Raw genomic sequence first — 57,671 nt, forward strand, 5'->3', positions numbered from 1 at the left:
TTTACAACTTGCGGTTGCATACGATATCCACCATTCGCAATCGTCGAAATATATTGCGCTAATTGAAGCGGTGTATACGTATCATACTGTCCAATTGATAAATCTAATAAGAAACCTGGTATCTGATCTGTTCTACCTCTTTGTCCAGCCGTTTCATTCGGTAAATCAATGCCAGTTTTTACACCAAGTCCAAATTGACCGAAATAGTAACGCATAGTATCATATGATTTTTGTGGTATATCTAACGTACCGCCTCGCACATATGGAACCCCAGCAATATTCATCGCTGTTTTAAACATATAAACGTTAGAAGACATTTTTAACGCTGTCAGGTCATTAATGTATCCCATCGTTTTCCATGATGATTTTGTTTGTGTCCCTTTTAATTTAATTGGTTCATCTAACTGTACAGATCCAGGTTGAATCGCGCCAGTTTGATATCCCGTAAGTAATGTCGCACCTTTTACAGTTGAACCCATCGGATAAGAACTTGTCATCGTTCCTAATGCAAAATCCTCTACTTTCGTTTCGCCGTCTTTATTCACTAATTGTTTCCCCGCCATAGATAAAACTTCACCATTTTTCGGGTTCATCATTACAACGAATGCACGGTCTAAAAGAGGTTCGCTCCCTTTAAATCTCATTAAGTTTTTTGTAAGAATTTCTTCTACGCGCTGTTGTAATTTCATATCGATCGTTAAATTCAGATCGTTACCTCGTTGTCCTTGTGACACATTAATAGTTTCTAAAATATTACCCTCTTTATCTGTAACATTTCTTACTTCAGCTTTTGTACCGTGTAGGCTATCTTCATATTGTTGCTCAAGGTAACTTTTCCCTACGCGATCGTTACGATTATAATCACGAACAAGGTAGTAATCTAGTCGTTCTCTCGGCAACCCTTCATCAGAAGAAGTTACACCACCAAGTACACTTCGGAACATATCGTCATATTTATATTTTCGCTCCCAGTCAACATTTGTATCTACGCCTGGTAATTTCGCTAAATTTTCACTAATAATCGCGTATTCTTCTTCTGTTGCACCTTTTTTAACAATTTGCGGCGTCATTGCATATCCGCTTTCCATCTTGCTTTTGATCGCCAATATTTCTAAATCTTTTGCTGACAATTGATTAATCTCTTCTTCTGTTACACGATTTCGTTGACGTTCATCTAGTTCTTTATCTTCAATTTTATTCGCTTTAAACTCTTCACGATCTTTTTTTGTGATTTTCGCTTCTGCTTCTTCTTTATGTAAAGCAAGCCAATAATCTTTCTTATCGCGATCTGTTAACTTATCTGTTGGGACTTCAATTAAATCTGCTAACTTTTTCGCCGTTTCTAAGCGATCTGCTGCAGTTGATCCCTTCATTTTTGTAAATGTAATTGTACGAATAGGCTCATTATCTACGACCGCTTCTCCATTACGATCAAATATTTTCCCGCGTGGTACAGGATTACTTATCGTTGAATTTTCTTTCTTCTCAACTTCATTTTTATATTCCTCACCACGAACAATTTGTACGTATCCAAGCCTTACAATAACCGCGGAGAACATTAAAAACACGCAAAAAAACAACACGTTTAACCGAAAGGGAACGTGGGTTTTTGTCTTTGTCTGGTTCTTCTTCTGCTTCTTGCTCATACAAACCCCCTCTACCAACAGCTATGTAATGTGAAAGGGACACCTTCATACAGGTGCCCTCACTGCTGTCTTACATCTTTTTCTATTCTAGCATAAAACACACGATAAGTTAACCTTCTGGTTCAGTTTGATTCTGCGTGCTTCCTTGCGCTACAACACTGGTTTTGTTCACATTCCCCTCATCATATTTGACATTTTTAACTGCAAAATAAATAAGAAAATGTCCAGCTCCTAAAATACATAGTAAGAAAGGTAAACTTTTTTCAGGTGGAAAGAATATGACAGCACATAAAAAACTTAAAATGGAACAAATTCTTCCAGCATTTAACCATAATTCCCTGACCACTATATATTCTACACGCCATTCTCTCGCCTGTTTTGCTCTACCAATTACATCGTATGTCATTGAGCCGTACGGAACGAGTAAAATCGGATATGCAACCGCAATACATGCTGCATAAATAAGTAATTTCGTATATGTAACATTAAAAATAACTAAAAATACAACCGCGTATAAAATAATACCGCCAAGTAAAATTGCTTTTTTTCGCCATTCTTTCTTTAACATACGAGCAACTAAATAATAGCATACAAATGATACTGCAGAATTCACTAAACTATATTTCCCTAGTGCTAACTCGCTACCAGATGCTAAATAGACATATACCGAAATAACGAAAATAAACGTTCCCTCTCTCAAACCTTGGAAGAAATGAGCGCGCGTAATTCTTCCCCAGTTTTCATCAACTTGCCGCTCTTTCAATACTCGCACAATTTCATAGCGTCCTTCACATTCCCTCTTCGATAAAAAAAAGCTTAGAACGACTGCAACCGCAAATAGCATTAACGAGAGGAAGAAAATGACAGTATAACCACTCCATTTTTCCATACGTGAAATTGTATATCCTGCTGCTATCGGTCCAATCATTCCAGAGAACGATGTAAGAAGTCCTAGAAAACCGTTAAAAAAATCTCTTGTTTCTGGTTCTGTAATCTCAAATGTCAACAAGTTAAAAGCGAGCCAATAAAAACCATAACCAACTCCTAAAAGGGCTCCCATTAATAAAATATAGTGAGATGCACTTTTTCCCGCTACTAAAACGACGATAAAAAAAACAGCTAACGTGCCTACACCGATTCTCAATAAAATCGAGCGATCAATACGTTTCGCTAATTTCCCGCCCACAAGAAATGTTACAGGCTGCAATACAACGCTGGCCAAATTATACAAGCCCAGATTCACATAATTTTGTGTTTGCTTCCATAAATAAATGTTTACAAACGTATTCGATAAAGAAATTGCGAGCGTGTATAAACCTCCTATAACGAGCAATAATACTAAATCCCGATTCACTTCAACATCACCGATTACATGTTTCCACTTCATACACAACTCTCCTTTACTTCATGTTCTAGTCTTCCAAAGACAAGCTCAATTATGTAAAAAGAGAACATAGAAAAAAGCTAGGAGAAAACCCCCTAGCTTTTTTCTAGCTGTATTAACTTTAATTATTTTGCTTCTTGGTAAAGTTTTTCAGCAACGTTCCAATCTACAACGTTCCAGAATGCACCGATGTAGTCAGGACGACGGTTTTGGTAATTTAAGTAGTAAGCATGCTCCCAAACATCTAAACCGATAACTGGAGTTTTACCTTCAGTTAGAGGAGAATCTTGGTTTGGAGTGCTTGTTACTTCTAACTCACCATTGTTTACTACTAACCAAGCCCAACCAGAACCGAAGCGAGTTGCGCCAGCTTTTGCGAATTCTGCTTTGAATGCATCGAAGCTACCGAATTTCGCTTCAATCGCAGTTGCAAGTTCGCCTACTGGTTGTCCCCCGCCGTTTGGAGATAGGATTGTCCAGAAGAATGTATGGTTAGCATGTCCGCCACCATTGTTACGTACTGCTGTACGGATTGCTTCAGGTACTTCGTTTAAGTTTGCAACTAATTCTTCAACGCTTTTGTCAGCTAATTCTGCATGACCTTCTAAAGCAGCGTTTAAGTTTGTAATATACGTGTTGTGATGTTTTGTATGATGGATGTTCATTGTTTCTTTATCAAAGTGAGGTTCTAAAGCATCATACGCATAAGGTAAATTTGGTAATTCGTGTTTTGCCATTGTTATATTCCTCCCGGTTTATGTATTGTCACTACATATGTGACCTACAACTTCATTCTACCCTAATTGCCATAGGGTGCAAACAAATAAATCGCTTTGTCTTGCTATCATTAAAGTAGCAAAATTCCCACTTCTTTTCAATTAAAATGCTCATATATTCCGAAAAAAAGCTTCCTTCTACAAGGAAGCTTCCTGCTGACATAATAAACATATGAAATGGATATGGACCCTGTAGGACTCGAACCTACGACCGGACGGTTATGAGCCGTCTGCTCTAACCAACTGAGCTAAGGGTCCACGATTATGTATGTACCATTAAAAACAACTAAATTCCAATCGGATATATCGTTTGAAAAATGTAAGATAAATTTACCATATACGAAAGAAAAGTGTCAATTGTATTTTTCTCTACTAAAAGAAGTAAATTAATAAGAAGGAATTTAGTCTTCTCTACTATATGTAAATATAATATATCTTGAGCTTCTCTAGATTCGTACGTTACAATGATTTTATACATACATAAAGGAAGTGAATCTATGTCCATTTTTACACAGCTAGCAAAAAGCGTATATTCGCCTAAAGATATGGCGCTTTTCCGTTTTCAAAAAATCGGTAAAACCATTTTGTATATTATGCTTCTTTGCCTAATCACTACTATTCCAAGAACTTTCTTGTACGGTAGCGTTATTCAAGATGGTGTTAACATGGTAAATAAAGTAATCGAAAAAGATTTACCTGATTTTAAAATTGAAAATGGCGAGCTAACAGCTGATATTGATCAACCTATCGAAAAAGAAGATGGAAATGCCCTTTTCGTATTTGATCCAAATTCAACAGACTTAGAAAAATATCAAAATAAAACAGGTTTATTTGTTTTAAAAGATAAAGTAGTCTCCATGGGGAATGGTCAAACACAAACATACTCCTATAATGACTTATTAGGCGCATCTCTTGAGAAAAAAGATTTACAAGATTTCATTTCGTTATTTGACAGTATTTATCCAATCTTATTATTCGTTATTGGGTTCTTACTGTACTTGTTCCAATTATTTATTACCTTTGTAGGAGTTACATTGCTTGCCTTCATCGGTTCTGCGATGAGCGGTCAACGCAAATTATCTTATAAACAAGTTTGGACATTAACTGCTTACAGTTACACAATTCCAACAATCTTCTTTATGATTATGGATTTATTCAAAATAAACGTACCTGGCGCAACATTCATTTACATTGCAGTTGTTTTAATCGTTCTATACTTAACAATTAAAGAAGTTCCAAAGCCGAAAGAAAAACAAGAACTATAAAAAAATGCCTAAATAGGCATTTTTTTTTTGGACAAGCATATATTCCTAGCAAAGGAGTGAAGGATATGAAGAGATTAGGTGTACTCTTATTCGTGCTTGTCCTCGGTTATATATTTTATTACGACATAAAAATCGGTACTTTACCGATGTTAAGTTCATACAAAAAAACATCTGCTGCCCAAACGATAAAAAAAGAAAATACAGATACAAAACAAAATAAAGAGACAGAAACAGAAAAAGAAACGGATACAGCTTATAAAGCAATCGAAGTAAAAACTGGCGATACAGTTCTTTCTATTACAGAAGCGATTAATAAGAAAAAAATTCCTTCTATTGAAAAAGTAATTGATGATTTTAAGCAATTAAATAAAAATACATCTGCTACAAAAATCCAAGTTGGAAAGTCTTATAAATTCCCCTTATATCAATAAGCAATCACTTAATCCTTGTCAATTACATAAAGGCGCTGATACAATAGTAAAAGTGAAACCGAGTACTTTGGTTTCTATAGCCCTTTCTCACACATACTATCATTGATGTAAGGGACTAAAATAAGAAACTTCTTTTATAAGGAGAGCGATCAATTCGTGAATGAAATGACTCAACGCACAAAAACACGTCCAGTTAAAGTCGGTAATTTAACAATTGGCGGTAACAATGAATTAATTATACAAAGTATGACGACAACAAAAACGCATGATGTTGAGGCTACAGTTGCTGAAATTAAACGTTTAGAAGAAGCTGGCTGTCAAGTTGTTCGTGTTGCTGTTCCAGACGAACGCGCAGCAAATGCTATTGCTGATATTAAAAAACAAATCAACATTCCACTTGTTGCTGATATTCATTTTGATTACCGCCTTGCTTTAAAAGCAATCGAAGGCGGCATTGATAAAGTACGTATCAATCCAGGTAACATTGGACGTCGCCATAAAGTAGAAGCTGTTGTAAATGCAGCGAAAGAGCGTGGCATTCCAATCCGTATCGGTGTAAATGCCGGCTCATTAGAACGTCATATTTTAGAAAAGTATGGATATCCAACTGCTGATGGTATGGTCGAGAGCGCACTGCACCATATTAAAATTTTAGAGGACTTAGATTTCCACGATATTATCGTATCAATGAAAGCCTCTGATGTTAACTTAGCAATTGAAGCATACGAAAAAGCTGCTCGCGCTTTTGATTATCCATTACATTTAGGTATTACAGAATCAGGAACATTGTTTGCTGGGACTGTAAAAAGCGCCGCCGGTCTTGGAGCAATTTTAAGTAAAGGCATCGGAAATACACTTCGTATCTCTTTAAGCGCTGATCCAGTTGAAGAAGTAAAAGTTGCACGTGAACTATTAAAATCATTCGGTCTTGCATCTAATGCCGCAACACTTATTTCTTGTCCAACTTGTGGTCGTATTGAAATTGACCTAATTAGCATTGCTAATGAAGTCGAAGAATACATCTCCACACTTAAAGTTCCAATTAAGGTTGCAGTACTCGGCTGTGCCGTAAACGGTCCTGGTGAAGCTCGTGAAGCTGACATCGGTATTGCCGGTGCACGCGGAGAAGGTTTATTATTCCGTAAAGGGCAAGTCGTTCGTAAAGTACCAGAAGAAACAATGGTAGAAGAACTGAAAAAAGAAATTGATGTAATCGCTGCTGAAATGGCTGCCGAACGAGAAAAAGAAAAAGAAAAACAAGAACAATAAAAAGAAGGTTGCCACAATTTTTGTGAGCAACCTTTTTTTTACATTCAAATTAAAAACTCGTCAGTTATATAACTGACGAGCCCTCTCATTTTGCACATTTTGGGCAACGACCATATATTTCAAACTTATGCCCCGTTACCTCATAACCTTTAAAATCTTTATTCATAAAATCCATCGGGCAGGAATTAATCTCTTTCGTACCACCACAATCTAAACAAATGAAATGATGATGATGTTCCATAATGGAGCATGTAAAACGGAAATGCTTTTCACCATTTAATTCCGTTTGCTCTAAAACACCGACTTCAGCAAAAACCGTTAAGTTACGATAAATCGTATCAAAACTAAGTCCTGGATAATCACCCTTCATATGCTCTAAAACATCTTTCGCAGTTAAATAACGATTATGAGCTGCGAATAATCTCAGCATCTCTTCCCTTTTCCCCGTATGTTTGTATCCCTTTTCCTTCATTAGGCGTAAAGCTTCTGTTAGATTCATACCTATCCCTACTTTATGCAGTTTTTTTCTTCTTCCATAAAATTGCACCAATTAAAATAAGAACCGCTATCATAACAATTGTACCACCTGGAGCTAAATCAAGTTGATACGAAGCAAACATTCCACCAATTACTGCAATTTCACCAAATAAAATGGAAAAGAAAATTGTTTGTTTAAATCCTTTTGCAATACGAATACTTGCTGCAACTGGTAACGTCATTAAAGATGATACGAGAAGAACACCTACAACACGCATTGATACCGCAATTACAAGAGCAACTAATATAATGAAGATAAAGTGAATCCACTTTGCACTTAAACCGGTTGATACAGCGTATTCCTCATCAAATGATAGTAAAAACAACTCTTTGTATAATAAAACAATCGTCGCAATAACAACAATTGCTACTATACCAATAATAATTAAATCCGCACTTGTTACAGCACTTACACTACCAAATAAATAACTAAATAAATCCGTATTGAATCCATTAGCAAGTGAGATGAAGATAACTCCAATCCCCATCCCTGCTGAAAGTATAATCGGGATTGCTAACTCTTGATAATGTTTATATACAGTACGTAATTTTTCAATTAGCAATGCTCCACCGATTGAAAAAAACATCCCCATATATAAAGGGTTTAAAAACCCACCGGTAAAGATTGTCTTTTCAAGTAATAAACTTGCTGCAATTCCGGATAACGTCACATGACTTAATGCATCCGCAATAAGCGACATGCGGCGAATTACAACGAACACGCCGATAAGTGGTGCGACAAGCCCTATCAAAATACCAGCGTATAAGGAATTACGTAAAAAATCATATTGTAAAAAATCCTGTATCATTATATCCTCCCGTGATGCCCATGTTCATGTTCTAAGCGATGAACATGATGTCCATATAAAATCGACATTTCTGCATCTTCTAACTCTCGGAATTTCTCTACATTCCCATGGAAATGTAAATGCTGATTCAAACATGCAACATGCGTCACCTTCTCTGTCACAGCACCCATATCGTGCGTAACAAGAATTAACGTAATTCCCAATCTTTTGTTTAAATCCTCTAGTATCTCATAAAAACTTGCCACATTCTTCACATCAATCCCAACAGTAGGCTCGTCCAAAATAAGCAATTCCGGATCACTTACAAGTGCACGAGCAATAAATACACGCTGTTGTTGTCCACCAGAAAGTTCTCCAATGTTGCGACCTCGAAACTCGCTCATACCTACATCAGCAATCGCTTTTTCTACTTTCGCATTATCGTCTTTCGTAAAAAAGCGAAAAAGCCCTTTTTTCGAAACGAGCCCCATTGAAACAACCTCGAAAACAGTTGCCGGGAAACCTGAGTTAAAGCTACTTGCCTTTTGGGATACATAACCAACTTTATTCCACTCTTTAAATTTCTTACTATCAATGCCAAACAATCTAATACTTCCTTGCTTTGGTTTTAAAACACCCAATAAGCATTTAAGTAAAGTCGATTTCCCTGAACCATTCGGTCCAACTAAACCTAAAAAAGCTCCCTTCGGAACTTGCAAATTAATATCTTCTAACACGTTGCGATCTTCATACCGAAACGTTAATCCTTCTATTTCCAATATATTATTCATAGCATCTCACCTATTTTAATTCAGAATGATTCCGATTTATCTCTATTTGAATTATAGTACAGCTTATTATAGTTGTAAACCAATCTGCCTAAAATATATTCTTTATTTCAAGAAACCTTATTATTATAACAAAAAGCAGAGAATAATTCTCTGCTTTCAAAAGATATTACAATTAACTTTTTAGTGAATTGCTGATTTAAACTTACCACCATTTGTCTCTTGTGTATTCATAATCGTAACAAATGCGTTTTCATCAATTTCATGCACAATTGATTTTAACTTCGTCACTTCCAGACGTGTTACAACTGCATAAATAACTTCTTTTTCTTTATCTGTATAGCCACCTTTAGCAACAAGTTTTGTTGTTCCACGACCAAGGCGGTGTAAAATCGCATTTGATACTTCCTCATATTGATCCGATACTATTAAAACTGCTTTCGTTTCGTCTAATCCTTGAATTACCGTATCAATTGTTTTGAATGCGATATAGTACGTCATAACAGAATACATCGCTTGTTCAACACCAAAAACAAATGCTGCCCATGCAAAAATGAATAAGTTCACAAACATTACGAATTCACCAACAGAAAACGGTAATTTCTTCGTTAATAGAATTCCCATAATCTCGGTCCCATCTAACGATCCACCATGACGAATAACAAGTCCTACACCAATCCCTAAAATAAGACCGCCGAAAACTGTTGCTAAAATCGGCTCTGTTGTAAATGGCGGGATAGCATGCAACGTTGATTCAATAAATGCTAAAGCTACAATTCCAAATGCTGAAGATAACATGAATGTTTTTCCAATTTGCTTATACCCGGAGTACATAAAAGGAATGTTGAGGATAACAACTAAAGTAGAAAAGCTTAACCACCAAATATTAGGAGTAAGATAATCTAATATAAGAGAAATACCAATAATTCCACCATCAATAATTTTATTTGGCATTAAAAACAGTTCAATCGCTACCGCCGCACACGCTGCCCCAAAGACAATCATAACTAAACGATATACAAGATGAATAACACTTTCTTTTCGATGTTGCTTTTTTTCCATAAGTCCTCCTTATACTCTTTATCTATAGTTTTGTTCTTATATTATAACATAAGCTTCTTTTCCCCATTGAAAAAATGCACCTTGATACGAATATGTACAAGCTATGCGTACATATATTTCGATAGAAGAACGTGTGAAGGAGGACAACACGATGAACCTCATTAAACAAATTGTGAACAAAAAATTAAATCATATTTCTACAAAAGAACTATTGAAATATAGTAAAGAATACGAAGTTCCAATCACAACTGCACAAGCTGATAAAATCGTTTTACTTATGAAAGGGAAAAACATTAACATTTACGATAATACCGAGCGACTAGATTTGTTAAAACAAATCGCTAAAGTAACTACTCCTGCCACTGCCCAACAAGTAAATATTTTATTTCAGCAGCTATTAAAATAAGGAGGGGAAAATCCCCTCCTTATTGTGCTTTAATTTTTTCAAGAATCCCTTCATCAAAAGTACCATTTTTCAGCATTTCGATTTCTAATTTATATGGTGGCTTCTTATCTTTTTTATCTTCACCTACATACGGCGTTTCAAGAATTTTTGGTACGTGCGTAAGTTGTGGGTGATGCACAATGTGATGCAATGCCTTATAGCCAATATGACCAAAACCAATATTTTCATGACGGTCTTTTCCAGCTCCGCATACATTTTTGCTATCGTTAATATGAAGTACTTGTAAACGATTTATCCCAACAATTTTATCAAATTCGTTTAACACACCGTCAAAATCATTTACAAGGTCATAACCTGCATCATGCGTATGACACGTATCAAAACATACAGATAGTTTTTCATTATATTTCACACCATCAATAATTTTCGCAATTTCTTCAAAGCTACGACCGCATTCCGTTCCCTTTCCTGCCATCGTTTCTAACGCAATGTTAACCGTCTGCTCTGGCGTTAATACTTCATTAAGCCCTTTAATAATTTGTTGAATACCAGCATCCGCTCCTGCACCAACGTGCGCACCTGGGTGAAGAACGATTTGTTTCGCTACACCTAATGCCGATGTTCTTTCAATTTCCATGCGAAGGAAGTCTACACCTAATTGGAATGTTTCTGGCTTCGTCGTATTCCCAAGATTAATAATGTATGGCGCATGTACGATAATTTCTTCAATACCGTTTAGTTCCATATGTTTTCTTCCTGCTTCTATGTTCAATTCTTCAATTGGTTTTCTTCGTGTATTTTGCGGTGCACCTGTATAAATCATAAACGTCGTTGCACCGTATGAAACAGCCTCTTCACTTGCTGCTAATAACATTTTCTTACCACTCATAGAAACATGAGATCCAATCTTTAACATACAATCACCTCTTCAATATACACTAGATATAATGATAGCATAATTTGTAGAAATATGTAGCGAATTGTTTGTTCACACAAAAGGCACTACAAATCAAACAGACTATTCAAACAATCTGAACTCTATACTTAAATTAACCCAATAAAGCGAAACTTTAGTCAACGTTTTTTCTACCCCGCACTAATTATTAGTCTACATTAATCGACTTTCTCTCAAGCAGTGAGATAAAAAAAATAAGGGAAATCCCTTATCTTTTTTTATTGCTATATTTTTTCTTCACTTTGTCACGTTCTGTTGCAAGTTTTCGTTTATAGTTTGGTTTTACTTTTTTCGGCTTCTTAACAACTTTTGTTGCCATAACATCTAGTCCATCACTTGGTTTTTTACGGCTCTTACGACGACGACGGTCACCTAAATCCGCCCATTCATCTCCGCGTAAATCTACATGTTTAAACTCGATATGACGTTGTTTTTCCAAACTATCTAACGCTTCTTCATTTGCTGGATCATAAATCGTCACTGCAATACCTGAATGACCCGCACGTGCAGTTCTTCCAACACGGTGAACGAAGAAATCTAAATCTGGTGGAAGTTCATAGTTAATAACATGGCTAATTCCTTCAATATCAATACCACGTGCCGCCAAATCTGTTGCGACAATGTATTGGAACTCTAAATCACGAACTTGTTTCATCATTTTTCTACGATCACGTGGTGATAAATCACCGTGTATACGCCCTACTTTTAATCCACGTTCTGCTAATCCATCGGCTACTTCGTCAGCCTTCTTCTTTGTGTTTGTAAAGACAATTGCTAAATATGGTTTAAATTGAAGTAGCATATTTTTCACTAATTCAGTTTTATTACGGTGTCTTGAAGGCACAAGGTAATGATCAATATTTCCTGCTGCAACTTGCTTCGGATTAATATGAATATGTTCTGGATTCTCCATATATTTCTTCAAAAATGGTTTTAATTTTTGAGGAATTGTTGCAGAGAAAACTAACATTTGCAGATTTTTAGGCATACGTGCCGCAATTTTATCTACATCTTGAATGAATCCCATATCAAGCATTAAGTCCGCTTCATCGACAATAATAGTATCCGCTTTATAAACAAATAGCGCCTTTTCTTCTACTAAATCTTTAATACGTCCTGGCGTTCCAACTACAATATGAGGTTGTTTTTTCAACTTTTCAATTGATCGTTGTTTATCAGTTCCACCAATTAAACAGCGTGCTGTAATCATTTGATCTTCTGCACAGAACTTTGTTAGTTTCACAATTTCTTCGTAAATTTGTTGTGCTAACTCACGAGTAGGCGCTGTAATAACAAGTTGTACCTCTTCACGACTTGCATCAATTCTGTTTAATGTAGGAAGTAAGTATGCATGTGTTTTCCCAGAACCAGTTTGGGATTGTCCAATTATACTCACACCTTTTTTCACGACCGGGAAAATTTTCTTTTGAATTCCTGTTGGCTCTGTAAAGCGTAGTTCACGAACTGCATCTATTAAAAATGGTTTAAAATCATACTGTGTAAAAGTTTGTAGTGTCATAAGTTACACCTTCTTTCTAAAATTTCTACTGCGCACAAATCAGTCAAGTCTACATTATATCGAAATCTACAAGTAAAATCCATCTTTAGTTTAGGTTTTTATCTCAAAAACTAACCTTCTTTCCTTCCATTGCATATTGTATGTGTATATACCTAACTGAAGAAAGGAGGATTTCCCACATGTTTCCGAAATCCCCTATAAGACAAATGTATCCGAATCGAGGACAACAATCTTACACACCATATCCGATTCCACAACTACCACCGATGGCTCAAAAAAAGAAAGGTTTCCTTGCTAAACTCTTTAAAAAACACGATCCAACCGAACCTTTCATGCAAATGGTCCCTCCTTATCGACAAATGGAAGGGCCACCGATGATGCACCAACAACCGCCGCCCCAATATCAACAGCAACAGCCATACCAACAACAATATACACAACAATATCAACCATACATGCAGCAATATCCAGAGCAGATGATACCACCTCAAATGTATGAATCAAATGATACACGTGGTGCTGCGTCAGCTACAACTGCAGCGGCATCTAGCAGCGGCATCGGTAGTTTTTTTTCAAATTTAATTTCGAACCCAACTAATATGATAAATAATATCGAAAAAGTATCTCAAGTCGTGCAATCTGTCGGTCCTGTTGTCGAACAGTACGGTCCCATTATGCGTAGTCTACCAAGCATTGTTAAAATCCTCACCTCTGGAAAAAGTACGGAAGAAAATCAAACTGAAGATGCAACAGAACAGGTTGAGGTAGCAACTCCACCTCCTCCACCTCCAAAAAGGAAACGAAAAAAAATAGTGCTTGAACCGGTAATAGAAAAAGAGGTTCCGAAAGAACCCGTTCAACAATCAGCAACAAAGCCAAAACTATATGTGTAACAATCCTTTGTTTTCTATCCACTCCTCCTTTATAATGTAATGGACTATGCACAAAAGTATCCCTTGTTTAGAAGGAGAGGATTACTCACATGAAGATTGTTAAAATTTCCCCTCGTGGTTATTGCTACGGTGTTGTTGACGCAATGGTTATTGCACGTAACGCCGCATTAGATAAATCATTACCGAGACCCATTTATATTTTAGGTATGATTGTTCACAATAAGCATGTCACAGATGCTTTCGAAGAGGATGGCATCATTACATTAGACGGTCCAAGTCGATTAGAAATTTTAGATAAAATCGATTCTGGTACTGTTATTTTCACTGCACACGGTGTTTCTCCAGAAGTTAAACAACGTGCAAAAGAAAAAGGTTTAACGACAATTGATGCAACTTGTCCAGATGTTACAAAAACACATGACCTTATCGAAGCAAAGAAAGCTGAAGGATACCATGTCATTTATATCGGCAAAAAAAATCATCCAGAACCAGAAGGCGCAGTTGGTATCGCACCTGATATCGTTCATCTTATCGAAAAAGCTGATGATTTAAAAACACTAGAAATTCCAACGGATAAAATTTTAGTTACGAATCAAACAACAATGAGTCAATGGGATGTTCAACATTTAATGGAGGACATCCAGAAAAAATTCCCAACAGCAGAATTCCACAAGGAAATTTGTTTAGCAACTCAAGTTCGCCAAGAAGCTGTCGCTAAACAAGCTGATGTTGCAGATTTAACAATTGTTGTCGGTGATCCGAAAAGTAACAACTCAAACCGTTTAGCACAAGTATCACAAGAAATCGCTGGTACGACAGCATACCGCGTTGCAGACGTAAGTGAAATCCAATTAGAATGGCTACAAGGTGTAGAAAACGTAGCTGTTACAGCAGGTGCTTCTACTCCAACGCCAATTACAAAAGAAGTTATTGCTTTCTTAGATCAATATGACCCAATGAATCCAGCTACATGGGACAGAATTCGAAAAGTACCACTTCAAAAGATACTACCTCGTGTAAAAGTGAAAAAAGAACAATAATAAAAACCGTTGCCTACATGAGCAACGGTTTTTATTTTTCTTATACAAATGTGAATGGATCTGTATGTAACTGCGAAGCGTGAATGTGTACATTGAATTTCTTCACATCTACTTTTTCTTGCAATTGTTTTTGTACACCTTGCTTCATTACTTTTTCAACGTTATGTCCTGGATCGACTATATTTAAACCAATCATCATCGCATCGTGAGCAACATGATAATACATATCACCTGTTACATATACATCTGCTCCTTTAAATTTCGCTTGGTTTATATATTTATTACCGTCACCACCAAGTACAGCTACTTTACGCACCTTATCATCTAACTTTCCAACAACTCTTGCACCCTTTACATGTAATGATTGTTTCACATGTAAAGCAAACTGCTCAAGCGTCATTTCTTCTTGTAAATACCCTATTTTACCAAGACCTAATGTTTCACCTTTATTATCAAGCGGATATACATCATATGCCACTTCTTCATATGGATGGGCTGCCAACATCGCTTTAATAACTTTTCTTTGTAATGAAGCTGGAATAATCGTTTCGACACGTATCTCTTCCACACGTTCTAACTGCCCAGTTTCCCCGATATAAGGATTTGTCCCTTCTCGAGGGATAAACGTACCTACCCCTTCGCTACCGAACGTACAGTGGCTATAATTACCGATATGACCTGCATCCGCATCTCCAAGAGCTTTGCGCACTTCTTCTGCATGGGTTACTGGAACAAATACAACAATTTTTTTCATTTCTTCTGCATATGTAGGAGCTAATACTTCTGTATTTTGTAACCCTAACGCATCGGCAAGTAAATCATTTACCCCACCCTTAGCAATATCTACATTTGTATGCGCCGCATAAACCGCAATATCATTTTTAATACACGTTTCAATAATTCTTCCGTACGCCTTATCTGTATGAATCGCTTTTAATGGATTAAAGATTAAAGGATGGTGCGCTATAATGATATTCGCTCCTAATTGGATCGCCTCGTCCACAACTTCCTCAGTTACATCTAACGCGATTAATACGTGCTGGACAGGTTTATTAAGCGCTCCAATCTGTAAGCCAATCTTATCCCCTTCCATCGCTAAATGCTTCGGATACATACCTTCAAACAAAGAAATAATTTCATGACCATTCGGAATTTTACTCATGATAAAACCTCTCCTATCATTTTCATTTTCGCTTCTACTTCTGCACGCTTCGCTTTTGTCTCTTCAGACTCTGCTGCACGTTCTAACTGTTTTAAAATATTTTGGAAGTTTTTCAATTCCCCTTCCCACTTTTCAATAAAAGCTTCACCTTTTTCTTTTATTAAAAATGGACCCATAAACAGTTCAGCTTGTTTATTTTCAGAGTAAGGTACCGCTGTATCTCCTCGCTCTCCGACTAAAATCTCGTAAATCTTTCCGTCTTCTATTACAATTTTCTCACCGATAAGCTCCCATCCATTTTCAATAAACCATTCACGAATATGGTGTGCTGCAATATTCGGCTGTAAGATTAAACGTGTTACACCTTCTAATTTTTCTTTACCACTTTCTAAAATGTCACGAATTAACGCTCCACCCATACCAGCAATCGTAATAACATCTACTTCTCCTGGCACTATAACAGCTAATCCATTCCCTTTACGAACGTCTACTTTATCTTGTAAGCCACTTTCAGCTACAGTTGCTTGTGCAGAGCGAAACGGTCCATCTACAACCTCTCCTGCAACTGCTTTTGTAGCAATATTATTTATAATTGTATAACACGGTAAATACGCATGATCCGATCCAATATCAGCTACTGTAGAGCCTACCGGAATCTCCCTCACAACTTCTTCTAATCGTTTCGAAAGCTTTACTTCATTCATGTATTTCCATTACTCCTTCTCTTCTCAGTCTGTCTCCATGATAATGAATTTATAGTAGTTGTTGCAAGTCCATAACAACACTTCAATTCTCTATTACTAATCGTATTTTAGAAAGTATAGAAAAACAAGCCTTTTGCACAAAAGCAAAAGGCTTGTAATATGAAACTTTATTTTTTCTTCGATAACCAATCAGCTACTTTTGCCGCTTGATCAGCTGGAACTATATTTGGTGGCATATTTCCTTTTCCTTTTGAAAGAACTTCTTTAATTTCATCTTTCGAAAGTTTCCCACCAATTTTTTGTAAATTAGGTCCCACTGCCCCTTGTAACTGATCACCGTGACAGCTCGTACAGCTTTGCTTTACAATATCCTCTGGCTTTGATGCTGTTTGCGCTGGTTTCCCACCATTTTTTGCATCAGCTAACTCTTTAGATTTATTTAGCCCCTGAAATGAAAATACAAACATAACGATAATACCTAATGCTGCAATAAGAGCGAACGGAATCAACGGATTACGTTTCATATCTCTTCTCCCCCCTCTATACCACTAAATAGTTAGATGATTCAGTCATTTATATTGTACTTGAAAACGCCCTATCAGAAAAGAGCAAACTACTACTTGTTAAAAATATTCCGTAAATTCATTTTATTGATTTTCACTATTATATCGCATATTATTTCGATAATTACTAACGTTTCTCATCATATTTTTTACTTTTCTACATATTATTTTGTATATAATAAACAAAATAAATCGAAAAATCGAAAAATGAGCATTTGCAAATCAAAAGACAATTCTGTAAAATAAATTACAAGAAATTGTAATCGTTGCCGATAGCTAAACTTTAACAAAAATTAACAAAATAAAAAAGTTTACTTCACAAAAGTGAAGTAAACTTAAAGGTAGCCTATTCTAAGAAATCCTTAAGACGCTTACTACGGCTTGGATGTCTTAATTTGCGAAGTGCTTTCGCTTCAATTTGACGAATACGTTCTCTCGTTACGCCGAATACTTTCCCAACTTCTTCAAGCGTACGAGTTCGTCCATCATCTAAACCAAAACGAAGACGCAGAACATTTTCTTCACGATCTGTTAGTGTATCTAACACATCTTCTAATTGTTCTTTTAGCAATTCATACGCTGCATGGTCCGCAGGCGATGTTGCTTCTTGGTCTTCGATAAAGTCACCTAAATGGGAGTCGTCTTCTTCACCAATTGGTGTTTCAAGAGAAACTGGCTCCTGTGCAATCTTTAAGATTTCGCGTACTTTTTCTGGAGCAAGATCCATTTCTTCACCAATCTCTTCAGGAGATGGTTCGCGTCCTAAATCTTGTAATAATTGACGTTGTACACGGATTAACTTATTAATTGTTTCAACCATATGAACTGGAATACGAATTGTTCGCGCTTGGTCTGCAATCGCACGTGTAATAGCTTGGCGAATCCACCAAGTTGCATACGTACTAAATTTAAAACCTTTACGGTAGTCGAACTTTTCAACTGCCTTAATTAGACCCATATTTCCTTCTTGGATTAAGTCTAAGAAAAGCATACCACGGCCCACGTAGCGCTTTGCAATACTTACTACAAGACGTAAGTTTGCTTCCGCAAGACGGCGTTTTGCTTCTTCATCGCCTTCTTCAATACGTGTCGCAAGTCGAATTTCTTCTTCAGCAGATAGTAAGTCTACACGACCAATTTCTTTTAAGTACATACGAACAGGGTCATTGATTTTCACACCTGGCGGCACACTTAAATCATTAAGGTCAAATTCTTCTTCCGTTTTTGTAATTTGACGATTATTAGGACCTTCGTCGTTGTCATTGTCACCAACTAAGTCAATCCCTTGTTCACCTAAATATTCATAGTATTCATCCATTTGATCGGATTCAATTTCAAATCCATTCATGCGTTCTGCAATCTCTTCATATGTAAGAACGCCACGTTTTTTTCCGAGCTCAGTGAGTTGTTCTTTCACTTGCTCAAGGGTCATTTCAGTTTCAATTTGTTTAGAACGAGCTGGTTTATCAGCCATCTGTTCCCCTCCTTACGCGAGATACAAACATTCATTATACTAAAACTTTATCGAAAAAGCTATTTTCTTGCTTTTTGACTTTGTAAATATGCCACATAATATTTAGCAGCCTCTACAGGATCTGTTTTTTCCATTTGTTTTACTTTAAAGATAATTTCCATCTTTTCAAGTTTTTCTTTATGGCGTCTTAGCGCCTCCAAATGACCTTGTAACGCTTCTTCTGTGTACTCTGGATTAATAAATTCATCCGTCGAAATATCAGTAATAATATTTTTCAACTTTTCATCAGAGAGCCAACTTAAAAATGTTCCGACTGAAGGTTCATTCCCCTTTTCATAATATGCGTATAGTTCATATAAAATCCCTTTATGTTCTTCTGTATAAAAATCTTCTATATGAGGTTCCATACGCACTGTCACTTCTGCACTTTGCAACATATGGTAAATAATTTCTCTTTCTGCCCTTTCAAAACCTGTTAATTTCGGTTTCGTTTGAACAATTTGAGATGGCTTAGAAACCTGCTTTATTTGTTTTTGCTGTACCTTTTGTTCTTTGCGATATTGGTGCAATTGATTCAAAAGTGTTTCCATTGAATACGAAAATTCTTGCGATAATGATTTTAAATATGATTCCGCCTGCATCGCATCCTGTAGCAATGATAACTCTTTTAAAACACTTTTTACATATTCTTCTTTGCCAGACTCATCTTGCAAATTTTTCCCTAAACGCAAATGATTTATTTTGAAACCAACAAAACTTATACTTGATTTCACAAGATTTTCAAAAGCGGTTGTCCCATATTGTTGCACATATTCATCAGGGTCAAGCTTATCTGGCAAGGATGTAACTTTCACTTGGCAACCAACTTGCAATAGTAATTGCCCTGCTTTCATCGTCGCTTCTCGCCCTGCTTTATCACCATCATAGCAAAGAACAACAGTTTCAACGTTACGTCGCAGAAGTTTCGCTTGTTCTTCAGTTAAAGCTGTTCCCATTGTCGCAACAGCTTCTTCCACACCACTTTTCACCGCGGCTAGTACATCGGCATAACCTTCAAAAAGGACAACCTGCCCACGTTTTCTAATAAACGGCCTTGCTTGGTGGAAATTATACAACAGCTTACTTTTGTAAAAAATCGGTGTTTCAGGACTATTCAAATATTTCGGAGTGTCATCTCCTAATGCCCTTCCACTAAACGCTATCACCTTACCTTGTAAAGTATAAATCGGAAACATAACTCTTCCGCGGAAGCGGTCATAATGACTGCCATCCTTCTCACTTCTTACAAGAAGGCCAGCCTGTTCCATACTAGATAGCGACAAACCTCTTTTTTGTAAAATTTTCGTTGCTGCATCCCAAGCTTGTGATGCATAACCAATTTCAAATTTCTCAATCATCTCTTTTGTAATACCACGTTTTAATAAATATGAAAGTGCTTCATTTCCTTCTTCTGTATTTACTAATAAATGATGATAATACTTTTTCAAAAGTTCATGAGCCTGTTGCATGATGACAGTGTCATCAGATATGTCTTCTTGTTGTTGTTGTCCTTGCCCTGATGTATATTCTGCAACTGCAATTCCATTTCTTTCGCCAAGCTTTTGAACAGCCTCTGTGAAAGCAAGTCCCTCCATTTTCATAAGAAAAGAAAATACATTTCCACCTTCTCCACATCCGAAACAATGAAAAATTTGCTTATCAGATGAAACAGAGAATGAAGGAGAATTCTCACCATGAAATGGACAAAGGCCGAAATAGTTACGCCCCTGCTTTCTAAGTTGAACATACTCACCAATCACTTCTACAATATCGGATGATGTCCGAATCTGTTCAACAACTTCTTCAGGAATTCTGTTCCCCATAACTCCATCTCCGTGTCGTATTTTGTATTCGATATAAATTAAAAGATTCCTTTATAATTCGACAATATTTTTCTAAATTTGTTAGAAAGTACTGTCGATCACATTGTGTAAACGATTTTGGACCTTTCGTATAAGTCCCCAGTCTGCGTAAATTCGCAGATACATACTACTATATAAAATTGTATACATTTGCTCATCTGTTACAAATGTATCTCCTGGAGACAATACATATACTCCTTTTTCACAAGAAGACTAGCAAGAAGCACTATAGCCTGTATGATCATGAGATCTGTAGCTTTTGCATGTTAATAAATATAACAGTCAACTTCATCTTGCTCAGAATCTACATAGACCCAATTACCTTGCTGTTTTCTTGAACGATGAGCATAGGATACGACAAACAAAATTTCGACATAAAATTTTGTTCCAACTTGCACAATTGCATTCTTCACGGGATACGCATCTGCATCAAATAATATCTTATCTGATGTTTTGCATATGTCTGTATTCTACATCCCTTCTGTGAATCCTTCCATAATGTGCGTTTTCTTGTCTAGATTTTGTCGATTTAACGTAAATACATGTCTTTTTCGAAAATCCTATCCCTAGTTTATTCTGAAAAATTAAAGTCTAAACGTAAAATATAGGTTTTTATCACAATTTTTTATTATAATATATTTTCTTCAACTACGCTACATATCCCTTTAATTTTCATCTTACACTTAAAGATAACGAAATCGTTCCTTTAGCATAATTAAAAAACAGAAGAATATAAGTATAACCATTCCGCTATATTCTATTACTAAGCCGAAAGTTCATGCTCTACTTCGCATCTTCCTCTAACGCCTTCTCACGAGCGAAAAAAGCACATTCACCTTTGGTAAATGTGCTAAAACATTTTTTGGTTTTGCACTGCATTCACAATAATATTTGCTGTTTCTTCAATTGCCTTATTTGATACATCAATCACTTGACAATTTATTTTACTAATTACTTCCTCAAAATGATCAATTTCTTCTTGAATACGATTAATATTTGCATATGTTGCTCCATCACTTAATCCAAGTGATTTCAATCGTTCTTTTCGAATATGATTTAACTTATCTGGTATAATTTTCAAACCGAAACATTTCTCTTTTGCCACTTGATATAATTCCTCAGGCGGATCCACTTCCGGTACAAGTGGTACATTAGCAACTTTCAAACGTTTGTTATGCGCTAAATATTGTGAAAGTGGTGTTTTTGATGTACGTGAAATTCCAATCAACACGATATCAGCTTTTAAAATACCACGTGCATCTCTACCATCATCATACTTAACTGCAAATTCAATCGCTTCAATTTTTTTAAAGTACTCTTCATCTAATCTTCGAACGACACCTGGCTCATACCTTGGTACTTGCCCTGTAATTCCTTCAATTTGATCGATAAGAGGTCCGATAATATCGTATGCCTCTACTCCTTCTTTTGCCGCTTCTGTCAATAAATATTGACGCATATCAGGCTTTACTAACGTAAAACAAATAAGCGCTTGATTGCTCTTGGCAATCGAGATTACTTCTTTTAATGTCCCTGTATCTTCTACATACGGTACACGCCTAATATCAGGAGCGAATGGGAACTGTCCCATTGCCGCTCTAACAACCAAATCAGCCGTTTCTCCTACAGAGTCAGATACGACATATACGATTTTATTATCCATTACATTACCTCACTTTAAACAAATTACACTTATTCGTTATTTACTAAATTTACAAACGCACGTGTAATATTTGTTTTTGTAATTCGTCCAATCACTTCTAAACCTTGTTTCGTATCCTTCACAACCGGCATCGCATCAATCTGTCTTTCTATTAATTCCATCGCAATATCATATAAAGAATCCTCCCTGCGACACATCGCAATGTTTGGCATCCTTGTCATGATAATATTAACCGGAAGAGAGGTTAAATCCTGCTTTCCTAAGCTAGCTCGTAATAAATCTTTACGAGATACAACGCCAACTAATAAAGTAGCTTGATCTACAACAAATAATGTACCAACGTCCTCTAGAAACATAGTACAGATTGCATCGTATACTGATACATTTTTATCAATTACAGCCGGTCTAGATTGATAATCTTGCACTTTAATTTTCTTAACAGCTTCAGATAATAGCTGTCCCCCGGTTTTACCCGTATAAAAATAACCTACACGTGGACGCGCTTCTAAATAACCAGCCATCGTTAAAATTGCTAAGTCTGGTCTTAGCGTTGCACGTGTTAAACCCAATTGCCCAGCAATTGACTCCCCTGTAATAGGACCGTGATCTTTTACAATCTGAATGATATGCTCTTGCCGTTTATTCAGCTCTATGATAATCACCACCTTTAATGCACAACGAAAAAAGTTATACTATCTCTTAAATATTATATACTAAATATGCTATTCGAAAAAGAAAGTATGTAAAAAGGACCGTATACGGCCCTTTTTATATTTGAAACTTATCAAGTTGTTCCAAGAAACGCCTTGTTTTCAAATAAATTCCACAATATTCGTCATAATATGTATTCAATACTGTGCGCATTTGTTTTTTTGTACTATCCTTCACCGATACATTACCGAGTCGGTGTAAATCAAAGTGAAAAAAGAGACGTAATAATTTATGAACAGCCTCTCCCACCGGAATACGATACGGATCTTGTTCCGCATGACGCGAGCACAGAAAACCGCCTTCCCTGACAGAGAAGGCGACAAAATCTGTTTCTTGATGACAAATAGCACATGTATCAAAGTACGGGTGCATCCCTAATACCGGAAGCATTTTCGTTTGATAAATTAATGATAATACTTCTGGGTCAACACCCTCACACATATAATGCAACGTTTGATATAACATTTCAAATAAATACGGATTATGCTTCTTATCTTCTGTTGCTTTATCGGTTAATTCGATAATAAATGATGCATAAGCAGTTAAAAATATATCCTCGCGAATTTCTTTCATAGATGAAATAATCTCGCCTTGTTGCAAAGTTCCAAGTCCAGATCCCATTTGAATAAGAAAATGACCATGTGTCATAAGTTGCGAAATAGCTGCTAACCGACTCTTCGGCTTTTTCGCCCCTCTTGCCATTGCACTTACCTTACCAAATTCCCGTGAGTATATTGTAACAATCTTATTTGTTTCTCCGTAATCTGTCGTACGGATAACAATGCCCTCAACTTTTTGAAACATGTTCGTCACCATCCAAGGTTTGAACAAAACGGGTCAAGAAATTGGAGAGTCTAGATGCGCTAACTCCTCTTCATGTTGATCCATCTCATCGTTTACGTCTTTTTCCATTTCTTTCAAAAGCAAATACGTTTCAATGCTTCCTGTTTTGGAGAAAAACTTCCAGGTAAAATCTAGCATAAGAATCCACCTTTCTCAATAAGCGTAGCCTATAAACCAATTTCTTTTGTTGTTATTAAGTTGACCCATTTTGTTCATTTTCATGTGAGAAAAATTTTTCCTAATTTATCAAGGTTCATAAAAACCAATAATCAGTGGATGAACAAAACATCCACTGATCACAACTTTACTTCATATTAATACTCGTCTTCACGGAAACCAAGGTCACGAAGCTGTGACATCTTATTGCGCCAATCTTTTTGCACTTTCACCCATACTTCTAAAAATACTTTAGAACCAAGAAGTGCTTCAATGTCAAAACGAGCTCTCTTACCGACTTCTTTTAACATCTTCCCTTGCTTACCTATAATAATTCCTTTTTGTGATGCACGTTCAACAACAATCGTTGCGTTTATATAAACCGCTCCGCCCTCACGCTTTTGAATTGCATCAATAACAACCGCTACAGAATGCGGTACTTCTTCACGTGTTAAATGTAATACTTTTTCACGAATAAGCTCTGAAATAATAAATCGCTCTGGATGATCCGTTACTTGATTATCCGGGTAATATTGCGGTCCTTCTGGTAAATACTTTTTAATTGCTCCGATTAACGCTTCAACGTTATTACCGTCCAATGCAGAAATTGGCACAATCTCCGCGAACTCATATAATTTACGATATTGATCAATCAACTCCAGCAATTGCTCTGGATGAAGTTGGTCAATTTTATTAATTACCAAAAATACCGGTTGTTTCGTTTCTTGTAATTTCTCAATAATAAATTCCTCACCACGACCATATCCTTCAGTTGCATTGACCATAAACAAAACAATATCAACTTCTTTTAATGTCGTTTGAGCCATCTTCACCATGAAATCGCCTAGTTTATGTTTAGGTTTATGTATTCCTGGTGTATCAATGAAAACTACTTGTGAATCATTTTCTGTATATACACCTTGAATTTTATTACGAGTTGTTTGTGGCTTATCGCTCATAATGGCAATTTTTTGGCCAATAATACGATTTAAAAATGTAGATTTCCCAACATTCGGTCTGCCAATGATAGAGACAAAACCTGATTTATAACCTTTTCTATTCATGTAAATCCTCCGCTAAAAATGCTCCTGGTAACAATTCTCCGACTGTTGTCTCTTGAACATCACCATGTAAGTTTGATAGGTATACTTTCGTATCCTGTTTACATAATTCTATCATAACTTGTCGACATGCTCCACAAGGAGGTACTGGACGCTTTGTATCCGCTACGACTGCAATAGCTACAAACTCGTTATCCCCTTCAGAAATTGCCTTAAATAAAGCTGTTCGTTCTGCACAGTTACATAAACCATATGATGCATTTTCAACATTACATCCACGATATATTTTTCCATCCTGAGTTAGTAAAGCTGCACCTACTTGAAATTTAGAATATGGTACGTACGCTCGTTTACGCGCTTCGGTTGCTTCTTGAATTAATTGTTTGCTATTCATATTCCCGCATCCTTTCCGTTCATAGATGTGAACAGATACACTCTTTCATTAAAGGCCTTCACGGCGCTCCCAAAGCTTAATAAAAGCTTCGGAATGCAACTATACCATATACGGTAAAAAGATAATAGCACCAATTACAGCAGCTATAATTGCAAATAATAAAACTGCCCCTGCTGCAACATCCTTTGCAATTTTTGCAACCGGATGAATATCGACGGTTGCTAAGTCTACTGTTTTTTCAATAGCCGTATTCACCATCTCTAAACTCATTACAATCCCTATCACAATAAGTACGACAATCCATTCCATTGTTGTAATATGGAAATAAAAGCCGCAGCATATAACGATGACTGCGGCTAAATAATGAATTTTCATATTTCGTTCATGACGAAGACAAAAGTATATACCAGCTATAGCATATCCAAAACTATCTAAAAGTTTTCCTGTTTTCATCGCCCTAATCCAAAGGCCTCTAAAATTTCTTTTTGTCTTCCAAACATTTCTTTCTCATCTTCTTCTGTCATATGATCATAACCAAGCAAATGCAAAAAGCCATGTAGTGCTAAAAACCCAAGTTCTCGATCAAAAGAATGTCCATATTCTTCAGCTTGTTCTTTTGCTCTTGGAATAGAAATAATAAGATCTCCTAACATACGCGGCATCTCTGCACCGACAATTTCCATTTCGCCTTCTCCCATTTCTTCCATAGCAAAAGAAATAACGTCCGTAGGCTGATCCTTATCTCGGTAATCACGGTTTATTTCACGAATACGTTCATTATCTACAAATGTAACCGATAATTCTGCGCCTTCTTCTATGTTCTCCATTTGGGCTGCTTTCTCTACTAAACCTCGAATCAAACTTATATATTCTTCTTTCACTTCTTCTGTTTCATCAATAAAATCAATTAATAAACTCATTCTTTCTCCTTTTCTTCCGGCGGTTCCGGATATGTAATACGGGAATGGAAAATACCATTTAACGTTTCACATAACGTTTTTCCAACGATTTGTAGTTCCTTAAATGTCAAATCACATTCACTAAATTGACCATCTTGCAGGCGATCTTTAATAATACTTTGCACTAAATTATTAATCTGATCTGGTGTTGGATGGTTCATCGAACGTACCGCCGCCTCCACACTATCAGCAATACCAACGATCGCCGACTCTTTAGAAGTTGCTTTTGATCCTGGATAGCGGAACATTTCCTCCGTATATTTCTCTTTATCTTCTTTAATCGCATTATAATAAAAATATTTAAGTAACGTTGTACCATGATGCTGTCCAGCAATATCGATAATTTCTTGAGGTATATGGTGTTCTTCTAACATTCTCACCCCATCGGTTACATGAGCAATTATAATATCTTTGCTCGTTACAGGGTCTAATCTATCATGCGGGTTTTCAATACCCATTTGGTTTTCAATAAAAAACTGTGGTTGTACCGTTTTCCCTACATCATGATAATACGCCCCTACACGCGCTAATACTCCATTTGCTCCAACTGCTTCACAAGCAGCTTCTGAGAGATTAGCTACCATTACACTATGGTGATATGTACCTGGTGCTTCTAATAAAATTTTGCGCACGAGCGGGTGATTCGGACTTGAAAGTTCCATCAATTTCATACTCGATACAATCCCAAGACCACTTTCTAAATACGGTAAAATCCCCATAGCTAGAACAGAAGAGATAATACCCGAAACAGCAGCCATTAATAATTGCACCCCAATTTCAAGAGGCGAAAAATTCCCGTTACGTAATAATAGCAAAGCCGCTAATACGACTACATTTAATACAGAAACGAGTATACCAGCTTGTAAAATCATCGTACGACGATTTTTTTCTCTCAAGAAAATACTAACTGATAATGAACTTAATAAAACATAAATCCCCACACTATAATTCAGTGTACTCGTTACACCTTCATTAAACATAATACTTCCGCATACAGAAAAGATCATACTCGTTAAAAATACAAATCGATCACCAATCATTAATTTTACAAGTATTGTTCCCATGGCAACTGGAACAACATACGCGATTCCTGCATACTCAAGTTTTTGAAACAAACTAATGATTTTCATTAAAACAATCGTGATAGACAAAATTGTAATATACGCTAAGACATACGGCCTATCTTCTCTTTTCCGCTGTAAAAACACTTCAAACTGCTTATGCATAAAGTACAATAGCACACCAATGAGTACCGCTAACCCAACATAGGGTTGAAAACTGTTCCCTTTTTCTAACAGGCCAACTAATTTCAACTGATTGTACATATCACTTGAAATCGTTTCACCTTCTCTAACAAGGACTTGCCCTTGAAGAATATAAACAGGTGGAACTAAATCTTCTTCCGCTTTTCTCTTCTCTTTTGTTAAGGTCGGATCATAAAAATAGTTTGCAGAAATCGCATATTTCCCTAACGCCTTAATAGATTCCTTTAAACCATTATCAACATTAACACTATTCATCTCACTTACATATCGTTCCTTCGCATCCTTCAATTCGTCCATTTTAACATGCTCAGTCATGATACTATTAATAGCTGTAACTGTTGCATCTTTCGCTAATACTAATTGGTTCGAATCTGCATTAATTAAGTTTAGTAAGTTTGAATCAGATAATTCTTTCGTTAAATCAGTAGGCAATTTTTTTTTCAACTTGTCCACTTTTTCAGCATCAGTAATCTTTTTTTGCTCATCCGGTCCAACCGCTTTAATCTCTTGTATCACTTCATCTACTTTAGCAAAGACGTCATTCACAATATCCACTTTATTTTGTTTATACTCACTTTTATATGTATATTGATCTTCAACTTTTGTAGCGGCTTCTTTTTTCTTTTTGTCCGTTGTAACTTTATCTTCAATTTTAATAGGAGAATGGATTGTTTTTTTCGCAATAGAATATGTTGTAACATCTAATTGCTCTGGTTTTACATTATTCATAAGTGCAAAAAACAGCACTGCTCCTAATAAAACGTAAGAAATCCAACTTAGTTTTTTCGAATGTTGTAAATTACGAAACCACTTAGAAATTTCTTGAGATCTTGACATGATTTCAATACCTTCTCCTCTCCAGAAATAAAGTGAAACTATTTATAGCTTTCATTTCTTCTAGGCAACGATACTTTTTGGACAACGTTTTTATCCACTATCACCTATAGTTCATTTCCCTCGTCTTTAATGATAGTAAAAAATATGCCACTCGCCAACCTTATCATACAAAAAGAAATGACCCTGACAAATAGGATCATTCCATTTTATCATATGCCTCAATAATACGTTGCACTAACGGGTGTCTCACAACGTCCGTTTGTTCCAATGTTATGAACGAAAGACCTGATACACCAGATAAAATATTAGCAGCAATAGAAAGACCTGACTTTACCCCTTTTGGCAAGTCTACCTGTGAGGGATCCCCCGTAATAACCATTTTAGAACTAAAACCTAATCGTGTTAAAAACATTTTTATTTGAACACCAGTTGTATTTTGCGCCTCATCTAATATAACAAATGAATCATCCAGAGTACGCCCTCTCATATAAGCAAGAGGTGCAATTTCAATTACACCACGTTCCATCATACGTTGTGTATATTCTTGTCCAAGAATATCATGTAACGCATCATATAGTGGACGTAAATACGGATCTACTTTTTCTTTCAAATCACCTGGTAAAAACCCTAAGCTCTCTCCAGCTTCTACAGCAGGTCTTGTTAAAATAATTTTCTTTACATACCCTTGCTTTAAAGCTCTCACAGCCATTACTACGGCTAAGTATGTTTTTCCTGTCCCAGCAGGTCCTATCCCAAATACAATATCATTCTTTTTCATTGCATGAATATATCGTCTTTGCCCCATCGTTTTCACACGAATGGATTTACCTTTTGCCGTTTTAAAAATTTCCTCTTCATATAATTCTTCGAATTGAGCAATTTTCCCTTGTTGCCCAAGCTGAATCGCATACGCAACATCTCTTTCCGAAATTGATACACCTTTACGGATAACAACAAGTAACTGTTGTAAGATTTTTTCTACGAGCACCACAGTTTCATCTGCCCCAGATACACGAACAGATTCTCCTCTAGTCACAATCGATACACTAAGTTCTCGTTCAATTACTTTTAAATGAGCATCATTTACCCCAAAAAGAGCGATTGCTTCGTTGGGATTTTCCAATTGTTGGTTCATTTCTACTAATTGTTCTGCCATTACTCAGTCTCCTTGAATATCGGATTCAGATATTGGTTGTGGCTCTGCAATATTTTCAATCACTGTATAATGTAATGTGACCTTTAGGTGATCCGCCTCAACCTCTTTACTCAAAATGTTATCACTTACAATCATAGCATGTTCATCCAATTTTTTCTTCAGTTCTTTTTCTGCCATTTCTTTCGCTACTTTCATTGCTTGTTTTTCGGTATATTCTCGGTTCGCTTCTTCCTCTTCTCGTACAATATCTTTCTCGTATGCAATTGGTAATGTAAATCCAAATAATTTCACATCATGTTTTACACTTTCAGTACGAGAGCGCTTATACTTATCCTGTAGAAATCCCCATATTTTTATTTTAGTACTCCCAAATTTAAGGAAATGTTCATTGTATGAATTACCAGTATACACTTGAAATTGTGTCTTTAACGGAACATCCACCTCAGATTTATACCACGTTTCTCCATATACAATCCCTTTAGCCGAAACAACTGTCGGATTCTCCTCATTACCATACATCCCGGATACGAGAAGTTGCCCCTTTTCCACATGGTCATTTTTCATGACAACCGGCTTCCCAACTTCCACAAATGTTTTTGTAATAATCCCTTCTTTTTTTGCTACTAAGTTTTGTGGCTGTTGTTCACTTTCTTTTTTCGGCTCATTTTTTTCAACAATCTTAAAATGATATGTTGTCCCTCTTATTTCTAATCCCGCCCAAGTAATCGCATTAATATTGTCTGTCAAATGACGTTGAACATCTTCTACACTCGGCATTTGGAATTGTAATTTACCTTTTTTTATACCCATTTTGTCCAATTCTTTCATCAATATATATTCTGTTTCAGGTTTTGCTCCTGTAATTTCAATTTTCCACACCATATTTGACAATGCGATCATTCCGAAAAAAAATATTAAAAACCCAATTAAAAATCCACTATTTTTAATTACACGCTTATTCCAAAAAGGAAAACCGTAACGTCCAATAAAATATAATTTACATTCATTTTTTCTATAAATTGGTTTTATCTTTTTCACATCTCGTAATAACATACAAAAAACTAACGTTTCATCAGCTATCTTCTTTACATCCCAAACGAGTAATTTCTTCCGCACACACTCGTTAACAAAGCGTTCCGCTCCTCTACCTTCAATTCGCACCTTTACATACCCAAGCCATTTTATAAACCATTTATTTTTCATCGACTATCTCCACTACCTTTCTAAAAGTAGATACACTACTTTTCAATTCGATTATCAAACTAGCTCGTACTAAAATTTTAATTAGCAGATTCCTTGGTCCTCACTAATTATTAACCTTCACGAGCCAGTTTTTTACGTGGAACTCAATTCCCACCTATCCTCTTTGTACGAACCGAATATTGAGGCCAGAACGTTACCGCCTGTTAATACAAGGTAACGAAGAAAAACTCCACAAACGGAAGTTTCTCCTCACTCCTCTTTCTTTTCATTTTCTAAAAACGTCACTTGTTCAATAATCCCTTCAAGCAACAGTTCTTCTGGAAGGATTGTTTTAATAACAAAGGATTGACCTTTAATTAATAATTGACCATGTTTCAATAGCAATCTTACCTCTTTATCTGAAAACACTAATAATCCTCGATGATTTTCTATATAGATATGTACTTGCCCAACAAGCGTGATCCGAGGTAGATCCATTAACACATCCACTGGCAGGTCTATTTGCTTCGTTAACCAATTCTTCATTTGTTCTATTTTTTTCATCTCAAAAGACCCCCTCTCATCCCATATGTATGAAAAAAGAGCTTGTAATATCACGTCCAAACTGAAAAAAGCATAAAAAAACGTCTCATACGAAATGAGACGCTTTTTTATGCTAATAGCTGGATAACCAGCTTATTCACAAGTGATCCGTCTGTTTTACCTTTTACTTTCGGCATAACAGCAGTCATCACTTTACCCATATCTGCTTTAGATGTAGCACCAACTTCAGAAATAACTTGCTTAATTATATCCGCTAGTTCTTCTTCTGTTAATTGCTCCGGCAAATATGCGCTTAAAATCTGAATTTCACTTTGCAGTTTATCAACAAGGTCTTCACGACCAGCTTTTTTAAATTCAAGGAGGGAGTCCTTATACTGTTTTACTTCACGAGCCAAAACTGTTAATTCCTCTTCTTCAGTAAGAGTATGTTGCAGTTTAATACCTTCATTTTGTAAAGCAGCCTTAACCATACGAATAACGGTTAATTTTTCTTTTTGTTTATTCTTCATCGCTTGTTTCATATCATCGTTTAAACGACCGAGAAGACTCATAACTTACACCCTCTCTTAGAACTTACGCTTTCTTGCCGCTTCAGATTTCTTCTTACGTTTTACACTTGGCTTTTCATAAAACTCGCGCTTTCTTGCTTCAGCAAGTGTACCAGTTTTAGAAACCGATCTTTTAAAACGGCGAAGTGCATCCTCCAAAGACTCGTTTTTACGAACGACTGTTTTTGACATTCTCTTTCCCTCCCTCCGAAACATCACACTTACATACTAATTTCAGCATGCAAAAAGAAACCCTTCTTCAGCATGTCTTTTACGATTATAATACATTTTATCACTTCAGGTCAACTATTTGGCAGAATAAAAGAAGAATAGATGCCCTTACCTGTTCAAAAGCTATGTAGATAGCTATTATCCTTTTCCCCTGAAGACAACTATATTTTTTATCATTACACCTTGTTTAATACAAGAAAGCATTAAATAACTACTCATTCAACGTACCTGCCTTTTCAGTACTTAACTTCTCCACACAAAAAAAAAAAAAGAAAGCATGCAAATCGTTTCCGTTTGCATGCTTTTTTATCCCGCTATTTGCCAGGACAGTAAGACCCCCACCTCAAAATTCAGCGAAAGCAAAGAACTTAGGCGGGGGTCAGGCTGATAATCAGCGGGGATGAACAACCCCCCCACTGATTAAAGTTTCATTTTATGCGCTTGCTGATTCTTTTTTTACATCATCTTCAAGAACACGAACAAACTGCGCTTCGTTATATGGATAACCAGCTTTTGTAATTTTCACTTTTACTAGCTTACCAATCAATTCTTCAGATCCTTCAAACACAATTTTTAAGTAATTATCTGTATAACCTACATATAAACCTTCACGGTCACCATCTTTAAATGTCTCTTCCGGAATGATTTCAAGTACTTCACCTTCAAATCTAGAAGCATACTCTTTCGCTAATTGATTTGATAGCTCAATTAGACGGTGAACACGATCGTTCTTCACGTCTTCAGGAACTTGATCTTCCATACGTGCTGCTGGAGTACCTGTACGTTTCGAATAAGGGAAAACGTGTAATTCAGAGAAACGATTCTCTTTAATGAAATTGTACGTTTCCATGAATTCCTCTTCTGTTTCGCCTGGGAATCCAACAATTACGTCTGATGTAATCGCAAGACCTGGTAACGCTTCTTTCAAACGATCTAAACGCTCTTGGAAAAATTCCATCGTATACTTACGGCGCATACGTTTCAATACAGTATTAGATCCTGACTGTAATGGAATATGCAAGTGACGTACAACTACTTCTGATTTATCTAACACTTCAATTACTTCATCAGAAATTTGACTCGCCTCAATAGAAGAAATACGAAGGCGTTTCAATCCGCCTACTTCCGCTTCCATATCGCGCAGTAATCCAGCTAAGTTATACTCTTTTATATCTTCACCGTACCCACCTGTATGAATACCTGTTAATACAATTTCTTTATAGCCAGCATCTACTAATTGCTGCGCTTGTTTAATAACTTCTTTTCCATCACGAGAACGCATTAAACCGCGCGCCCAAGGAATGATGCAAAATGTACAGAAATTATTACAACCTTCTTGTATTTTTAAAGATGCACGTGTACGGTCCGTGAAATATGGTACATCGAGCTCTTCATATACACGTGTTTTCATAATATTGCGGACAGCATTAATCGGTTGACGCTCTTTACGGAATTCTTCGATGTATCCTAACATCTTCTCACGATCTTGCGTACCAACAACAATATCTACACCTGGAATCGCCATAATTTCCGCTGGAGATGTTTGTGCATAACATCCAGTTACACAAATTACCGCATCTGGATTTTGACGTACAGCACGTCTAATTACTTGACGGCTTTTTTTATCTCCAGTATTCGTTACTGTACATGTGTTAATAACGTATACATCCGATTTTTTTTCATATTCAGTTCTTTCATAACCACCTTGTTTAAACAATTGCCAAATCGCTTCTGTTTCATAGTGGTTTACTTTACAACCTAACGTGTGGAACGCAACAGTTGCCATTGATTATCACCCCATCAATTCAAAATGATAAGAAGCGGCACTTAACGCATAAAGCGGAGCCGTTTCTGTTCTTAAAATCCTTGGTCCTAAACTACATGGTACAAATTTATGTTCACGAAGTGCGGTTATCTCTTCCTCCGCTAAACCGCCTTCTGGTCCAAATACAATCAGCAGCTTTTGGCCTGGTTTAATCGTCGCTAAAGCTTTCGCAAAATTAGATTTCTCACCTTGTTTCGCTTCTTCTTCATACGCAACAAGACAAACATCATACTCGCTACTCATCGACAGCAGTTGTTTAAATGATGAGGGAACGTGTACTTCTGGAATTTCACTTCTATGCGATTGTTCCGCAGCTTCTTTTACAATTTTTTTCAAACGCTCAACTTTTTTATCTGCTTTTTTCGCATCCCACTTTACAATAGATCGAGATGCTTGAAATGGTAAAAATGCAGCTGCCCCAAGCTCAGTTCCTTTTTGAAAAATTAACTCTAGCTTGTCTCCTTTCGGCAGTCCACTTGCAATCGTCACGAACACAGGAAGTTCGCTTGACGCCTCTACCCATTCTACAATAGTGGTATCCACAAATTCACTGGTAATTTCAGCAATTGAACACTCTGCTGTTTTACCATTTACACAGCAATAAATGTGGTCACCAGCTGACATACGCATCACTCTTGCGATGTGATGGACATCATCACCCATTATGCGAATACTTGTCTCATTTACATATTTCTCTTCTACAAAATAACGTTGCATATAATCACCTTAGTAGAGTTTCGTTCCTTTCGTAAGTCAACACTTACGAAAAGAACGAAACGTTATCATTTTCATATAACAAACGGCAAGTCCCTCACCTTATACGGTGAGAGACTCCCCTGTTCTTTATAGACTAAAATCTATATTACGCATTTCGTGCAATAATTGCTACCCAATCTTCCATTCGAAGTACTTCTTCAATTGAAAATCCAGCTGTTTCTAACGCTTCAGAAATTACTTTTTCTTTCGCCCCAATAATACCAGATGTAATAAATAATCCACCTGGCTTCACAACTCTCGCTGCATCTTCAGGGAATAGAAGAATAATTTCCGCTAGTAAATTTGCTACGATTAAATCAACCGGACCTTCAATACCTTCTAATAGACTATTCTGTCCAACATTGACAATGTCATCTGTTTTATTTAAGCGCACATTCATTTCTGCACTTTCAACTGCAACTGGGTCTAAATCATACGCTTGAACAGAAGCCGCACCTAATTTTGCCGCAGCAATACTAAGTACCCCCGAACCTGTCCCCACATCAATCACAGTATCACCTGGCTGAACCGTTTTTTCTAACGCACGAATACACATCGTCGTTGTTGGATGTGTCCCTGTACCAAACGCCATACCTGGATCTAATTCAATAATTTTTTCATCTGGAGAAGACGGTGTATACTCTTCCCACGTCGGCACAATTGTGAATGTATCAGAAATTTGAACTGGATGATAATACTTCTTCCAAGCAGTAGCCCAATCTTCCTCATCGACTTCATTAATTGTAATAGTTCCTTTACCAATTTCGATGTCGAAAGATGGTAGTGCATCAATAGATGATTTTACACCTGCAACCGTTTCGTGTAAAGAATCCGTTTGTGGGAAATATGCTTTTACCAAAACACCCTCACTTGGATATTCATCTGGGTTAAGTGCATAAATCTCACCGTATTGTTGCTTGCGCTCTTTCGTCAACTCCGCTGGGTCCTCAATCGCAACCCCGCTAGCGCCTGCTTCATGCAAAATATGAGAGACAGCTTCTACTGCTTCTTCTGTTGTATGAATACTAATTTCTGACCATTTCACAATTTACCAACTCCATTTTTTATTTCCATTATTCCCCTTTAAAAGCACGTTTAAGCTTTCTGAATAAGCTATCATCCTGCTCTTCTTGCCCTGCAAATTCACGCAATAAATCTTTTTGATGTGAAGTTAATTTCGTCGGCACAACAACACGAACGACTACATATTGATCTCCTTGACCATATCCACGTACGTTCGGAGCACCTTTTCCTTTTAAGCGGAATTCTGTTCCTGTTTGTGTTCCTGCTGGAATTTTCAGCTTCACTTTGCCATGAACGGTAGGAACTTCTACTTCCGCACCAAGTGCCATTTGCGCAAATGTTATTGGCATTTCGCAAATAATGTGATCCCCTTCGCGTTCAAAGAATTCATGATTTCTCACATGAACAACAACATATAAGTCACCTGCCGGTCCGCCATTTACGCCTGCTTCACCTTTTCCAGATACACGAATTTGTTGACCATTATCGATACCCGCTGGAATTTTAACATTGATTTTTTTACGTTTACGAACTTTACCAGAACCATGGCATGTCGTACATTTCTCTTTAATCATTTGACCTGTTCCTGAACAATGTCCACAAGCTTGACGGTTTACAATACGCCCAAATGGTGTATTTTGTTCTACACTTACTTGCCCTGATCCTGAACAATGTTTACATGTTTCTTTTGAAGTCCCTGGTTTTGCTCCACTACCCTTACAAGTATCACATGGATCCTCCACTGGAATCTCAACGTTTAATTCTTTACCAAAAATAGCTTCTTCAAACTCTAAAGTAACTTGATATTGTAAATCAGCACCTTGACGTGGAGCATTTGGATCACGACGTCTTCCGCCGCCACCGCCAAAGAATGAACTAAAGATATCTTCGAAACCGAAGCCACCGCCGAAGTCTCCTCCGCCACCGAAACCTTGATTCGGACCCGCGTGACCAAATTGATCATACTGCGCGCGTTTTTGATCGTCACTTAATACTTCGTATGCTTCTTGTACTTCTTTAAACTTTTCAATTGCATTTTCTTCTTTACTTACGTCTGGATGGTACTTTTTAGCCAAACGACGATACGCTTTTTTAATTTCATCTTTTGAAGCGCCCTGGCTAAGTCCAAGGACCTCATAATAGTCTCGTTTATTCATAAATTTACAACCCCCGAATCTTTCACATAAACGTAATTTTAACACCGAAAGAAAGTGCTTTGCAACAAAGTTTCCTCACTTACAGTATGCAAAATAAAAAACTTAAGATCCTCACACATTTCTTCTTATTCGTGAAAAAAGCCAAAGCCAAGGCACGCTTGACTTTGACTTTTTGTCATCTTACTTATTTTATTTCACTGTATTACTTGTCTTCTTTTACTTCTTCAAACTCAGCGTCTACTACATTATCTTTTTTCGCGCCAGCGTCTTGTGCTCCTTGTGCACCTTCTGCTTGCCCTGCAGCCGCTTGAGCTTGCTCGTATAATTTAACAGTTAATTGTTGTACGATTTCTTGAAGAGCATCTTTTTTCACACGGATTTCTTCAAGTTCGTTTTTCTCGATTGCCGCTTGTAATGCTTCTTTCGCTTCCGTTGCTTTCGCTACTTCAGCTGCATCTACTTTACCTTCTAAATCTTTTACAACTTTGTCTGTTTGGAATACAAGTTGGTCAGCTTCGTTACGAAGTTCAACTTCTTCCTTACGTTTTTGGTCAGCATCAGCATTTGATTCAGCTTCTTGTACCATACGATCTACTTCTTCATCAGAAAGACCTGAAGAAGATTGGATTGTAATAGTTTGCTCTTTGCTTGTACCTAAGTCTTTTGCACGTACGTTAACGATACCGTTCGCATCAATATCGAATGTTACTTCGATTTGTGGAATTCCACGTGGTGCTGGCGGAAGGTCTGTTAATTGGAAACGACCTAACGTTTTGTTGTCAGCTGACATTGGACGCTCACCTTGTAGTACGTGAATGTCTACCGCTGGTTGGTTATCAGCAGCTGTTGAGAATACTTGTGACTTACTTGTCGGAATTGTAGTGTTACGCTCGATTAGTTTCGTGAACACACCGCCCATAGTTTCGATACCTAAAGAAAGTGGAGTTACGTCTAATAATAGAACGCCCTCTACATCACCAGTAAGTACGCCACCTTGAACTGCAGCACCTAATGCTACAACTTCATCTGGGTTTACACCTTTGTATGGCTCTTTACCAGTTTCACGTTTAATTGCTTCTTGTACAGCTGGGATACGAGTAGATCCACCAACAAGGATAACTTTATCTAATTCGCTTGGAGCAAAACCAGCGTCTTTTAATGCACGACGAGTTGGCTCTAATGTTCTTTCAACAAGACCAGCTGAAATTTCTTCGAATTTAGCTCTTGTTAACGTTAATTCTAAGTGTAATGGGCCAGCAGCTCCAGCACTAATGAATGGTAATGAAATTTGTGTTTGTGTTACACCAGAAAGATCTTTCTTCGCTTTTTCAGCTGCATCTTTCAGACGTTGAAGTGCCATTTTATCTTGGCTTAAATCAATGCTATTTTCTTTTTTGAATTCAGCTACTAAATGATCGATGATAACTTGGTCAAAGTCATCTCCACCAAGACGGTTGTCACCAGCAGTTGAAATAACTTCGAATGTGCCGTCTGCTAACTCAAGGATAGATACATCAAATGTACCGCCACCTAAGTCATATACTAAGATTTTTTGCTCTTCATCTTGCTTTTCTAAACCGTAAGCAAGTGCTGCCGCTGTTGGTTCGTTAATGATACGCTCAACTTCTAAACCAGCGATACGACCAGCATCTTTCGTTGCTTGACGCTCAGCATCGTTGAAGTATGCAGGTACTGTAATAACAGCTTTCGTTACTGTTTCACCTAAGTATGCTTCAGCAGAAGCTTTTAAGTTTTGTAAAATGATTGCAGAAATTTCTTGAGGTGTAAAATCTTTACCTTCAACTTCTACTTTGTAGTCTGTACCCATATGACGTTTAACAGACATGATTGTATTTGGGTTTGTAATTGCTTGACGCTTCGCAACTTCCCCAACTTGACGCTCTTCATTTTTGAAAGCTACAACAGAAGGTGTTGTACGATTTCCTTCTGGATTTGGGATAACCTTTGGTTCTCCACCTTCCATAACAGCTACACAAGAGTTTGTTGTACCTAAGTCAATACCGATAATTTTACTCATGGCGAATCCTCCTACTTTTATGTAAATTATTGATTTACTTTTACCATTGATGGGCGAATCACACGGTCTTTTAGTTTATAACCTTTTTGGAATTCTTCAACTACCGCGTTTGATTCAAATTCACTGTCTTCCACTTGCATAATAGCTTGGTGTTCATTCGGATCAAACTGTTTACCAACAGCTTCAATCGCTTCAACACCTTCCTTAGTCAACGCTTCTAGCAATTGACGATGCACCATTTCCATACCTTGTAACAAGGATTGCGTTTGCTCGTCAGTCGCTTCCACTTGCATCGCTCTTTCAAAATTATCAAGAGCTGGCAAAATATCTGAAACTAGACTTTGTGCTCTATATTTATCAGCAGCCTGTTTATCCATTTGGACACGGCGCTTATAATTTTCAAAATCAGCTTGTAGACGTAATGTGCGACCTTCCGTTTCCGTTAGTTTCGCTTGTAACTCATCTACTTTTTCTTGTAAAAGAGCAGCCTCACTTTTTTCTTCTACAGTTTTTTCACTGTTTTCTGGCGTGACAGCTTCTTCAACTTGCGCTTCTTTCACTTCTTCTACCACTTGTTCGTTACGCTCTTCCACAATTTTCACCTCCTTAAAAGGTATTAGGTATCATGCTTAGCATGATTACCTAAGCATTATATATTACACACAGCAATGAAAATTTCATCACTTGAGCGAATGTATTACTCTCATTTACTTTTTAAGTCCGTCTGTAAATTGTCTTGTAAATAACTGCAGTAAACTAATTACACGAGAGTATTGCATTCTCGTCGGACCTAAAATTGCAATTGTTCCAAGTTGCTCTTCTCCAATCGAATACGTTGCAGAAATCAAACTGCAATCCTCCATTGCCGTAGAAGAATTTTCTCTACCAATTTTCACTTGAATTCCGACTTGTTTATGACGCAAAATGTCATAAAACGCAGCCTCATTATCGATCATCGTCAGCAAAGATCTTACTTTGTGAATGTCATGGAACTCTGGTTGCGAAAGCATATTTGCTTTTCCTCCAAAGTATATCTTTTCCGATAAAGGGACTTGAAATGTACCATCTAACATTTTTATTGCACTATCGTAATTATGAACATACCCACGCAAGACTGTAACAATCTCTTTAAAGATTTTATTATGAAGTTCTGCCATAGGTATACCAGATAGCTTTTCATTTAAAATATTAACCATTTTTTCTAAATCTGATAAATCAACAGATTCCGGAACGGTAATCGTTTTACTTTGCACATGCCCTGTATCTGTTACAATAATAGCGACTGCTGTTTGACGATCAAGCGGTACAATTTGTACATTTTTAAGTTTATTTGTGCTCAATTTGGGACCAAGAACAATGGCCGTATAATTCGTAAGCTCTGATAAAATTTGAGCTGATTGTTGTGCAATTTTTTCTGCTTCAAAAATTCTTTCAGCAAATAAATCTTTAATTTGTACAATTTCATCGGTCGGTAAGTTTTGCGGCGCTAAAAGATGGTCTACATAAAATCGGTATCCTTTTTCAGAAGGAACACGCCCAGAAGAACTATGCGTTTTTTCAATAAATCCTAATTCTTCTAAATCAGCCATTTCATTTCGAATAGTAGCTGGACTAAACGTAATTTCATCTTTCTTAGCCAACGTCCTCGAACCAACTGGTTGCGCTGATCCAATAAAGTCATCAACAATTGTTTGTAAAATTAAGAGCTGACGTTCCGTAAGCATCTCATCATCACCTCTGTTAGCACTCTTTGTCTTCGAGTGCTAAATCTATTAATAACTTACCAAAATTGACATTCAATTGTCAACGGAAACGTCACGAAATAACAAAAAATTTTCGCGCTTATGGCACATTTAATTAATCAATCAAAAATGACTGGAATACTTCATTCCCTAATAGCTTCCCTTTCCTCGTTAAACAAACATGTCCATCTCTGTTTTCAAGTAATCCTTGTTCTTGATTACTTTGTAACTGCTTTGCAAAAACATGGTCCATCTCCACATTAAATTTCTTTTGGAATTCTAACTTAGAAACACCTTTTGTTTTTCGAAGTCCTAAGAACAACTCTTCTTCCATTTTTTCTTTCTCTGTCACTGGGTGAACATCTAAATATGGAAATCCTGTCTCATCAATTTTAGTGAAATATTGCTTGAGCGGACCTACATTTTGAATTCGTTCCCCGTTCACATAACTATGCGCTCCAGCTCCAAATCCATAATACTCTTCATTATTCCAGTATGTGAGATTATGTCTACTTTCATTATTACCTTTTGAGAAGTTACTAATCTCATACTGGTTATAACCATGTTTCTCCATTTCATCCATTACTATTTCGTACATTTTCGCTTCATGGTCTTCACCTGGAAGTCTTAATTTCCCTTTATTCATTAAGTTATAAAACACGGTTTTCGGTTCCACAATTAAGGAATATGCCGAGAAATGTTGTACACCAAGCGTAAAGGCAATGTCTAATGTTTCCTTTACATCTTCTATCGTCTGTCCTGGCAGAGCATAAATTAAATCTACATTAATATTTGTAAAACCGACTTCCTGCGCTTCTCGAATCGCTACGAATGCATCTTCTCTCGTATGTCTGCGTCCAATCTTCTCAAGCAGCTCATCACGAAACGTTTGCACACCAAAACTAATTCGGTTTACTCCACCTTCTAGCAATACGTTCAACTTCTCTTTCGGTAAATCACCTGGATTCGCTTCAAATGTTAATTCACAATTCGGCGCAAATGGACGCAAACGACGGTTAATGATGTCGAGTAGTTTTTTTGTTTGCTCCATATTTAAAGCTGTCGGAGTTCCTCCGCCAACAAAAATCGTTTTCATACTTTCAAACGGTACTTTTTGAACCGTATTTATTATTTCTTTCTCTAAATATTGTAAGTATTGATCAACCGGTTGGCGTTCAATAAATACTTTATTAAAATCACAATAGTGACAAATATGCTGACAAAATGGAATATGAATATATGCAGCTTGTACCAAATATAACTCCTACCTTTCTAAAAAGAAAACCTCCGCACTCCGGAGGATTCTTTACTTCTCTACTGTATTACGGATTTGTTCCATTCGCATTTTTCCCCAATCATACATCATTTCAACGATCGGTAAAAGCGACATACCTAATTCCGTCATATAGTACTCAACACGCGGAGGAATTTCCGGGTATACCGTTCGATTAACAATCCCGTCCTCCATTAACTCTTTCAATTGATTTGACAAAACTTTATGAGAAATGCTCGGGAACAGACGTTGCAATTCACTAAAACGATGCGGACCTTCCACACCTAAGTGCCACAATATCACAACTTTCCACTTCCCACTAATTATAGAAAGCGTCAGTTCCTTTTCGCAATTAAAATTACCTTTTTGTATTTTCTCTCGAATATCTTTTCGAATATTTTCGGACATTAATAGTCTCCTAACTCTATATCAATCACTAAAAAGCTCTCTCACTATTGTAAATGAGAGATGATAAGATGTCTAAAAAGTAGCATATAAAAAAGAAGCCGAACGAACGGCTTCTACTTTTATCACGATTGGTGCGGGCTAATAATTAGCGAAGAATAGAAAAATCTCCACTAATTATAGTTCACTCCATTAGTTATCATCCATTTTCAGTACAGCCATGAATGCTTCTTGCGGCACTTCTACAGAACCAACAGACTTCATACGTTTTTTACCTTCTTTTTGCTTATCAAGAAGTTTACGCTTACGAGAAATGTCACCACCGTAACATTTTGCAAGTACGTTTTTACGCATCGCCTTAATTGTAGAACGAGATACAACTTTATTTCCGATAGTCGCCTGAATTGGCACTTCAAACTGTTGTCTTGGAATTAATTTCTTTAATTTCTCTACAATTACTTTACCACGGTCATACGCTGAATCACGATGTACAATAAATGATAAAGCATCCACTTGTTCATTATTTAAAAGAATATCCATTTTCACAAGTTTAGATGGTTTATAACCAATTAACTCGTAGTCAAATGATGCATATCCTTTCGTATTTGATTTCAATTGATCGAAGAAATCATATACGATTTCTGATAACGGGATTTCATATGTCAATGTAACACGTGTTTCATCTAAATATTGCATATCAATAAACGTTCCACGTTTCCCTTGGCAAATTTCCATTACAGCTCCAACATAGTCATTCGGAACCATAATTGCAGCCTTCACAAACGGCTCTTCTACACGATCGATAGTCTGTGGATCTGGCATATTAGATGGATTATCAACAATAAAATCTTCACCGTTTGTTAAATACACTTTATAAATAACACTTGGCGCTGTTGTAATTAAGTCAATCTTGAATTCACGTTCAATACGTTCTTGAATAATCTCCATGTGAAGAAGCCCTAAGAAACCACAACGGAAACCAAAACCTAAAGCTTGAGATGTTTCAGGCTCAAATTCAAGAGCAGAATCATTCAATTCTAGTTTTTCTAACGCATCACGTAAGTCGTTATAACGTGCAGAATCGATTGGATATAAACCACAGAATACCATTGGGTTTAATTTTCGATACCCTTTTAACGGCTCTGCAGCCGGACGTTTCGCATGTGTGATCGTATCACCTACGCGTGTATCACCTACGTTTTTAATAGATGCCGCTAAGAAACCTACATCACCTACTGTTAACTCGTCACGTTGCGTCGTTTTCGGTGTAAACACACCTACTTCTGTTACTTCAAATTCTTTTCCAGTTGCCATCATACGTACTTTATCGCCAACTTTTACCGTTCCATTTACAACACGGATATATGCAATTACACCACGGTACGGATCATATAAAGAATCGAAAATCATACATTGTAACGGCTCTTCTGAATCACCTGTTGGAGCTGGTACCTTTTCAACGATTTGTTCTAAAATATCTTCAATACCAATGCCAGCTTTCGCTGAAGCAAGTACAGCTTCCGATGCATCTAAACCAATTACATCTTCTACCTCTTGACGTACGCGTTCTGGGTCTGCACTTGGTAAGTCGATTTTATTAATAACTGGTAAGATTTCTAAATTATTATCAAGCGCTAAATATACGTTCGCTAATGTTTGCGCCTCAATTCCTTGCGCTGCATCCACTACAAGAATTGCACCTTCACAAGCCGCTAAACTACGAGATACTTCGTACGTAAAATCGACGTGTCCTGGAGTATCGATTAAGTGAAGAATATACTCTTCACCGTCTTTCGCTTTATACGTTAGTTGTACTGCATTTAATTTAATTGTAATACCACGCTCACGCTCCAACTCCATAGAGTCAAGCAATTGCGCCTTCATTTCGCGCTGTGCCAACGCGTTTGTTTTCTCCAAAATACGGTCTGCCAACGTTGATTTCCCGTGGTCAATGTGAGCAATGATGGAGAAGTTACGAATTTTGGACTGTCTTTTTGCTCTTTCTTCTTTATTCATCTATGTTCTCAACTCCTAATAGTCTCGCCAATATACACTAGCACTGATTATATCAATAGAGCAGCAAAGATTCAATGAAAACTCGTGCTGCTTACAATACAAATCACTCTATCTATATCTTATGCGAACAAACCATAAGAGACAAACCTTTTTCAAATTAAAAGACAGCTCTCTTACAAACATAAGACAACCATCCTTCCCGCTACCCTTAACTAAAAATTCCTTTTATTGCCCCAACAACTATATCCGTTCCAAACTTTGTCATATCACGAGCAACACTTGCTATCGCCATACCGATACCTTCTACAACATTAAAACTTCTTAAGCTTTCTAACTGTTTTTGTTTTTCAATAGCCGAAAACGTCTCTCCCGAAATTTCCGATTCAGCCCCAGCGCCTTCTGTTCCTGTCATATGAGCAATTTGTTCATATGACAGCTGACGATATCCCTTCATACTTTTTAGACCATGATTAGCGAGTCCCACTCCAGCTATCATCATAAGCAAACATAAGACTGTACCGCATATACATAACAGCGTAAATTGACTCAAGCTATTTCTGCCTCTTTCCATCAATGTGTATATGCCCCTGTATTATCCTGATCAATCTGATGATGCAGCGCTGCATTTAAACCGCTGGCTATTACATTTGCCATATCCTCAATAAACGCATCTACTTCTTTTGGAGTTACCATTAAATTATGACCAAGAGGAGATAATACTTCATAAATTAACTTTCTCTTTTCTTCTTCTTCTAACGTACCAATAGCTCCTAAAAACATATTTCGACTCTTTTCATCTGGCATATCTTCTTCTGTTAATTTTTTCTTTTCTCCAAATGTAAAACCTGCTGGCAATAAAGAGCGTGACGGTTTGTTTCCTTCTTTCAGTTCCCGGCCAAAATGTTTCAAAATAAAATCAATTGTATCACTCGTAATCGAAACAGCATCTACCACAGTTGGCACACCAATTGCGATAACAGGAATACCTAATGTTTCTTTACTTAGTTCCTTACGCTTATTCCCAACACCAGATCCTGGATGAATTCCTGTATCAGAAATTTGTATCGTACTATTTACTCGTTCAATAGAACGCGCAGCTAATGCATCAATTGCGATGACAAAGTCTGGTTTTGTCTTCTCAATAATTCCGTAAATGACATCGCTCGTTTCAATCCCTGTAATTCCCATTACCCCTGGACGAATGGCACTAACAGGTCTAAACCCCTCTTCCACACTTTCAGGCTGCAATTTAAACAAATGTCTCGTCACCAATACGTTCTCTACGACTATCGGTCCGAGTGCATCCGGCGTTACATTCCAATTCCCAAGACCTACGATTAAACAACTCGCTTCTTTTGAAACTCCAACCTCTTCTAAGAAATAAGAGAATTCTTTTGCAAAAATACGCTCTACCTTTTGCTGAAGTTCCGTATCTTGTTGTCGTATACCTTGCACCTCAAGAGTTAAATAACTTCCAGGTTTTTTCCCCATCGACTCAGATGCAATTTCATCAATAGTTACTTTTGTAATTGTAACTCCCTCTTCTTCCCTCTCTTTTACAATAACTCCCTGTATCCCTTTTTGTTCTTCTTGGCGCTCTTGTAGCATTTGGTGCGCCTCTACAGCAAGGTCAGTTCTAACACTATATTTACTTAAATCTAATGGTTCTTTCATCGTATCTCCTCCGTAATTCATAGTAAATATCGTTAGATTTCCCCAAGTTATATTAGGTCATTCTTTCCTTTACGTGAAATTTCATTGATATACTATTGCAATTCTCTTCACCGTTTGATAAAATATCACTTGTTCTATGTAAGAATCGAGTCATTCGATTGCACCAGGGAGGTGAAAAGTATGGCAAACATCAAATCTGCTATCAAACGCGCTAAACTTAGCGAAGAGCGTCGTTCACATAACGCTTCTATCAAGTCTGACATGCGTACTGCTGTTAAAACTGTAGAAACTTTAGTTACTAATAACGATCTTGAAAATGCTAAAGAAGCTTTCAAAACTGCTTCTAAAAAACTTGACAAAGCAGCTCGTAAAGGTCTTATCCACCAAAACGCTGCAGCTCGTCAAAAATCTCGCTTAGCGAAACAAGTAAACGCGTAAGGCGTTTAAAAAAACGATCCATTCGGATCGTTTTTTATATACACAAAAAAGTTCACGTACTAAGTACGTGAACTTTTTTGTGTCACTACATATGATTTAACCGCATTAAGAAAAACTCAAGCACAAGTTTCTTATCCATCTTTCCAGTCTTCATACTATAATCAGCTTCCGCCAATTCTATAATAACTTTTTTTAATTCTTCAAAAGAGAAAAACTTCGTTTGATTCATCGCCAACTTTACCCGGTACGGATGTACACCAATATGGGACGCGATTTGATTTTGTCCGTAACCACGCTGTTGCAACTCTTTCACTTGATGTAGCAAGCGGAACTGACTTACTAATAAAGCGAGCAGTTTAATCGGTTCTTCCTGCTGTGTAAATAATCCGTCTAAAATTTGCATCGCACCAGCGATATCTTTTTTCACCACTTTTTCTGTTAAAGCAAACACGTTTTGCTCAACAGATTTCGGCACAAGTTCCGTGACAAGTTTTGGCGTAATTTCTCCGCCCATACCGACGTATAACGTTAACTTGTCCATTTCCTTCGCCAACATTGTTACATTACTTCCCACAAGCTCTAACAATAAACTAACAGCTACATTATCAATATGCACATGCACCTCATCCGCACGAGAAACAATCCACTTCTGAACATCCTGCACTTGCATCGCATTTGCTTCTATTACATCCGCTGTTTTCTTTAATAGTTTTGTAATTTTTTTTCGTTCGTCTAATTTTTCATAAGGCGCAACAAAAACAAGAATAGAAAAAGGAGATGGCTCCCCAATATATTCTTCTAAAATTTTTATATTTTGTTCTAACTTTTCTTTTTGTGCCGTTAAAAATAGTGGTGATTTTATTAATATAACTTTACGCTCTCCAAAAAAAGGAAGCGTATGCGCATCCTCAACTACATCTTCTAAATACGCTTCTTCCAAATCGTATGTCACAACATTAAACTCTCGATCTTCCTCTTCAAGCGCTTCCGTTGTAATAAGCTTTATCGTTTCATTTATAAAATAGGCTTCCGTTCCATACAGTACATACAACGGAGCGAACTGTTTCTTTTTAATCTTCTTATGTATATCACTCATATTTTTTCCTACTCCCTAACTTGGCAATATATATTTATACTAATGCCCTAGCTTTTGTTTTACAAGTACAAAGGGACGGTCTTTATAACCCGCCCCTTTATTTATATAAAACGCCACGCAATAAGCCCCGGATTTCTTATTGGTGTGCGGTAATCACCTTCCCTTTATTATTTACAATAATAATCTTAGTATAAGTGCCAACTGTTAACATGATTGGAAATGAAAAATTCACGCTACTTAACTAACTAGAAAAAGTATAAAAATACTCTATTTCACTTCATATGGAAATTGTAGATTTTTTTCTGACAATATTTTATACTAAAATGGAATGTTGGGGAGGGATTCTAAATGAATGATTTTGAACAAAACGTTCAAAGTAAACGCAATGACGCTATTGATTCAGGGGTAGGATTTATCGTCTCATTTGGTTTTTTCGCAACACTTTTCATTATTGCAACTGTTATTAAATTCATCGGTTCTTAAAGGCTGCTGCTTAACGGCAGTCTTCTTTTTTTCATCTTCTATGTGTTTCATCATATGTGATTTTACTTTGAAAGGTTCCTTTTTCTCCATTAAAAACATAGGAAATAGCACCTTGCTTATCCGTACGCCATATATCAATACCCCTCTTCTTAAAACGCTCTATAACTTCCTTATGCGGGTGCCCATACCTATTACGCTCCCCCACAGAAATAATCGCTACAGCAGGCTGTACAAGGCTTAAAAATGGATCTGTAGACGATGTTTTACTCCCATGGTGGGCAACTTTTAAAATATTAGCCCGCAAATCAGGATATGTTGATACTATAAACTTTTCTCCTTCTTCTTCTAGATCACCCGTAAATAGCCATGTTAGTCCCCCTAGTCTGGCCCATAGTACAATCGAAGAGTCATTTTCTCCCTTTTCTTTCCCCTTTGGAGCTAATACGAAAAATTCCGCTTCATTTACCCTCCAACCTTCCCCTTCTCCTACTACACTTATCTTCATGCTCTTTTCTAACGCCTTTTTCTTCACCACTTTTTCCAATACAGCATCTTGTTCCTTTCTCCCAAATACAACTTCTTTTACAATAATAGATGACAGCAAATCCAGCGCAGCACCTATATGATCCGCATCTCCGTGCGTTACAATTAATTTATCAATCGTTTTTATACCTTCTTTTTGTAAAAAAGGAACAAGAATATCATGCCCAACAGAAAATTCATGCTTTTTCTGTTGCCACGCTTCCTTCTTGACAGAAAGGGCTCCTCCTGTATCAATAAGATAAACCTCTTTATCGTACGGAAGACGAATTAATATCGCATCTCCCTGTCCAACATCAAGAAATGTAACACTCCCACTTTCGCGAAAATATGGATATACATAATGACAAGTACTAATAAAAAGAAACACACCCACAACTATGCACAAAATTTTTTTCGTTATTACCCTTTCCCAAATCACAAATATACTAACGATACTAAAACAATATATAGCCACAAGAAATAAAGGAGTTTGACCAAAAGTAAGTCGGATGAAAGGGAAACTTTCACAGTAACTTAGAAAATCATTAGAAATGGTTAAACATAGTGAAAGTACATATGCAATTCCTTTTGCGAAAAATGGAATAACCGGCATACATATAAGAATAATGATGCTACACGGCAATACAATAATGGATAGAAAAGGAACATATGTAAGATTGAGGAAAATGCTATAAGGAGAAAAATAACCAAAATGATATAACAAGATGGGGGTACTAGCGAGCTGTGAAATTATAGAAATGTAAATAGAATTTCGAACTATCCCATTACTACGCCCTAATAATATTGGCGCAGATAGTAGTAAAGAAAAACTACCTACAAATGAAAATTGAAATCCAATGTTGAAAATAAGATACGGATCGTATATAAGCATACATATAGCCGTTATACTTAAGGCGTCTAGACTAGATAAGCGAACAGAGCATATGAAAGCTACCAATAATAAAACTCCTGTTATAGAAGCCCTCACAACAGATGGCGACGCTCCCGCTATAATCATATACAGAGGAATGCAAACTATAAGGCATACTGTTGCTATCTCTTTCGTCACACCACTTCTTAGCAAAACAAAATACATTATAACCATTAATAATACGATATGCGATCCTGAAATTGCTAACAAATGTATAAGACCAAATTGTTGATATTGCTCTTCTACTTCAAACGTCATTTGTTGTTGATCTCCAAATAATAATGCGTTCATAAATGCACCTGATTGTTCCGGGAACATTTCTGTAACTTTCGAGATTGTTTGTTGCCTGAGAAGGAAAATCCATTGCACGAGTGACAACGATGTTTTTTGACATTCAGAAATGTATGTCACATCAAATATAAAATGTATTTTTTGCTGATATAAATAATTACGATAATCAAAAACATGAAAATTCCGGGCAGTTTGTGGTTCTTTCACCTCCCCTTTAAATGTACACGATATACCTGCATGTAATTGTTGCAACTGCTTCTTTTCCGAAGCAGATTGTATTTTATAATTTAACTGCACTAAGTTTTTATTCTGATCTTCAATTTGAAAAGAGAGACGATCCCCATTAATTAGAGGTGTATTTTGCACGACCCCTCGTGTAACTTCATAGGAATCCCCTAGCGGCTTATTTAGACTCTGAACATACGTGGTGTACATAACGCCACTAAAACACGCTATTATACAAAATATGAAGGTTTTACACGAAGTACGATACAAACAAAATAAAACATAACAAACGAAACAACAAGCAGCCAATAAATGCGATGCGGAAAAGGTAATTGCAATCCCAATTATAAACGAGATTGCAACATAGCCCCATTGCCCATTCAACTCATACTCACTCCTTATAGCATCATTTTTGCTTTAGTGAATACACGCTGTAATTCTTCCATTGATAAATTATCTTTTTCTAAAGCTGCGAATAATTCCTTTAGCTGTAAATGACGCTCTTGTTCCTCTAGCGATGTAATATCGTATTCTAGCGGAACGTGCTTTACTGTTACACTCGCTTGTTCAAATAACTCTACGGCATACGGATGATTTTTATAGTCCTGTGCATAATAAACCGCTGTAACACCACTTTGAATAATCGCCTTACAGCACTGCAAACAAGGAAAATGTGTGACATAAATTTCCGCTTCCTCTGTTTTTGCACCAAATTTCGCACATTGCAATAAAGCATTCATTTCAGCATGAATTGTACGAACGCAATGATTATCAATGACATAGCAACCATCGTCTATACAATGCACACCACCTTTAATTGAACCGTTATATCCACCAGCAATAATTCGTTTATCACGAACGATTGTCGCTCCTACCGCAAGCCTTGTACATGTACTACGTAAAGATAGTAGATGGCTTTGCGTCATAAAATATTGATCCCATGAAATTCGTTCCATATTTTTCACCTTCTTTTTTGTCTACTTGTAGTGTAGCGAAAAAAGAAAAACTTCGTCAATCTTTTATGGAATAATAATTTGATCTTTTATTTTCTCTAAAGACTTCGCACCAATCCCATCAATTTCTAATAAATCTTCTATTTTCTGAAACGGACCATGTTCTTCTCGGTATTTCAAAATACTTTCCGCTTTCCGAGAACCAATGCCTGTTATTTTTTCAAGTTGCTCTTTAGAAGCTGTATTTATTTGCACTTTACCCTCGCTTTTTGAAAAAGTAGCCCCTTCTTGCACTGGCTCATTCTTGTTAGGAACATACAGAAGCATTTGGTCTTGGACCATTTGCGCCAAATTCACTTTCTTCACATCTGCATCCGGCAACAAACCACCAGCTTTTTCAACCGCCTCCTTCACCCGGTCCCCTTCCTTCATTTCATACACACCCTCTTTAAAAACCGCCCCTTTCACATCAATTATAATTATTTTTTTCTGCTCCTTTGTATCCAATACTTTCGGTTTACTTTTTTTCTCCACATCTTTTACTTGAACTTCCGTTGTAATGAGCGATCGCTCTGTTTGCTGATTCGTTTTCCAGAAAAAAAGAAAAATCAAAGTGCCAATAATAACCACTAATCCCAACCATTTTTTCGGAAAATCCCACATCATTTTACACCTCTAATCATAAATTTATAACATCATTCATATTGTTTAGGAGAAAGCAGTTACGAAGGAGGGATGAAACATTGAACATAGGAATTATAGGGACAGGGAACATGGGGAATATACTAATCGATGCATTTTTAGAAACCCGTGCTGTCAAACCTTCGTGCCTTACTATTATTAATCGGACGCCTGCCAAAGCATATCATATAAAAGAAAAATACCCTTCTGTTCATATAGCCAAAACAATCCAAGAGGTAATCGAACAATCCCAGCTTATTTTCATTTGCGTAAAACCGATAGACATATACCCTATTCTACAAAAATACGCTGACCATTTTTCAGACGAAGATTGCTTAGTTTCTATCACAAGCCCCATATCTCCATCACAATTAGAAACACTTATACCTTGCCACGTCGCTCGTATCATTCCAAGCATCACAAACCGCGCCTTATCCGGCGCATCACTATTTACATTTGGAAATAACTGCTCTCTAGAATGGCAACAAAAACTACTTCGTCTATTCAAAAACATTTCTACTCCCCTTGTTATAGAAGAAGATATAACGCGCGTTTCATCTGATATAGCAAGCTGCGGCCCTGCTTTTTTTAGTTATTTATTACAATGTTTCATTAACGCTGCTGTAGATAAAACAAATATTACACATGAAGAAGCCACTACTTTAGTAAGTGAAATGGTCATTGGAATGGGGAAATTACTTGAAAAAGAAATTTTCACATTACCTACTTTACAAGAAAAGGTATGCGTTAAAGGCGGTGTTACAGGAGAAGGTATTCGTATTTTAGAAGAGCACGTTGGGGATATGTTTCATAAATTAATCGAACGGACACATGAGAAATTTGATGAAGATTTAAAATGCGTTGAGCAGCAATTCAATAAACACACATAATAAATACGCCATCGTAATCCCAAACCCTTTTTATTAATACTTATCTTTTTCATGCTACATTTTCACTAAAACTAGCATTTTTACACTTTACACATATCATCTTTTTATTTTTCTAGAACTAAAACTACATCTTTTCTATAAAACAAAAGCAACCTTATCGGTTGCTTTTCTTTTATCCATTCTTCTTCGCCATAAAAAAGATGCGCTCTGTTTGTTCTGTCACTTCAATTCGTTCAAAGTCACCTGTGACGCGAAGCACTGTAAACCCAGCTTCTTCAAGCCATTTTGTTAACACTTCAACCGAATACGCACGTTGCACGTGACATTCGTCAAAACGATGATACACATCTTCTTCTGAATCTTGTACAAAGAATGTCAAATCATGTTCCACACTATCTGATTCTTCTCCAGGGAAGCAGTTCCAAATAAGTGATATTTCTTCGCCGTTCACTGTATATGTTTCATTTTGAAATACGTGATGTATTTTATATAAAGAGTGTACATCGAATAAAAACAAGCCATCCTGACGTAAATGTTGGAAAACTCTTCTAAATGTTTCTTGCACTCCATCTTCTTGCAATACGTAATTTAATGAGTCACAAAAGATTGTCACACAATCAAATTCACCAGGAACATCGAGCTCTCTCATGTCTTGTTGGTAAAAAGGAATAAAATAGCCTTCTCCCCCCAATTTTTGCTGCGCGACAGTTAACATTTCTTCCGAAAGATCTACACCAATTAAGTCATAACCTTTTCGCACAAGCGGAAGTGTTACGTTACCAGTTCCACATGCTACGTCAAGGATTCTTGCCTCTTTCATAGATGCCTGTTGTAAACTTTCCTCTGTGAATTCCACCCATTTATCATAAGGGACATCATTCATCAGTTCGTCATACAGCAAAGCAAATTGTTCGTATTTCATTGATCTAGCTCATCTGCAATATCTTCACGCGGCACATCGCCCCATAGACGCTCTAAATTATAGTGATTACGCTCATCTTTATGGAATACATGAGCAACCACATCACCAAGGTCTACTAAAACCCAACGTGCTTCATCAAAGCCTTCCATACGTTGTACGTTAATTTCGAACTCATGTGCCTTCGCTTTAATTTCACGTGCAATTGCTTGTACTTGCTTGTCTGAATTTCCGTGACAAATAATAAAATAGTCTGCAATCGGTGAAATACCTTGCATATTTAGTACAACCATATCTTCTGCTCTCTTATCATCAGCTGCTTTTGCCGCTAATACTAATAACTCTTTATCTTTCATTTATTAATTTCCTCCTTGATAACTTCATTGTATGTTTGGAATGTTAATGGATAAATCGTTTGATCTTTTTCCATTAAAAATTGAATTGTTCGCTTTAAAGCAAACAGTAAAGCTTGATTTATATCTTTATATGCGAGTTTCCTCGCTTCTTCCACACCAGGAAACTTACGTCCTGGTTCAATGTAATCTGCTACATAAATAACTTTATCTAACATTGTCATTTTTTCATGACCACTTGTATGATATGTAATAGCTTGTAGAATTTCAGGATCAGTAATGCCTACTTCTTTTTCTACTAAGTATGCCCCAACAGGTGCATGCCATAACTCTTTGTTATAGTGCAGTAGATCCTTTTGCAAAGCTTCTCTCTTAATAATCTCTTCCATTTCTGGAATCGCTCTACATTTTGCATAATCGTGAAATATAGCAGCCGTCTCTGCCTTTTTCTTATCTACACCATATAATCGGGCAAGTTCAATCGCTGTTTCCATTACACCAACCGTGTGTATATAACGTTTTTCATGCATTTGTTGTTTGACAATACTAAGTGCTTCCTCACGATTCATACAACCCATTCCTCTCGATATATACCTGTACTTTTTCGGGGAGTAAATATTTGCACGTTTTCTTCGTCGTATATCTCTCACGTAACAGAGAAGAAGAAACTGCAAACTCCGGAATTTCCACTTTTACGATATCGTAAGGCGTATGTAATGTATAACCTGGTCTTGCAACTCCAACGAAAGTCACAAGCTTAAGTAACTTTTCAATGTTATACCACTTCGGCAAATACTCAACCATGTCTCCGCCAATAATAAAGTGAAACTGCACATCCGGATACTTCTCCGTTAATTGTACCATAGTATCGTACGTATAAGATGGGCCTTCTCTGTCTAGCTCTTCTAAACAAATTGAAAAGTATGCTTCTTCCTCAATCGCTATTTGCAGCATGTTTAATCGACTTTTCACACTCGTAATGTTACGTCCTTGCTTGTGCGGTGGAATTTGATTCGGCAAAAACCATACCTCTTCCAACCCTAAAGCATGATACACTTCATTTGCAATTAACAAATGTCCATTATGAGGTGGATCAAACGTGCCACCAATAATGCCAATTTTTCTCAAAAGAAACGCCCCTTCCTTTTACATACAGCAACTCTCCCCATACAAATTCGAAGAGAGCCCACTGTTAATAAAAGTTCAATTAATTTCACTCTTTATCTATCAAGCGTCAATTATGGAAATAATATACGTGATTTTTATCCCGCTATTTGCCAACACCTCAAAAGTCACTGACAATAACTAGGTTAGATGGGAAATTAACTGCACACAAAAGCCTAATTGGTGAAGGCTAAAAAACGCAAATTAAAGTTTCAATTTATCGTGGAAGCTTAATCTGCTTATTTTCTCTTGATTCTTTGTATAAAACAATTGTGCTTCCGATCACTTGAACGATTTCAGCTCGTGCACCTTGTGCAAGCTCTTCTGCAACTTCACTACGATCAAATTCACAGTTTTGTAATACGCTCACTTTAAATAGTTCACGAACTTCTAATGCTTCTCCAATTTGTTTCACCATATTTTCATTCACGCCACCTTTTCCAACTTGAAAAATCGGTGTTAAATGATGTGCCTTTGCACGTAAAAATCTTTTTTGTTTTCCTGTTAACATATAATTAGCCTCCAAGCTCTCTCATTACTAATTGTTTCATTCTATCAATATTCGGCACACACCCTGTCCACATTTCAAATGCAAGTGCACCTTGATAAACGAACATATCGATTCCATTTTGAATTATTGCACCTTGTTCTTTCGCATCGCCTAAAATTTTCGTCTCAAATGGATTATAAATAATATCAGAAACAATCGTTCCTTGTTTCAATGAACGAATTTCCAGCGGCGTATACTCAACATGTGGATGCATACCTATCGTTGTTGTTTGGATGATAATATCATATTCCCCTTGATTTTCTGCTGCACATTCTAACGATAGAGCATGCGAATTAACATTTGCCATGCACCCAGAGATAAGGTTTTTCGCCTTATCTCTCGTACGATTAGCAATATCAATTTGTTTCACACCTACATCGGCAAGCGAGAAGTAAATAGCTCGGCTAGCACCACCTGCACCGATTAATAAAATACGTTTCTCTTGAAGTGGATCTTCACTAATTGACTGCAGGGCACGAACAAAACCAATTCCATCTGTATTATACCCAATCAATTTTCCATCTCGATGAACTACTGTATTTACCGCACCGATTTGCCTTGCTAACGGGGCAATCTCATCCAAGTACTCCATAATTGCAACTTTGTGCGGAGTCGTTACATTAAATCCTGAAATACCTAATGCTTTCAAACCTTTTACCGCTTCCCCTAGCGCTTCTTCTTCTACAAGAAACGCATGATAATGGGCATCCATATTCAAGTGTTCAAATGCATCGTTATGCATAACGGGTGATAATGAATGTCCAATTGGATTTCCGATTACACCATATAATTGTTTCATAAATCCCTCTCCATATTAAATTAAAGATTTACGTAATGAAACACTTACTCCTTTTGGTACATGAGCAACAATTTTCGCTCCTGATTCATTTACAGTAACCCAGCCCAATCCAGAGAATACAACATCCGTTTTCGGCTCACGAATATTAAATTCATATTTCACAAACTTAGGCATATTTTCTAATTCTTCTGGTGTCGGTGGATTCAATAATTCTCCAGCGTGTTTTTCGTACAATTCATCAGCCTTTTCAAGCTTTGTACGATGGATTGTTAAACGGTTTGAGAAATGACAAGTGAATGCACGACGGCCCCCACTTACATAATCAAATCGTGCTAATCCACCAAAGAATAATGTTTGTTCTTCATTTAATTGGAATACCATTGGCTTAACTTCTGTAGTCGGTGTAATAAGCTTTAAGCTTTGTTTCCCAACATAATGCGCCATTTGATGATGATTAATAATACCTGGTGTATCGTATAAAGATGACGTTTCGTCTAATGGGATATCAATTAAATCAAGCGTTGTTCCTGGGAAATGTGATGTTGTAATTACATTCTCAGTCTCATCACTAAACTCTTTAATCATACGATTAATAAATGTTGATTTACCAACATTCGTACATCCAACAACATAAACATCTTTACCTTCGCGGTAATGCTCAATTGCATCAGCAAGTTCAGCGATTCCTTGTCCTTTAGCTGCACTAATTAAAAAGACATCTTCTGGTTTTAAACCAAGTTGCTTTGCACTATAGCGCATCCAATGTTTTACTTTATCATGCTTAACTGACTTTGGAATTAAGTCAGCCTTATTCCCTACAAGTAATACTTTATTGTTCCCTACAAAACGATGTAAGCCCGGTAACCAGCTACCATTGAAATCGAAAATATCTACGATTTTAACCACTAGTGCGTCTGATTGTCCAATTCCGTTCAAAATACGAAGGAAATCATCATCTGTTAAAGATACATCTTGAATTTCGTTATAATGTTTCAAACGAAAACAACGTTGGCAAATTACTTGTTCTTTTTCTAAAGATGATACAGGAGCGTATCCTACTTCATTTTTATTTTCTGTTTGAATTTCTACACCGCAACCAATACATTTAATTGTTTCAGTCAAACTTTATTCCTCCCAGTTAATTAAGCCTTTTTTCTTCATGTTTCTCATAATTCTTCGTTCAATTTTCCGATTAAATCGTGTCACCAATCCGTCCGTTTGCGCTACCGGTACAACTAAAATTGTATGAAGTCCCACACGATTCCCGCCGAGCACATCCGTTAGTAACTGATCTCCAATTACTACAACTTCATCTGGCTGCAGGTGCATCTCAT

Annotated in this window: 64 protein-coding genes and 1 tRNA gene (2 of these 65 only partly in view); 9 read left to right on the top strand and 56 right to left on the bottom strand. The window is 36.8% G+C overall.

Annotated elements, in window-relative coordinates; translation table 11 throughout:
- From SB773_RS05840 to SB773_RS05860, 5 genes are all read right to left on the bottom strand, one after another.
- Nucleotides 1-1,646 carry the 5' portion of a peptidoglycan D,D-transpeptidase FtsI family protein gene (locus SB773_RS05840; RefSeq protein WP_410588965.1) on the bottom strand. It extends 490 nt beyond the left edge of the window, so 1,646 of the gene's 2,136 nt are visible here — the first part of the coding sequence; it begins with the start codon at nucleotides 1,644-1,646; its stop codon lies off the left edge, out of view.
- 109 nt (nucleotides 1,647-1,755) lie between these two features.
- Nucleotides 1,756-3,033 carry an MFS transporter gene (locus tag SB773_RS05845; protein ID WP_002034060.1) on the bottom strand — a complete coding sequence of 426 codons (1,278 nt, stop codon included), beginning with the start codon at nucleotides 3,031-3,033 and terminating at the stop codon, nucleotides 1,756-1,758.
- 122 nt (nucleotides 3,034-3,155) lie between these two features.
- A complete protein-coding gene (gene sodA, locus SB773_RS05850; RefSeq protein WP_001052029.1) occupies nucleotides 3,156-3,767 on the bottom strand; it encodes a superoxide dismutase [Mn] in 612 nt (203 codons plus the stop codon).
- Nucleotides 3,768-3,990: 223 nt separating this feature from the next.
- Nucleotides 3,991-4,064: transfer RNA gene (locus SB773_RS05855), tRNA-Ile, on the bottom strand.
- A gap of 28 nt (nucleotides 4,065-4,092) precedes the next feature.
- Entirely contained in the window at nucleotides 4,093-4,284 is a 192-nt protein-coding gene (locus tag SB773_RS05860) for a hypothetical protein (RefSeq protein ID WP_033728250.1), read from the bottom strand.
- 19 nt (nucleotides 4,285-4,303) lie between these two features.
- Here SB773_RS05860 and yqgB point away from each other — a divergent pair, with 19 nt between their 5' ends.
- The 3 genes from yqgB to ispG all read left to right on the top strand — a co-directional run bounded on the left by yqgB (nucleotide 4,304) and on the right by ispG (nucleotide 6,771).
- Complete coding sequence (gene yqgB / locus SB773_RS05865; RefSeq protein WP_002034056.1) at nucleotides 4,304-5,071, top strand: protein YqgB; 768 nt, start codon at nucleotides 4,304-4,306, stop codon at nucleotides 5,069-5,071.
- A 65-nt stretch (nucleotides 5,072-5,136) separates the two neighbouring features.
- Nucleotides 5,137-5,502, top strand: coding sequence for a hypothetical protein (locus SB773_RS05870; protein WP_410588968.1), 366 nt, complete (start codon nucleotides 5,137-5,139; stop codon nucleotides 5,500-5,502).
- A 165-nt stretch (nucleotides 5,503-5,667) separates the two neighbouring features.
- Nucleotides 5,668-6,771 (top strand): flavodoxin-dependent (E)-4-hydroxy-3-methylbut-2-enyl-diphosphate synthase, encoded by a 1,104-nt coding sequence (ispG, locus tag SB773_RS05875; protein ID WP_161793976.1) that lies wholly within the window; start codon nucleotides 5,668-5,670, stop codon nucleotides 6,769-6,771.
- Nucleotides 6,772-6,856: 85 nt separating this feature from the next.
- Here ispG and SB773_RS05880 read toward each other — a convergent pair whose 3' ends face one another.
- The 4 genes from SB773_RS05880 to SB773_RS05895 all read right to left on the bottom strand — a co-directional run bounded on the left by SB773_RS05880 (nucleotide 6,857) and on the right by SB773_RS05895 (nucleotide 9,946).
- Nucleotides 6,857-7,270: a Fur family transcriptional regulator gene (locus SB773_RS05880; RefSeq protein WP_002015164.1), complete on the bottom strand. Its 414-nt coding sequence runs from the start codon at nucleotides 7,268-7,270 to the stop codon at nucleotides 6,857-6,859.
- A 13-nt stretch (nucleotides 7,271-7,283) separates the two neighbouring features.
- Complete coding sequence (locus SB773_RS05885; RefSeq protein WP_002015165.1) at nucleotides 7,284-8,117, bottom strand: metal ABC transporter permease; 834 nt, start codon at nucleotides 8,115-8,117, stop codon at nucleotides 7,284-7,286.
- Nucleotides 8,117-8,887, bottom strand: coding sequence for a metal ABC transporter ATP-binding protein (locus tag SB773_RS05890; protein WP_002015167.1), 771 nt, complete (start codon nucleotides 8,885-8,887; stop codon nucleotides 8,117-8,119). The genes SB773_RS05885 and SB773_RS05890 overlap by 1 nt, the downstream gene beginning before the upstream one ends.
- 180 nt (nucleotides 8,888-9,067) lie before the next feature.
- Nucleotides 9,068-9,946 (bottom strand): YitT family protein, encoded by an 879-nt coding sequence (locus tag SB773_RS05895; RefSeq protein WP_002015168.1) that lies wholly within the window; start codon nucleotides 9,944-9,946, stop codon nucleotides 9,068-9,070.
- A gap of 151 nt (nucleotides 9,947-10,097) precedes the next feature.
- On the opposite strand from SB773_RS05895, the gene SB773_RS05900 reads away from it, so the two are divergent.
- A complete protein-coding gene (locus tag SB773_RS05900) occupies nucleotides 10,098-10,352 on the top strand; it encodes a DUF2624 domain-containing protein (protein ID WP_002088657.1) in 255 nt (84 codons plus the stop codon).
- 19 nt (nucleotides 10,353-10,371) lie between these two features.
- Here the strand turns inward: SB773_RS05900 and SB773_RS05905 are convergent, their stop codons facing one another.
- Together SB773_RS05905 and SB773_RS05910 are read right to left on the bottom strand one after the other, a co-directional pair.
- Complete coding sequence (locus SB773_RS05905; RefSeq protein ID WP_410588972.1) at nucleotides 10,372-11,268, bottom strand: deoxyribonuclease IV; 897 nt, start codon at nucleotides 11,266-11,268, stop codon at nucleotides 10,372-10,374.
- Between the two features lie 247 nt (nucleotides 11,269-11,515).
- A complete protein-coding gene (locus tag SB773_RS05910) occupies nucleotides 11,516-12,826 on the bottom strand; it encodes a DEAD/DEAH box helicase (RefSeq protein ID WP_002015172.1) in 1,311 nt (436 codons plus the stop codon).
- A 179-nt stretch (nucleotides 12,827-13,005) separates the two neighbouring features.
- Between SB773_RS05910 and vrrA the strand changes: the two genes are divergently transcribed.
- Nucleotides 13,006-13,719 (top strand): VrrA/YqfQ family protein, encoded by a 714-nt coding sequence (vrrA, locus tag SB773_RS05915; RefSeq protein WP_002138368.1) that lies wholly within the window; start codon nucleotides 13,006-13,008, stop codon nucleotides 13,717-13,719.
- An 89-nt stretch (nucleotides 13,720-13,808) separates the two neighbouring features.
- Nucleotides 13,809-14,759, top strand: a complete 951-nt coding sequence (locus SB773_RS05920; RefSeq protein WP_002015175.1) for a 4-hydroxy-3-methylbut-2-enyl diphosphate reductase — start codon at nucleotides 13,809-13,811, stop codon at nucleotides 14,757-14,759.
- Nucleotides 14,760-14,799: 40 nt separating this feature from the next.
- Here SB773_RS05920 and SB773_RS05925 read toward each other — a convergent pair whose 3' ends face one another.
- The 33 genes from SB773_RS05925 to gpr all read right to left on the bottom strand — a co-directional run bounded on the left by SB773_RS05925 (nucleotide 14,800) and on the right by gpr (nucleotide 46,042).
- Nucleotides 14,800-15,921, bottom strand: a complete 1,122-nt coding sequence (locus SB773_RS05925; RefSeq protein ID WP_060749595.1) for a Nif3-like dinuclear metal center hexameric protein — start codon at nucleotides 15,919-15,921, stop codon at nucleotides 14,800-14,802.
- Nucleotides 15,918-16,625, bottom strand: coding sequence for a tRNA (adenine(22)-N(1))-methyltransferase (locus SB773_RS05930; RefSeq protein ID WP_410588976.1), 708 nt, complete (start codon nucleotides 16,623-16,625; stop codon nucleotides 15,918-15,920). Before SB773_RS05930 ends, SB773_RS05925 begins: the two co-directional genes overlap by 4 nt.
- 167 nt (nucleotides 16,626-16,792) lie before the next feature.
- On the bottom strand, nucleotides 16,793-17,149 hold the full coding sequence (cccA, locus tag SB773_RS05935) for a cytochrome c550 (protein ID WP_002111879.1): 357 nt from the start codon (nucleotides 17,147-17,149) through the stop codon (nucleotides 16,793-16,795).
- Between the two features lie 385 nt (nucleotides 17,150-17,534).
- Complete coding sequence (rpoD, locus tag SB773_RS05940; RefSeq protein WP_000764062.1) at nucleotides 17,535-18,662, bottom strand: RNA polymerase sigma factor RpoD; 1,128 nt, start codon at nucleotides 18,660-18,662, stop codon at nucleotides 17,535-17,537.
- A 59-nt stretch (nucleotides 18,663-18,721) separates the two neighbouring features.
- Nucleotides 18,722-20,524: a DNA primase gene (gene dnaG / locus SB773_RS05945; protein WP_002067179.1), complete on the bottom strand. Its 1,803-nt coding sequence runs from the start codon at nucleotides 20,522-20,524 to the stop codon at nucleotides 18,722-18,724.
- 81 nt (nucleotides 20,525-20,605) lie between these two features.
- Complete coding sequence (locus tag SB773_RS05950; protein ID WP_162836445.1) at nucleotides 20,606-20,749, bottom strand: hypothetical protein; 144 nt, start codon at nucleotides 20,747-20,749, stop codon at nucleotides 20,606-20,608.
- Nucleotides 20,750-20,829: 80 nt separating this feature from the next.
- On the bottom strand, nucleotides 20,830-20,976 hold the full coding sequence (locus SB773_RS05955) for a PIN domain-containing protein (RefSeq protein WP_002034048.1): 147 nt from the start codon (nucleotides 20,974-20,976) through the stop codon (nucleotides 20,830-20,832).
- Between the two features lie 437 nt (nucleotides 20,977-21,413).
- Nucleotides 21,414-22,226, bottom strand: coding sequence for a pyruvate, water dikinase regulatory protein (locus tag SB773_RS05960; protein WP_070144890.1), 813 nt, complete (start codon nucleotides 22,224-22,226; stop codon nucleotides 21,414-21,416).
- A 29-nt stretch (nucleotides 22,227-22,255) separates the two neighbouring features.
- On the bottom strand, nucleotides 22,256-22,888 hold the full coding sequence (gene ccpN / locus SB773_RS05965; RefSeq protein WP_002015181.1) for a transcriptional regulator CcpN: 633 nt from the start codon (nucleotides 22,886-22,888) through the stop codon (nucleotides 22,256-22,258).
- A gap of 106 nt (nucleotides 22,889-22,994) precedes the next feature.
- Nucleotides 22,995-23,741 (bottom strand): DNA repair protein RecO, encoded by a 747-nt coding sequence (recO, locus tag SB773_RS05970; RefSeq protein ID WP_002088669.1) that lies wholly within the window; start codon nucleotides 23,739-23,741, stop codon nucleotides 22,995-22,997.
- Nucleotides 23,742-23,774: 33 nt separating this feature from the next.
- Nucleotides 23,775-23,918 (bottom strand): YqzL family protein, encoded by a 144-nt coding sequence (locus SB773_RS05975; protein WP_000883924.1) that lies wholly within the window; start codon nucleotides 23,916-23,918, stop codon nucleotides 23,775-23,777.
- A 176-nt stretch (nucleotides 23,919-24,094) separates the two neighbouring features.
- Nucleotides 24,095-25,000, bottom strand: a complete 906-nt coding sequence (era, locus tag SB773_RS05980) for a GTPase Era (protein WP_002088672.1) — start codon at nucleotides 24,998-25,000, stop codon at nucleotides 24,095-24,097.
- Entirely contained in the window at nucleotides 24,993-25,391 is a 399-nt protein-coding gene (locus SB773_RS05985; protein ID WP_002015184.1) for a cytidine deaminase, read from the bottom strand. Before SB773_RS05985 ends, era begins: the two co-directional genes overlap by 8 nt.
- 99 nt (nucleotides 25,392-25,490) lie before the next feature.
- The gene (locus SB773_RS05990; RefSeq protein WP_002143170.1) at nucleotides 25,491-25,844 is read right to left on the bottom strand and encodes a diacylglycerol kinase family protein; all 354 of its coding nucleotides are present in this window, start codon (nucleotides 25,842-25,844) and stop codon (nucleotides 25,491-25,493) included.
- Nucleotides 25,841-26,311: an rRNA maturation RNase YbeY gene (gene ybeY, locus SB773_RS05995; protein WP_002165062.1), complete on the bottom strand. Its 471-nt coding sequence runs from the start codon at nucleotides 26,309-26,311 to the stop codon at nucleotides 25,841-25,843. Before ybeY ends, SB773_RS05990 begins: the two co-directional genes overlap by 4 nt.
- Nucleotides 26,308-28,452 (bottom strand): HD family phosphohydrolase, encoded by a 2,145-nt coding sequence (locus SB773_RS06000; protein ID WP_016120818.1) that lies wholly within the window; start codon nucleotides 28,450-28,452, stop codon nucleotides 26,308-26,310. The genes ybeY and SB773_RS06000 overlap by 4 nt, the downstream gene beginning before the upstream one ends.
- A 196-nt stretch (nucleotides 28,453-28,648) precedes the next feature.
- Nucleotides 28,649-29,608: a PhoH family protein gene (locus SB773_RS06005; RefSeq protein WP_002015189.1), complete on the bottom strand. Its 960-nt coding sequence runs from the start codon at nucleotides 29,606-29,608 to the stop codon at nucleotides 28,649-28,651.
- Between the two features lie 3 nt (nucleotides 29,609-29,611).
- Nucleotides 29,612-30,811, bottom strand: a complete 1,200-nt coding sequence (gene yqfD, locus SB773_RS06010) for a sporulation protein YqfD (RefSeq protein ID WP_002143171.1) — start codon at nucleotides 30,809-30,811, stop codon at nucleotides 29,612-29,614.
- Nucleotides 30,812-31,060: 249 nt separating this feature from the next.
- Nucleotides 31,061-31,354 carry a sporulation protein YqfC gene (gene yqfC, locus SB773_RS06015; RefSeq protein ID WP_002067170.1) on the bottom strand — a complete coding sequence of 98 codons (294 nt, stop codon included), beginning with the start codon at nucleotides 31,352-31,354 and terminating at the stop codon, nucleotides 31,061-31,063.
- A 107-nt stretch (nucleotides 31,355-31,461) separates the two neighbouring features.
- The gene (locus SB773_RS06020) at nucleotides 31,462-31,905 is read right to left on the bottom strand and encodes a GatB/YqeY domain-containing protein (RefSeq protein ID WP_000054578.1); all 444 of its coding nucleotides are present in this window, start codon (nucleotides 31,903-31,905) and stop codon (nucleotides 31,462-31,464) included.
- 15 nt (nucleotides 31,906-31,920) lie between these two features.
- Nucleotides 31,921-32,094, bottom strand: coding sequence for a 30S ribosomal protein S21 (rpsU, locus tag SB773_RS06025; protein WP_000048061.1), 174 nt, complete (start codon nucleotides 32,092-32,094; stop codon nucleotides 31,921-31,923).
- A 472-nt stretch (nucleotides 32,095-32,566) separates the two neighbouring features.
- The gene (mtaB, locus tag SB773_RS06030) at nucleotides 32,567-33,919 is read right to left on the bottom strand and encodes a tRNA (N(6)-L-threonylcarbamoyladenosine(37)-C(2))-methylthiotransferase MtaB (protein WP_002015193.1); all 1,353 of its coding nucleotides are present in this window, start codon (nucleotides 33,917-33,919) and stop codon (nucleotides 32,567-32,569) included.
- Between the two features lie 6 nt (nucleotides 33,920-33,925).
- On the bottom strand, nucleotides 33,926-34,675 hold the full coding sequence (locus SB773_RS06035; RefSeq protein WP_002015195.1) for a 16S rRNA (uracil(1498)-N(3))-methyltransferase: 750 nt from the start codon (nucleotides 34,673-34,675) through the stop codon (nucleotides 33,926-33,928).
- Between the two features lie 145 nt (nucleotides 34,676-34,820).
- Entirely contained in the window at nucleotides 34,821-35,759 is a 939-nt protein-coding gene (prmA, locus tag SB773_RS06040; protein WP_002067162.1) for a 50S ribosomal protein L11 methyltransferase, read from the bottom strand.
- A 28-nt stretch (nucleotides 35,760-35,787) separates the two neighbouring features.
- Nucleotides 35,788-36,894 (bottom strand): chaperone protein DnaJ, encoded by a 1,107-nt coding sequence (gene dnaJ, locus SB773_RS06045; protein ID WP_002015197.1) that lies wholly within the window; start codon nucleotides 36,892-36,894, stop codon nucleotides 35,788-35,790.
- A 202-nt stretch (nucleotides 36,895-37,096) separates the two neighbouring features.
- On the bottom strand, nucleotides 37,097-38,932 hold the full coding sequence (gene dnaK / locus SB773_RS06050; protein ID WP_002015198.1) for a chaperone protein DnaK: 1,836 nt from the start codon (nucleotides 38,930-38,932) through the stop codon (nucleotides 37,097-37,099).
- A 26-nt stretch (nucleotides 38,933-38,958) separates the two neighbouring features.
- The gene (grpE, locus tag SB773_RS06055) at nucleotides 38,959-39,525 is read right to left on the bottom strand and encodes a nucleotide exchange factor GrpE (RefSeq protein ID WP_002165061.1); all 567 of its coding nucleotides are present in this window, start codon (nucleotides 39,523-39,525) and stop codon (nucleotides 38,959-38,961) included.
- A gap of 114 nt (nucleotides 39,526-39,639) precedes the next feature.
- Nucleotides 39,640-40,656, bottom strand: coding sequence for a heat-inducible transcriptional repressor HrcA (gene hrcA / locus SB773_RS06060; protein ID WP_002034070.1), 1,017 nt, complete (start codon nucleotides 40,654-40,656; stop codon nucleotides 39,640-39,642).
- A gap of 133 nt (nucleotides 40,657-40,789) precedes the next feature.
- Nucleotides 40,790-41,929 carry a radical SAM family heme chaperone HemW gene (gene hemW / locus SB773_RS06065; protein WP_137076040.1) on the bottom strand — a complete coding sequence of 380 codons (1,140 nt, stop codon included), beginning with the start codon at nucleotides 41,927-41,929 and terminating at the stop codon, nucleotides 40,790-40,792.
- Nucleotides 41,930-41,980: 51 nt separating this feature from the next.
- Nucleotides 41,981-42,355 (bottom strand): winged helix-turn-helix transcriptional regulator, encoded by a 375-nt coding sequence (locus SB773_RS06070; protein WP_410588987.1) that lies wholly within the window; start codon nucleotides 42,353-42,355, stop codon nucleotides 41,981-41,983.
- A 189-nt stretch (nucleotides 42,356-42,544) separates the two neighbouring features.
- Complete coding sequence (gene lepA, locus SB773_RS06075) at nucleotides 42,545-44,368, bottom strand: elongation factor 4 (RefSeq protein WP_002034072.1); 1,824 nt, start codon at nucleotides 44,366-44,368, stop codon at nucleotides 42,545-42,547.
- A 208-nt stretch (nucleotides 44,369-44,576) separates the two neighbouring features.
- Nucleotides 44,577-44,939 (bottom strand): DUF3679 domain-containing protein, encoded by a 363-nt coding sequence (locus tag SB773_RS06080; protein WP_063607626.1) that lies wholly within the window; start codon nucleotides 44,937-44,939, stop codon nucleotides 44,577-44,579.
- Nucleotides 44,939-46,042 (bottom strand): GPR endopeptidase, encoded by a 1,104-nt coding sequence (gpr, locus tag SB773_RS06085; protein WP_002088693.1) that lies wholly within the window; start codon nucleotides 46,040-46,042, stop codon nucleotides 44,939-44,941. Before gpr ends, SB773_RS06080 begins: the two co-directional genes overlap by 1 nt.
- Nucleotides 46,043-46,222: 180 nt before the next feature.
- Between gpr and rpsT the strand changes: the two genes are divergently transcribed.
- On the top strand, nucleotides 46,223-46,480 hold the full coding sequence (gene rpsT, locus SB773_RS06090) for a 30S ribosomal protein S20 (RefSeq protein ID WP_002088694.1): 258 nt from the start codon (nucleotides 46,223-46,225) through the stop codon (nucleotides 46,478-46,480).
- 85 nt (nucleotides 46,481-46,565) lie between these two features.
- Here rpsT and holA read toward each other — a convergent pair whose 3' ends face one another.
- The gene (holA, locus tag SB773_RS06095; RefSeq protein ID WP_060751070.1) at nucleotides 46,566-47,576 is read right to left on the bottom strand and encodes a DNA polymerase III subunit delta; all 1,011 of its coding nucleotides are present in this window, start codon (nucleotides 47,574-47,576) and stop codon (nucleotides 46,566-46,568) included.
- A gap of 348 nt (nucleotides 47,577-47,924) precedes the next feature.
- On the opposite strand from holA, the gene SB773_RS06100 reads away from it, so the two are divergent.
- Nucleotides 47,925-48,059 carry a YqzM family protein gene (locus SB773_RS06100; RefSeq protein WP_000997609.1) on the top strand — a complete coding sequence of 45 codons (135 nt, stop codon included), beginning with the start codon at nucleotides 47,925-47,927 and terminating at the stop codon, nucleotides 48,057-48,059.
- Nucleotides 48,060-48,090: 31 nt separating this feature from the next.
- Here SB773_RS06100 and SB773_RS06105 read toward each other — a convergent pair whose 3' ends face one another.
- From SB773_RS06105 to SB773_RS06115, 3 genes are all read right to left on the bottom strand, one after another.
- The gene (locus SB773_RS06105) at nucleotides 48,091-50,412 is read right to left on the bottom strand and encodes a DNA internalization-related competence protein ComEC/Rec2 (RefSeq protein ID WP_410588991.1); all 2,322 of its coding nucleotides are present in this window, start codon (nucleotides 50,410-50,412) and stop codon (nucleotides 48,091-48,093) included.
- 14 nt (nucleotides 50,413-50,426) lie between these two features.
- Complete coding sequence (locus SB773_RS06110) at nucleotides 50,427-50,984, bottom strand: ComE operon protein 2 (protein ID WP_002088698.1); 558 nt, start codon at nucleotides 50,982-50,984, stop codon at nucleotides 50,427-50,429.
- Between the two features lie 63 nt (nucleotides 50,985-51,047).
- A complete protein-coding gene (locus tag SB773_RS06115; protein WP_002034076.1) occupies nucleotides 51,048-51,647 on the bottom strand; it encodes a helix-hairpin-helix domain-containing protein in 600 nt (199 codons plus the stop codon).
- 77 nt (nucleotides 51,648-51,724) lie between these two features.
- Between SB773_RS06115 and comER the strand changes: the two genes are divergently transcribed.
- Entirely contained in the window at nucleotides 51,725-52,552 is an 828-nt protein-coding gene (gene comER / locus SB773_RS06120) for a late competence protein ComER (protein WP_002015213.1), read from the top strand.
- Nucleotides 52,553-52,724: 172 nt separating this feature from the next.
- Here the strand turns inward: comER and SB773_RS06125 are convergent, their stop codons facing one another.
- The 8 genes from SB773_RS06125 to SB773_RS06160 all read right to left on the bottom strand — a co-directional run.
- A complete protein-coding gene (locus SB773_RS06125) occupies nucleotides 52,725-53,474 on the bottom strand; it encodes a class I SAM-dependent DNA methyltransferase (RefSeq protein WP_060751072.1) in 750 nt (249 codons plus the stop codon).
- Complete coding sequence (gene rsfS / locus SB773_RS06130; protein ID WP_000653209.1) at nucleotides 53,471-53,827, bottom strand: ribosome silencing factor; 357 nt, start codon at nucleotides 53,825-53,827, stop codon at nucleotides 53,471-53,473. Before rsfS ends, SB773_RS06125 begins: the two co-directional genes overlap by 4 nt.
- Nucleotides 53,824-54,393 carry a bis(5'-nucleosyl)-tetraphosphatase (symmetrical) YqeK gene (gene yqeK, locus SB773_RS06135; protein ID WP_410588996.1) on the bottom strand — a complete coding sequence of 190 codons (570 nt, stop codon included), beginning with the start codon at nucleotides 54,391-54,393 and terminating at the stop codon, nucleotides 53,824-53,826. Before yqeK ends, rsfS begins: the two co-directional genes overlap by 4 nt.
- Entirely contained in the window at nucleotides 54,383-54,952 is a 570-nt protein-coding gene (locus SB773_RS06140; protein WP_410588998.1) for a nicotinate-nucleotide adenylyltransferase, read from the bottom strand. Before SB773_RS06140 ends, yqeK begins: the two co-directional genes overlap by 11 nt.
- Before the next feature lie 253 nt (nucleotides 54,953-55,205).
- Complete coding sequence (gene yhbY, locus SB773_RS06145; RefSeq protein WP_002015220.1) at nucleotides 55,206-55,499, bottom strand: ribosome assembly RNA-binding protein YhbY; 294 nt, start codon at nucleotides 55,497-55,499, stop codon at nucleotides 55,206-55,208.
- Between the two features lie 4 nt (nucleotides 55,500-55,503).
- The gene (aroE, locus tag SB773_RS06150) at nucleotides 55,504-56,337 is read right to left on the bottom strand and encodes a shikimate dehydrogenase (RefSeq protein ID WP_088034225.1); all 834 of its coding nucleotides are present in this window, start codon (nucleotides 56,335-56,337) and stop codon (nucleotides 55,504-55,506) included.
- A 15-nt stretch (nucleotides 56,338-56,352) separates the two neighbouring features.
- The gene (yqeH, locus tag SB773_RS06155) at nucleotides 56,353-57,459 is read right to left on the bottom strand and encodes a ribosome biogenesis GTPase YqeH (protein WP_002015224.1); all 1,107 of its coding nucleotides are present in this window, start codon (nucleotides 57,457-57,459) and stop codon (nucleotides 56,353-56,355) included.
- A gap of 3 nt (nucleotides 57,460-57,462) precedes the next feature.
- Nucleotides 57,463-57,671, bottom strand: the end of a protein-coding gene (locus tag SB773_RS06160) for a YqeG family HAD IIIA-type phosphatase (RefSeq protein ID WP_002015225.1). Its footprint extends 304 nt past the window's final position; 209 of the gene's 513 nt are visible here — the last part of the coding sequence; its start codon lies beyond the right edge, outside the window; the stop codon is at nucleotides 57,463-57,465.

Origin of the sequence: Bacillus sp. SIMBA_074 (genome assembly GCF_046534555.1) — a bacterium.
GTDB lineage: Bacteria > Bacillota > Bacilli > Bacillales > Bacillaceae_G > Bacillus_A > Bacillus_A mycoides.

Excerpts from the sequence above, each read along its gene's own strand:
- SB773_RS06125 (WP_060751072.1), bottom strand. The coding sequence starts at position 53,474 with ATGAAATACGAACAATTTGCTTTGCTGTATGACGAACTGATGAATGAT.
- yqfD (WP_002143171.1), bottom strand. The coding sequence starts at position 30,811 with ATGAAAAATAAATGGTTTATAAAATGGCTTGGGTATGTAAAGGTGCGA.
- SB773_RS05990 (WP_002143170.1), bottom strand. The coding sequence starts at position 25,844 with ATGAAAACAGGAAAACTTTTAGATAGTTTTGGATATGCTATAGCTGGT.
- mtaB (WP_002015193.1), bottom strand. The coding sequence starts at position 33,919 with ATGGCAACTGTTGCGTTCCACACGTTAGGTTGTAAAGTAAACCACTAT.
- SB773_RS05930 (WP_410588976.1), bottom strand. The coding sequence starts at position 16,625 with ATGAATGAAGTAAAGCTTTCGAAACGATTAGAAGAAGTTGTGAGGGAG.
- rpsU (WP_000048061.1), bottom strand. The coding sequence starts at position 32,094 with ATGTCAAAAACAGTCGTTCGTAAAAACGAGTCTTTGGAGGATGCACTT.
- SB773_RS05920 (WP_002015175.1), top strand. The coding sequence starts at position 13,809 with ATGAAGATTGTTAAAATTTCCCCTCGTGGTTATTGCTACGGTGTTGTT.
- yqfC (WP_002067170.1), bottom strand. The coding sequence starts at position 31,354 with ATGAAAAAAATAGAACAAATGAAGAATTGGTTAACGAAGCAAATAGAC.
- SB773_RS05845 (WP_002034060.1), bottom strand. The coding sequence starts at position 3,033 with ATGAAGTGGAAACATGTAATCGGTGATGTTGAAGTGAATCGGGATTTA.
- cccA (WP_002111879.1), bottom strand. The coding sequence starts at position 17,149 with ATGAAACGTAATCCGTTGATTCCGTTCGCTCTTATTGCAGCATTAGGT.
- SB773_RS05985 (WP_002015184.1), bottom strand. The coding sequence starts at position 25,391 with ATGAATAGCAAACAATTAATTCAAGAAGCAACCGAAGCGCGTAAACGA.
- SB773_RS06035 (WP_002015195.1), bottom strand. The coding sequence starts at position 34,675 with ATGCAACGTTATTTTGTAGAAGAGAAATATGTAAATGAGACAAGTATT.
- SB773_RS05925 (WP_060749595.1), bottom strand. The coding sequence starts at position 15,921 with ATGAGTAAAATTCCGAATGGTCATGAAATTATTTCTTTGTTTGAAGGT.
- ispG (WP_161793976.1), top strand. The coding sequence starts at position 5,668 with ATGACTCAACGCACAAAAACACGTCCAGTTAAAGTCGGTAATTTAACA.
- SB773_RS06005 (WP_002015189.1), bottom strand. The coding sequence starts at position 29,608 with ATGGCAGAACAATTAGTAGAAATGAACCAACAATTGGAAAATCCCAAC.
- SB773_RS05895 (WP_002015168.1), bottom strand. The coding sequence starts at position 9,946 with ATGGAAAAAAAGCAACATCGAAAAGAAAGTGTTATTCATCTTGTATAT.
- sodA (WP_001052029.1), bottom strand. The coding sequence starts at position 3,767 with ATGGCAAAACACGAATTACCAAATTTACCTTATGCGTATGATGCTTTA.
- SB773_RS06020 (WP_000054578.1), bottom strand. The coding sequence starts at position 31,905 with ATGAGTCTTCTCGGTCGTTTAAACGATGATATGAAACAAGCGATGAAG.
- SB773_RS06000 (WP_016120818.1), bottom strand. The coding sequence starts at position 28,452 with ATGTCAAGATCTCAAGAAATTTCTAAGTGGTTTCGTAATTTACAACAT.
- rsfS (WP_000653209.1), bottom strand. The coding sequence starts at position 53,827 with ATGAAAGATAAAGAGTTATTAGTATTAGCGGCAAAAGCAGCTGATGAT.
- dnaJ (WP_002015197.1), bottom strand. The coding sequence starts at position 36,894 with ATGAATAAACGAGACTATTATGAGGTCCTTGGACTTAGCCAGGGCGCT.
- SB773_RS05860 (WP_033728250.1), bottom strand. The coding sequence starts at position 4,284 with ATGTATAAAATCATTGTAACGTACGAATCTAGAGAAGCTCAAGATATA.
- SB773_RS05890 (WP_002015167.1), bottom strand. The coding sequence starts at position 8,887 with ATGAATAATATATTGGAAATAGAAGGATTAACGTTTCGGTATGAAGAT.
- SB773_RS05960 (WP_070144890.1), bottom strand. The coding sequence starts at position 22,226 with ATGGATAATAAAATCGTATATGTCGTATCTGACTCTGTAGGAGAAACG.
- rpoD (WP_000764062.1), bottom strand. The coding sequence starts at position 18,662 with ATGGCTGATAAACCAGCTCGTTCTAAACAAATTGAAACTGAAATGACC.
- SB773_RS05910 (WP_002015172.1), bottom strand. The coding sequence starts at position 12,826 with ATGACACTACAAACTTTTACACAGTATGATTTTAAACCATTTTTAATA.
- gpr (WP_002088693.1), bottom strand. The coding sequence starts at position 46,042 with ATGAAAGAACCATTAGATTTAAGTAAATATAGTGTTAGAACTGACCTT.
- SB773_RS05885 (WP_002015165.1), bottom strand. The coding sequence starts at position 8,117 with ATGATACAGGATTTTTTACAATATGATTTTTTACGTAATTCCTTATAC.
- holA (WP_060751070.1), bottom strand. The coding sequence starts at position 47,576 with ATGAGTGATATACATAAGAAGATTAAAAAGAAACAGTTCGCTCCGTTG.
- vrrA (WP_002138368.1), top strand. The coding sequence starts at position 13,006 with ATGTTTCCGAAATCCCCTATAAGACAAATGTATCCGAATCGAGGACAA.
- aroE (WP_088034225.1), bottom strand. The coding sequence starts at position 56,337 with ATGAAACAATTATATGGTGTAATCGGAAATCCAATTGGACATTCATTA.
- SB773_RS05880 (WP_002015164.1), bottom strand. The coding sequence starts at position 7,270 with ATGAATCTAACAGAAGCTTTACGCCTAATGAAGGAAAAGGGATACAAA.
- lepA (WP_002034072.1), bottom strand. The coding sequence starts at position 44,368 with ATGAATAAAGAAGAAAGAGCAAAAAGACAGTCCAAAATTCGTAACTTC.
- SB773_RS06115 (WP_002034076.1), bottom strand. The coding sequence starts at position 51,647 with ATGATGTGGGATTTTCCGAAAAAATGGTTGGGATTAGTGGTTATTATT.
- recO (WP_002088669.1), bottom strand. The coding sequence starts at position 23,741 with ATGTTTCAAAAAGTTGAGGGCATTGTTATCCGTACGACAGATTACGGA.
- dnaK (WP_002015198.1), bottom strand. The coding sequence starts at position 38,932 with ATGAGTAAAATTATCGGTATTGACTTAGGTACAACAAACTCTTGTGTA.
- rpsT (WP_002088694.1), top strand. The coding sequence starts at position 46,223 with ATGGCAAACATCAAATCTGCTATCAAACGCGCTAAACTTAGCGAAGAG.
- yqeK (WP_410588996.1), bottom strand. The coding sequence starts at position 54,393 with ATGAATCGTGAGGAAGCACTTAGTATTGTCAAACAACAAATGCATGAA.
- SB773_RS05905 (WP_410588972.1), bottom strand. The coding sequence starts at position 11,268 with ATGTTAAAGATTGGATCTCATGTTTCTATGAGTGGTAAGAAAATGTTA.
- SB773_RS06110 (WP_002088698.1), bottom strand. The coding sequence starts at position 50,984 with ATGGAACGAATTTCATGGGATCAATATTTTATGACGCAAAGCCATCTA.
- yqgB (WP_002034056.1), top strand. The coding sequence starts at position 4,304 with ATGTCCATTTTTACACAGCTAGCAAAAAGCGTATATTCGCCTAAAGAT.
- SB773_RS06100 (WP_000997609.1), top strand. The coding sequence starts at position 47,925 with ATGAATGATTTTGAACAAAACGTTCAAAGTAAACGCAATGACGCTATT.
- SB773_RS06080 (WP_063607626.1), bottom strand. The coding sequence starts at position 44,939 with ATGGAAAGAGGCAGAAATAGCTTGAGTCAATTTACGCTGTTATGTATA.
- SB773_RS06070 (WP_410588987.1), bottom strand. The coding sequence starts at position 42,355 with ATGTCCGAAAATATTCGAAAAGATATTCGAGAGAAAATACAAAAAGGT.
- dnaG (WP_002067179.1), bottom strand. The coding sequence starts at position 20,524 with ATGGGGAACAGAATTCCTGAAGAAGTTGTTGAACAGATTCGGACATCA.
- ybeY (WP_002165062.1), bottom strand. The coding sequence starts at position 26,311 with ATGAGTTTATTAATTGATTTTATTGATGAAACAGAAGAAGTGAAAGAA.
- SB773_RS05870 (WP_410588968.1), top strand. The coding sequence starts at position 5,137 with ATGAAGAGATTAGGTGTACTCTTATTCGTGCTTGTCCTCGGTTATATA.
- SB773_RS05975 (WP_000883924.1), bottom strand. The coding sequence starts at position 23,918 with ATGCTAGATTTTACCTGGAAGTTTTTCTCCAAAACAGGAAGCATTGAA.
- SB773_RS05900 (WP_002088657.1), top strand. The coding sequence starts at position 10,098 with ATGAACCTCATTAAACAAATTGTGAACAAAAAATTAAATCATATTTCT.
- yhbY (WP_002015220.1), bottom strand. The coding sequence starts at position 55,499 with ATGTTAACAGGAAAACAAAAAAGATTTTTACGTGCAAAGGCACATCAT.
- hrcA (WP_002034070.1), bottom strand. The coding sequence starts at position 40,656 with ATGCTTACGGAACGTCAGCTCTTAATTTTACAAACAATTGTTGATGAC.
- era (WP_002088672.1), bottom strand. The coding sequence starts at position 25,000 with ATGAATAGAAAAGGTTATAAATCAGGTTTTGTCTCTATCATTGGCAGA.